The sequence below is a fragment of the Kitasatospora sp. NPDC048239 genome (genome assembly GCF_043202015.1).
GTDB lineage: Bacteria > Actinomycetota > Actinomycetes > Streptomycetales > Streptomycetaceae > Kitasatospora.
Genome location: NZ_JBICZP010000006.1, coordinates 598349 through 656019, shown reverse-complemented (window position 1 = coordinate 656019; position 57671 = coordinate 598349). Strand labels below are relative to the sequence as shown.

Sequence of the window (57671 nt, the reverse complement as noted above, 5' to 3'; positions counted from 1 at the left end):
GCCTGGGCCAGCACGTTCACCGCGTGGCCCTGCCCGGTGCCGACGTCGAGGACGTCGATCCCGGCCCGCAGCCGGTCGGCCAGCCCGGGGACGAGCGGGACGACCCCGTCCACCAGGGCCAGGTCGTAGACCCGCGCGGACTCCTCCGCCTGGAGGGCCTGGAAGCGCGGGTACGCCGTGTAGGGCACGCCGCCGCCCTGCCGGAAGGACTCCACCACCCGCTGCTCGACCTCGCCCATCAGCGCGAGGTACTGCATCAGGCCCGCCATGTTGCCCGGCCCGGCGGCCCGGACCAGCGAGGCGGCGTGCTCGGGCGGCAGCGTGTAGGTGCGGTGCCCGGGGTCGTAGTCGACGACCCCGCCGACCACCATGGCGCCCAGCCACTCCCGGACGTAGCGCTCGTCCAACCCGCAGGCCTCGGCGATCTCCGCGCTGGTCGAGGCGTCGAGACCGGCCATGGTGTCGAAGAGGTTGGTCTGGTGGCCGACGCTGGCCATGAATCCCAGGCAGGCGTCGTTTAACACCTGCACCATGCGACCCGCGAAGGCGTCCTGCCTCACCGGATCCGGTTCCCGTACGGACATCGCTCCTCCTCCGTCACCGGGATCACGCGCGGCCCGGAACCGGCCTCCCCCCGCGGCCCCGGCCCGGCGTCCGTGAAAGCCCTCCCCCAGCCACGCTACGCCGCGCCCCCCGGGTCGGCCGCCGGTCGGCGTGGAGGGAGGCGTGGACGAGAAAGGGGCCCGCTCAGTGCCCCGGGCCCGGCCACGGCACCTCCGGGCGCTTCTCGTACCCGAAGCCGGCCGCGTCCCAGCGGGCACCCTCCTCGGCGAGCCGCTGCCGGAACCGCGGCCAGTCGTGGGCGGACCGGTCGGACCAGCCGAGTTCGGCGATCGCGGGCAGCCTGGGCAGCAGCATCCTGTCCAGCTCGGCCGGGGTGCTCAGGGTCTCCGTCCACAGCGGCGCCTCGACGCCGAGCACCGCGCCGGGCGGCAGCGCCACCAGGGTGTCCGGATCCCACGAGTAGGCGGACCAGACGTCCACCGTCCCGGCCCAGCTCAGGCCGAGGGGGTAGGAGGCCTCGTACTTCATGTCGAGGTAGGTCCGGCCCGCCGGGGACATGATCACCTGTGCGCCGCGCCCGACCGCGTCCTTCAGGTCCTGGTCGCGGGCGCCCTTGCCGTCCCAGTACTGCAGCAGCCCGACCCCGCCCGGGCCGGCGGCCGACGCGGTCTGGTTCCAGCCGACCGGGATCTTCCCGGCCGCGACCACCTGCGCGCTCACCCGGCGGACGAACTCGCGGTAGTCCTCGGGTGCCAGCTTGCGCACCTCGTCGCCGCCGAGGTGCAGGTAGGGGCCGGGGGTGAGCCGGGCGACCTCGTCGATCACGTCCGCGGTGAGGGCGTACGTCCGCTCGTCCTTCGCGCAGAGCAGGCTGAAGCCGACCTCGATCCCGGTGTACGGCCAGGGCCGTGCGCTGTCGTTGCAGTCCAGCTCGGGGTAGGCGGCGAGGATGGCGTTGCTGTGCCCTGGCAGGTCGAGCTCGGGGACGACGGTGAGGTAGCGCTCCTGCGCGTAGCGGACGATCTCCCGGTAGTCGGCCTCGGTGTAGAAGCCGCCCGGGGTGCCGCCGACCTCGCTGGTCGCACCGACCGAGGTGAGCTCCGGCCGCCCGGGGACGGCGATCCGCCAGCCCTGGTCGTCGCTCAGGTGCAGGTGCAGGTGGTTGACCTTGTAGAGGGCCAGCCGGTCGATGAAGCCCTTGACCTCGTCCGCGGTGAAGAAGTGCCGGGCGACGTCGAGCATGGCGCCCCGGTAGGCGTAGCGGGGCCGGTCGGTGATGTCGACGGCGGCGGCCTGCCAGCCCCCTGGTGCGGCCACGGGGGTGCGGCTCTCGATCTGCGGGGGGAGCAGTTGGCGCAGCGTCTGGGTGCCGCGGTAGAGGCCGGCCGGGGTGCGGGCGGTGATCCTGGCGGTCGCACCGCCGGCGGTCAGCCGGTAGCCCTCGGGGCCGGTCTCCTCGGGCAGCGCCAGGTCGAGGGCGAGCACGATGCCGTCGGCCGGCCCGCCCGACTCGGCACCCTGCTCGGCACTCTTCACGGCGTCCGTCACGGCGTCCGTCACGGCGATCGGAAGGCCGGTCGGCCGGCGAAGCGCCTCGGCGAGCTGCTCGGCGGTCCGGCGGATCTCCGCGCGCTGCTCCGGCGTCCCGGTGGCGCCGATGCGGACGGCGGTCTGCGCGGAGAGCTCGAAGGAGGGCCCGGTGCCGGTGGTCGCGGAGAGCGGTGCCGGGATGATCCGGGCGCCGGTGCGCGGTCCGGCCTGGTCCACGAACCCGGGGTGGCCGCCGTCCTCCTCACCGCCGCCGAGCGCGCGGTGCAGGCCGAACCCCGCCGCCAGGACCAGGACGACGGCGATGATCAGCAGTCTGCTGGTGCGGGCGGAGCGCCCGGCTGGTCGAATCGGCAAGGCCGCCCCCGGTGTCGTGGTGCACCCAGGTGCCCTGGTGCACGCCGTCGGCCGCTGTTCACGGCCGTTTCACCGAAATGGTCTCAACCAATCTTCGAATTGTCCCGCGCCCGGAGCGAATTGGCGGACGCGCCGCCCTCGGGCAGCGCGTCCGCCGCTCGACCCGGCACGGCGACGCCCCCAGGCCCAGACCGCGGCTAGGAGAACACCACCGAGCGGACCAGCAGCCGGTCCCCGGCACGCCCGCCCGGCCGCAGGACGTAGTAGGTGTCCCCCTCGCAGTCGAACTCGGGAAAGACGGTGGCCGTGGAGTTGGTGCGGTTGTTCGGCGCGTACGCCGGTTCGCTCCGGCCGGCCTCCGGCAGGTTGACGCAGGCGCGGCCGGCCGGGTCGAAGAGCGCACCGAGCTGTTCCCCCAGGAAGTTCCGGTACTTGTAGCGGAACTCGCCGCCCACGGCGGTGGCCGAGGCGGGGACGGCGAGGGCGAGGGCGAGCGCGCTGGCGGCGGCGAGCACGGCGTTGCGGAGACGCATGGCGGATGAGCCCTTTCAGGGCGGTACCCGGTGGTACCTGGGGAATTGATGCGAGATCACCCTAGAGGCCCAAAATCAGCAGAAACGGTTCTCCCAAACCATCCTTTCGGGTGGTTTGGCCCGAATAACCGCTACCGAAAGCCGTCGACCCGAACAGAACGACACCCCGCGACGACCGGGCGCACTCCGCGACGACCGGGCGCGCCCCGTCACGTCGGCGGCGCCGTGAAGCGGTAACCCGAGTCGATCAGCACCGGCAGGTACACCTTCAGGGCCGCCACCGTCTGCGAACGGTCCCCGCCGCCGTCGTGGTTGAGCACGATCGCACCCGGCCGGACGTCCTTGAGCACCCGGTCGGTGATCACCGTCGTCCCCGGCCGGGCCCAGTCCCGAGGGTCCACCGACCAGGCCATCGGCCGCATCCCCAGCGAGGCGGCCACCTTGAGCGAGGTCGAGCCCCAGTCCCCGCCGGGCGCCCGGAACCAGGTCGGCGCCCGCCCGGTCGCCCGGTGGAGCAGGTCGGAGGTGCGTTCCAGCTCGTCGCGGACCTTCCCCTCGGACAGCTCCCGCAGGTCGGGGTGGGTCCAGGTGTGGTTGGCGATGTGGTGGCCCCGGTCGGCGATCTCGCGGACCAGCGCGGGGTGCCCGGCCGCGTTCTCGCCGATCAGGAAGAAGGTGGCCCTGATCCCGTACTGCTGGAGCAGCGCCAGCACGATCGGCGTGTGCTTCGGATCCGGGCCGTCGTCGATGGTGAGGGCCACCACCCGCCGCGCGGCGTCCAGTTCGTACACCGGCTTGCTCTCGGCCGCGGTCACCGCCCGGACCGCCGAGGGCGCGGACGAAGGGGCAGCCGAGGGCGCGGACGAGGCGGCGGAGGCGGGAGAGGCGGCGGGGGTCGGTGGGGAGGTGGCGGAGGGTGCGGCGGCGGGTGCACCGCCCGGGGCGGCGGCCGGCTCGGACCCGGTCGGGACGCCCTGCGGCGCCTCCGGCGCGGCCTCGCCGTCACCACCGCCGCCCCCCAGGGGGTTACGGCAACCAGCGGCTCCCAGCAGCGACATTCCAGCCGCAACCAGCAGCAATCTGCGCGAAGTAATCTGACGATCAGACAGCATTTTCAATGCATCCCCCGCCTTGCCCGCAGCGTCCCGCCGGCCACACCGACGGCCCTGATCACCACTCCGACGGCCCAGCCCCGCCGCCGCCCCCGCACCGATCGACCACAAGTGGACTGGACCGCTACGCTGACCCCTCCAGCGTGACCATCAGTGTGATGATCTGTCTTTAGAGGAAGTGGCCATGACGTCAAGTCAGGACTTCTCCGACCAGCCCGGGAACGACCCCGCCGAGCAGAGCGAGTGGGAACGTTTCGGTGTCGACACCAGCGCTCCCCACTCCGCACGCGTGTACGACTACTGGCTGGGCGGAAAGACCAACTTCCCGCCCGACCGCGCCATGGGGCAGGCCATCGAGCAGGCGATCCCCAGCATCAAGGCGATGGCCAAGGAGAACCGCGCCTTCCAGGGCCGCGCCGTCCGCTACCTGGCCCAGGAACAGGGCATCCGCCAGTTCCTCGACCTCGGCACCGGCATCCCCACCTCGCCCAACACCCACGAGATCGCCGAGGCCGTCAGCCCCGGCACCCGCGTGGTCTACGTGGACAACGACCCGATCGTGCTGGCCCACGCCCGCGCCCTGATGGTCAGCACCCCGGGCAGCCACACCACCTACATCCACGCCGACCTGGGCAAGCCCGCCGAGCTGTTCGCCGACCCGGCGCTGACCTCCACGCTGGACCTCGACCAGCCGGTCGGCCTGCTGCTGATCGCCGTCCTGATGCTGATCGCCGACCAGGACGACCCGTGGGCCAAGGTCGCCGAGCTGCGCGACGCGCTGCCGTCCGGCAGCTGCATCGCGCTCACCCACCCGACCCAGGACTTCGACCCGGAGGGTGTCGAGAAGGTCGCGCAGGCCGCTCGCCAGGGCGGGATGACGCTGGTGCCGCGCAGCCGCGAGGAGGTCACCCGGTTCTTCGACGGCTGGGAGCTGATCGAGCCGGGCGTCTCCCCCGTGATGGCCTGGCGCCCGGACGGCGGAACGCCCGCCGACCCGACCGCCGCCTACTACTGGGGCGCGGTCGCCCGCAAGAAGTAGCCGCCACCGGAGCCGGGGGGAGGCCCCCGGCTCCGGGCGCCACCGGCCCGGGCCCGACGCGCCCGCTACTTCAGCAGCCGCGACATCCGGCGGTCCGCCAGCGGCCGGCCCCCGGTCTGGCAGGTCGGGCAGTACTGCAGCGAGGAGTCCGCGAACGACACCTCCCGCACGGTGTCACCGCAGACCGGGCACGGCTGCCCGGTCCGGCCGTGCACCCGCAGGCCGCTCTTCTTCTCGGCCTTCAGCTCCCCCGCCGCCAGGCCGCGCGAGCGCTCGACCGCCTCCCGGAGCGTGCCGCCCAGCGCCTCGAACAGCCGGGCCGTCTCCTCCTCCGTCAGGCTCGACGCCACCTTGTAGGGCGACATCCGCGCCGCGTGCAGCACCTCGTCCGAGTAGGCGTTGCCGACACCCGCCAGCACGCCCTGGTCCCGCAGGACGCCCTTCAGCCGGCGCCGCTCTCCGTGCAGCAGGGCGGTGAAGTCCGCCAGGGTGAAGCCCGGGTCCAGTGGGTCCGGGCCGAGCCGGGCGACACCGGGCACCTCGGCCGGATCCCGCACCACGTACACCGCGAGGCCCTTCTTGGTGCCCGCCTCGGTGAGGTCGAAGCCGTCCCCGGCCTCGCCTTCCAGGTGCACCCGCAGGGCGAGCGGGTTCCGCCCGCCCGGCCGCGGGGGCTCGGCGGGCAGCTGCTCCTTCCACCGCAGCCAGCCGGCCCGGGCCAGGTGGATCACCAGGTGCAGGCCGCCGGCCCCGATGTCCAGGAACTTGCCGTGCCGGGTGACGGGGCCGACCGTCAGGCCCTCCAGCGCCGTCACCGGCGGGTCGTAGGTCTTGAGCGCGCTGATCGCCACCGGCTGGACCCTGGCGATCACCCGCCCGGTCAGCCGCTCGGACAGGAAGGCGCTGAGGGCCTCGACCTCGGGCAGCTCCGGCATGGGCCCAGTCTGGCGCAGCCCCCCGCCGGCCGCCCGTCGGCCCGCTCCCCCCTCCACACCTCCGAGCCCGACGGCCTTTGCCCGCCGCCGACCGAGGGGCGCAGGCTGGAGGGGTGTCCGGACGCGACGAGGAGGCTCCCACCCGCCATGAGCACGCTTGAGGAACAGATCGACATCGACGCCCCCGTGCTGGCCGCCTGGGAGCAGCTGCACCGCGTCCACGACTACCCGCAGTTCGTCGGCGGTGTGCGCAGCGCCTACCCGCACGGCCGCAACCTGGCGCACCTCGGGGTGGAGATCGACGGCGCCGAGCGGGACGTGGAGACCGAGATCACCGACCGCGGCCGGGGCCGGGTGATGTCCTGGCGCACGGGCGACGACCTCCGGCTCAGCGGCGCCTTCGCGCTGCGGGCGCTGGACCAGGCGCACACCCGGCTGCAGATCCGGCTGGAGTACGACCCGGAGGCGGTGCACGAGGCCTTCGGCGGTCCGCGCGGCTTCGCCCTGGCCGGGGCGATCGAGCGGGCGGTCCGGGCCGACCTGGAGCTCTTCCGGGGCCTGGTGGAGGCCCGGGTCGAGGCACCGGCGGAGGCCGCCGACCCGCCGGTAGGGAACGCATAAGCGCTGGTCAGGGCCGTCGTGAGGATCTTCACAACGGGCCTTCGACCCGATGGTTCGGGTTTCAACTGTGGCAGACTCGGATGCCATGAACGACAGCCAGGCCGGCCCGGCCACCAGGACGCTCCGCGCGGCGGTATTCGCCGCGCTGGTCGTGCTGCTCGCCGGGCTGGGCCAGGTAGTGGTCACCGGCCGGCCGCTGCCGGTCGGCACGCTGGCCCTGGCCGGCGGCGCCGTCTTCGCGGTGGCGTTCGCGCTGGCGGGCGGCGAGCGCGGGTACGGGCGGATCGCGGCGGTCTTCCTGCCGCTGGAGCTCGGCCTCGCGGCCCTGTTCGACCTGGCGCAGACCACCTGCCCCTCGCTGCCGCCCGGCGCCGCCCGCGGCTTCGAGCCGCTGCTCTGCGGCGGCGGCTCGCTCGGCGGCTTCCTGCTGGGCCACGGCCTCCCGCAGTCCGGCGGGGTGCTGCTGCTCCTGGCCCTGCACTGCGCGATCGCCCTGGCCGGCGCCTTCTGGCTGCGCCGCGCCGACGCCGCCCTGACCGGGCTGGCCCGGACCGTCCGCACGCTGCGCGAGTTCGGCCGGCACTTCCTGCCCGCCGCCGCGCGCTGGCTGCTGCTGCTCGCCGCGCCCGTCCCGGCCCGCCCGGTCGCCCGGGTGCCGTTCCCGCGCGCCAGCCGTGAGCGGGTGCCCGCCGAGGACGTCCTGCTCCGCCCCGCCGTCCGGCGCGGTCCGCCGGTGCCCGCCCCGGCCTGCTGAGATCCCGCATTCGCTCTCGGCCGGCCCGCGCGCCCGCACCGTTTCCGCACCGAGAGCACAGGACGACACCCACCATGAGCAATCCCTCCTCCCCCCGTACCGGCAGGAACGCCGCCCGCCGCGCCGCCACCGAGCGGCTGCGCGAGGAGCGCGCACGCGCCGAGCGCTCCGCGAGGATCCGCCGCAGGACGATCGTCGGCGCCGCCTCCGCCGCCGTGCTCGCCCTCGCGGCGGGTGTGGCCATCGCCGTCGCCGGCTCCTCCGGATCCGGCGACGCCGCGGCGAACGGCCCGCTGGTCGTCCCCGCCAACGCGGGCGGCGCGGACGGCACCGTGATCACCTACGGCAAGGCCGACGCCCCGCACACCCTGGAGATCTACGAGGACTTCCGCTGCCCGTACTGCGAGCAGCTGGAGACCACCAACGGCAAGACCATCCAGCAGCTGGCCGACGCCGGCACGTACAAGATCGAGTACCACCTGGCGACGTTCCTGGACAAGGGCCTCGGCGGCAAGGGCTCGCGCACCGCGCTGGCCGCGGCGGGTGCCGCGCTGAACGAGGGCGTCGACAAGTTCAAGCAGTTCCACGACGTGCTGTACGCCAACCAGCCGGACGAGCGCAACGACGGCTTCGCCGACACCGGCCGCCTGCTGGAGCTCGCCGGACAGGTCCCGGGCCTGAAGACCGACGCCTTCGTCAAGGCCGTGCAGGACGGCACCTACGCGCCGTGGGCGAACCAGGTGGACAAGGCCTTCGACAAGAGCGGCGTCACCGGCACCCCGACCGTCAAGCTGGACGGCACCAAGCTGGAGGTCTTCAGCAACGGCGCGCCCGTCGGCCCGGACCGGTTCACCGCCATGGTCAAGCAGGTGACCGGGTGACGGCCCCCGTCCCCGCGCCCCCGCGCCGGTTCGCCGTCCTGCTGCTGGTCACCGGCGGCCTCGGGCTGTTCGCCTCGATCGTCCTCACCCTGGACAAGATCAAGCTCCTCCAGGACCCGTCCTACGTCCCCAACTGCAACATCAACCCGATCATCAGCTGCGGTTCGATCATGCGCAGCGACCAGGCCGAGGCCTTCGGCTTCCCCAACTCGCTGCTCGGCCTGATCGGCTTCGCCGTCGTCCTCGCCATCGGCGCCGGACTGCTGGCCGGGGCCGCCTACCGCCGCTGGTTCTGGCTCGGCCTCCAGGCCGGGACGGTCTTCGGCATCGGGTTCGTCAGCTGGCTGATGTACCAGGCGCTGTACCGGATCGGTGCGCTCTGCCCGTACTGCATGGTGGTGTGGGCGGCGATGATCCCGCTGTTCTGGTACACCACCCTGCACAACCTGCGCACCGGGGTCATCCCGACCCCGCGCTCGCTGCGCCCGGTGGTCCGGGAGGTCGCGCGCTACCACTGGGTGGTGCCGGCGCTCTGGTACGCGGTGGTCGCGCTGCTGATCCTCAACCGGTTCTGGTACTACTGGCGCACCCTGCTCTGACCCTGCTCCCCTTCCCCCTCCCCCGGGCCCGACGGCTCCGGGGGAGGGGTCGGGCGTCAGCCGCGGGCGGGCTCGAACTCGTGGGCGGCGACCTCCGCGAGCAGCCGCGCGCGGCGGGGCTCGTCCAGGAAGGCCGCCCGGAAGGAGTTGGCGGCGAGCAGCCGCAGCGTCGGCTCGTCCAGCTCCAGGGCCTGCCGCACCGCGCGGAAGTTGTCCTCCACGTAGCCGCCGAAGTAGGCGGGGTCGTCGGAGTTGACGGTGACCAGCAGCCCGGCGTCCAGCATGGTGCGAAGCGGGTGGTCGGCGAGGGTGTCGATGCAGCGCAGCCGCACGTTGGAGAGCGGGCAGAGGGTGAGCGGGATCTGCTCGCGGACCAGCCGGGCGACGAGCTGCTCGTCCTCCAGGCAGCGCAGGCCGTGGTCGATGCGCTCGACGCCGAGGACGTCCAGCGCCTCGGTGATGTAGGCGGCCGGTCCCTCCTCGCCCGCGTGGGCGACCCGCCGCAGGCCGGCGGCCGCGGCCCGCCGGTACACCTCGCGGAACTTCGCGGGCGGGTTGCCGACCTCCGCCGAGTCGAGGCCGATGCCCGCGATCCGGTCGAAGTACGGGCGGGCGGCCTCGAAGGTCTCCAGGGCGGACTCGGCCGACTCGTCCCGCAGGAAGCACATGATCAGGTGGGTGCTGATCCCGTACCGCTCCTCGCTGCGCGCGAGGGCCCGGGTGAGCCCGTCCACCACCGTGCCCAGCGGCACCCCGCGCACGGTGTGCGCCTGCGGGTCGAAGAAGATCTCGGCGTGCCGCACCCCCTGCCCGGCCGCCCGCGCGAGGTAGGCGTCGGCGAGGTCCGCGAAGTCCGCCTCGGTGCGCAGCACGGCCATCAGCGCGTAGTACAGGTCCAGGAAGGACTGGAGGTCGCTGAAGGAGTAGGCGCGGCGCAGCTCCTCGGTGTCGGTGTACGGGAGGGTGATCCCGTTCCGGTCGGCGAGGGCGAAGGCGAGCTCGGGTTCGAGGGTGCCTTCGATGTGGAGGTGGAGTTCGGCCTTGGGCAGCGGCATGGGGGGTCTTCTCGGTTCCGGGGGCAGAGGAGGAAGGTCGATAAATCATCCTATGACCTGATCGACCTTGCGCAGCGGCAGGCCCCGGTCGGTGGCGCGGGCGGCCCGGGGCGGCGAGCATGGGTGTATCGCAGCGCACGGGGGGCACCGGGATGCGGGGGGCTTCCGCCGAGGAGGTAACGGACATGCGGCACCCCGACGCTCCGCACAGCAGGCCCGAGGGCATCTCCCCGCACGCCCTGGGCAACGACGTCCTGCTGCACGAGCTGGAGCAGCTGCACCGGACGCGGCACGAGACGTTCCTGTACGGCTCGGAGGACGCGTTGAAGCGGCACACCCTGCGGACCGGGCAGCTGGAGGCGGAGTACGTGCACCGGTTCCCGAACCGGCAGATCACGGCCGCCCGGACGCGGGCGGGTGCCCGGGCCCGGGAGGCGGCGGCCAGGGTCGAGTCGCTGCCCGAGTAGGGCGCGGCGGGGCCGCCCGGCGGGACACGCCGGGCGGCTTCGGCGTGCCCGGGGGCGGGTTGTCGGGGAGGGTGGGTAGCGAGCGAAGAACCCCCGATCCCGACCACCTCTGGGAGCCCCGATGCCCATCGCCAGCATCAATCCCGCGACCGGCGAGACCCTGCAGACCTTCGAGCCGCTGGACGCCGCCGGAATCGAAGAGCGGCTGGCCCGCGCCGAGGCCGCCTTCCACGCGTACCGCACCACCTCCTTCGCGCACCGGGCGGCGCTGCTGCACCGGGCGGCCGACCTGCTGGACGGGGATCTGGAGGCCGTCGCCCGCACGATGACCGAGGAGATGGGCAAGCCGCTGGCCGCCGCCCGCGCCGAGGCCGCCAAGTGCGCGAAGGCGATGCGCTGGTACGCGGACAACGCCGAGGCCCTGCTCGCGGACGAGCACCCGGACCCGGCCGACGTCGCCGACTCCGGCGCCGTCGGCGCCTACGTCCGCTACCGGCCGATGGGCGTCGTCCTCGCCGTGATGCCGTGGAACTTCCCGTTCTGGCAGGTGGTCCGGTTCGCCGCGCCCGCGCTGATGGCGGGCAACGTGGGGCTGCTGAAGCACGCGTCGAACGTGCCGCGCACGGCGGTGGCGCTGGAGGAGCTGTTCCTCCGGGCCGGGTTCCCGGCCGGGTGCTTCCAGACCCTGCTGATCGGCTCGGGCGCCGTCGAGGCGGTGGTCCGCGACCCGCGGGTGGCCGCGGTGACGCTCACCGGCAGCGAGCCGGCCGGGCGGGCGGTCGCCTCGGCCGCGGCGGACGAGGTGAAGAAGGCCGTCCTGGAGCTGGGCGGCAGCGACCCCTTCGTCGTCCTGCCCAGCGCCGACCTGGACGCGGCCGTCCGCACCGCCGTCCGGGCCCGGGCGCAGAACAACGGGCAGTCCTGCATCGCCGCCAAGCGCTTCATCGTGCACGCCGACGTGTACGAGCGGTTCACCGCCGCCTTCACCGAGGCGATGGGCGCGCTGCGGGTCGGCGACCCGATGGACGAGGCGACGGAGGTCGGCCCGCTCGCCAGCCGCCAGGGCCGGGACGAGCTGGCGGAGCTGGTCGAGGACGCGCGGGCGCACGGCGCCCGGGTGGAGTGCGGCGGCGGCCGGCCGGACGGGCTCCCGGAGCACCTCGCCGCCGGGTGGTTCTACCAGCCGACCGTGCTGACCGGCATCACCCCGGCGATGCGGATCCACCTGGAGGAGACCTTCGGCCCGGTCGCCACCGTGTACCCGGCGGCGGACCTGGACGAGGCGGTGGCGCTCGCCAACAACACGCCGTTCGGGCTCAGCTCTAACGTCTGGACGACCGACCGGGCCGAGCAGGAGCGCTTCGTCCGGGACATCCAGGCGGGCGGGGTGTTCTTCAACGGCATGACGGCCTCGCACCCGGCGCTGCCGTTCGGCGGCGTCAAGCGCTCCGGGTTCGGGCGGGAGCTGTCCGGGCACGGCATCCGGGAGTTCTGCAACATCACCACGGTGTGGCTCGGGCCGTCCTGAGCGGCCCCCGCCCGGGATGGGGTCGGGGCGGGGGCCGGCCGGTCAGGCCGCCACGCGGTGCCGGCCCCGGCCCGGCGTCACCCAGCGGGCGATCACCCCGATCAGGGCCACCAGGGTCACGGCCCACACGATGCTGAACACCACCAGCACCGGCAGCAGGTCGATCTGGGCGGCGGCCATGCCCAGGCCGAGCGAGAGCGCCAGCAGGAACAGGACGGTGGTCGGGCCCAGGCTCAGCAGGCCGTGCCAGGCGCGGTGCGCCCAGCCGGGGTGTTCCGGCGCGTCGGGGCCGGTGTCGAGCGCCTTGTAGGTCAGCAGGTCCATCGGGGTCGCCTCCAGGCTTCCGAGGGGTGGCGGGCCGCCGCCGCTCACGAGGCGGTGCGGTGAGCGGCCGACTTCTTGGCGGTGGTGGTCTTCCGAGCGGTGCTCTTCTTCTCGGTGGCGGTCTTGGCCGCGCCGCTCTGCCTGGCGGTGGCGGTCTTCTTGGCGGCGGTCTTGGCCGCGGTGGTCTTCTTGGCGGGGGCGCGCCTGCGGGGGGCCGGCTGCTGCTCGGAGTCCTCCGCCGCCCCCTCGGCCTCCTCTGCCTCGGCCTCGGCGTCGGGTCCGGGCCGGGCCCCGGTGGAGCGGCGGCGGCCGCCCTTGGCCTCCTTGAGGCTGCTGCGCAGCGCCTCCATCAGGTCGATGACGTTGTCCGGCGCCTCGCCCGCCTCCTCCTCGTGCGGCACCTCGACGCCCTGCAGCCGGGCCTCGATGACCTGCTGCAGCGCCTGCTGGTAGTCGTCGTGGAGCTGGGCGAGGTCGAAGTCCTCGGAGAGGGTGTCCATCAGCGACCGCGCCATCTTCAGCTCCTGCGGCCGGACGACGACCTCCTCCTCGGGCGCGATGCCGGCCGCCGGGCGGACCTCGTCGGGCCAGATGCAGGTCTGCAGGACCAGCGTGCCGTCGTGCACCCGCAGCACGGCCGGGGACTCCCTGGTCCGCAGCGCGATCTTGGTGACGGCGATCTGCCCGGACGCGGTGAGCGCGTCCCGCAGCAGCGCGTACGGCTTGGCGGCGGCCTTGTCCGCCACGCCGACGTAGTAGGCCTTGGAGAACATCAGCGGATCGATCTCGGAGGCGTCCACGAAGGCCAGCACGTCGATGATCTTCTTGCTGGGCAGCGGCAGGTCGGCGAGGTCCTGGTCGCTCAGGGTGACCGTCCGGCCGTCGGGCGACTCGTAACCCTTGGCGATCTCCGCGTACGGGACCTCCTTCTCCTCCTGCTCGCAGTACCGCTTCATTCGCACCCGGCCGCCGTCCTTGGCGTGCACCTGGTGCAGCGGGACGTCGTGTTCCTGGGTCGCGGAGTACAGGTGGACGGGGATGCTGACCAGCCCGAAGCTGATCGTCCCCTTCCAGGTGGTCTGCATGGGGTCGCCCTTCCCGGAGGTCCCCTACCGGAGATTTCCCACTCTGCCCGGATTCACCCCGATCGGCCACACGATCCCGCCCGGGCCGCTCCGGGAGGAGAATGCGGAGCGAACGAGGAGGTGGCGGCGGTGTCCGGATCCGACCCCCGGCGCGACTGCGCGCCCCCGCCCGCGTGGACGGCCTACCGCGTCACCTACGCCGTCACCGGCGAGGCCGGCGTCCGGCGCGACGAGGTCACGCTGGTGCCCGGGTACTCGCAGGAGAGCGACATCCCGCGGATCCTGGCCGCCCGGCTGACCGGGCGGCCCGCGGACGGGTCCCGGATCGTGCTGCTGGATGTGCGAGCCCTTTAGGGCCCGGCCGCGTGCGGGCCGCCACGAACGGCCCAGGGGCGCCGTGTCCCCGCGGATCGGGGCATTTCACCACCTAGCATCAGGTTTCGATCATTTCGCCCCGCGCCGGTGACTGCCCGTCAACTCCACGCCCAGGGAGAGCCATGCCACCGTCCCCCCCTGCGCCCACCACCCCGGCCGGGCCCGGCGCACTGCGCTCGCTCGGCGAGTGGTGCGCACGCCACTTCCTGATCGTGATCGCCCTCTGGCTGGTCGCACTCGCCTGCATCCAGGTGGCCAACCGGTCCGTGGGCGGTGACTACTCCGACGACTTCTCGCTGCCCGGCACGCAGTCCGCCGAGGGCAAGGACGTGCTCCAGGCGCACGAACCCGCTCTCGCCGGCACCAGCTCCCAGGTGGTGCTGCACGACCCCCAACCGCTCACCGACTTCGCGGGGGAGGTCGGCCAGGCGATCACCTCGCTGCAGGCGCTGCCCCACGTCCAGAGCGTGCAGAGCCCGCTGCCCCCGCCCGGCCAGCCCGCCCCGCCCGGCGGACCGCTGGCCACGGACGGTCTCACCGGCTACATCACCGTCCGCTTCGACACCAACCCCACCACCCTGGGCGACGAGTACCTCACCGGCGTGGACGATGCCGTCGCCCCGCTGCGCAACGCCGGGGTGGAGGTCGAGTACGGCGGACCGCTGGGCGAGCTGGCACGGCCGACCGCAGACGACCGGACGAGCGAGGCGATCGGCTTCGCCGTGGCGATCGTGGTGCTGCTGATCGGTTTCGGCAGCGCCATCGCGGCCGGTCTACCCCTGGTCACCGCCCTGGTGGCGGCCATCGTCGGGCTGGGGGCGCTCGGGCTGCTGGCCGCGGCGACCACCTTCGCCACCGTCGCCCCGACCCTCGCCACCATGATCGGGATCGGCGTCGGCATCGACTACGCGCTGTTCCTGCTCACCCGTCACCGGCAGAACCTCATGGACGGCGTGGATCCGGTGAGATCCGCCGGGCAGGCGGTCGCCACCAGCGGGCGGGCCGTCCTCGTCTCCGGCTGCACCGTGATCATCGCGCTGACCGGCCTCTCCGTCTCCGGGGTCACCTTCATCGCCAAACTGGGGCTGGCGGCCGGGGTCACCGTGGTGTCGGCGGTGCTCGGCGCGCTCACCCTGCTGCCCGCCATGATGGGCCTGATCGGCCGCCGCATGGACCGGTTCACCGTCCGCAAGCCGGTCGCCGAGACCGGGGCCGCGCCGGGCGAGGAGATCACCGGCACCTGGCACCGCTACGCGCAGCGGGTCGAGCGCCGGCCCTGGTGGTTCCTCGCCGGCGGCGTGGTCGCGGTCGGCATCCTGGCGATTCCGCTGTTCTCCATCCAGCTCGGCCACATCGACGACGGGGCCGACCCGACCACGTTCACCGACCGGCGGGCCTTCGACCTGATGTCCGAGGGCTTCGGACCGGGCTCCAACGGCCCGCTGACGGTGGTGGTCGACCAGAGCGCGGTGGCGGCGGACGCCCGGCCGGCCCTGCTGAGCTCCGTGCAGCAGGCCCTCGCCACCGTGCCGGGCGCCGCCAGCGCCACCCCGCTGCAGACCAGCCAGGACGGGGCCGTCCTGTTCAACACCGTCATCCCGGTGGGGAGGCCCCAGGACAAGAGCACCACCCAGCTGGTGAACCGCCTCACCGACACCGTCCTGCCGCAGGCCGTCAGCGGGACGGGCGCCCGGACGTACGTCACCGGGACGACCGCCGCCCAGGTGGACTTCCTCGACATCGTGTCCAGCCGGCTGCCGCTGATCATCGCGGTCGTGGTCGGACTGGCCTTCCTGATCATCCTGGCCGTCTTCCGGGGCCTGCTGATCGCGGTCAAGGCGGCCGTGCTCAACCTGCTCTCCATCGCGGCCTCGTACGGGGTCGTGGTGGCGGTCTTCCAGTGGGGCTGGGGCGGGCCGGCGCTCGGCGTCTCGGGCACCGTGCCGATCGAGAGCTACGTCCCGATGATGATGTTCGCGATCGTCTTCGGGCTGAGCATGGACTACGAGATCTTCCTGCTCTCCCGGGTCCACGAGGCGTGGCTGCGCACCGGCGACAGCCGGGGCAGCGTCGCTCACGCCCTGGAGATCACGGCCCGGGTGATCACCTGCGCCGCGCTGATCATGGTGAGCGTCTTCGCCGCGTTCATCGTCAGCGACAACATCGTGATCAAGATGATGGGCCTCGGGCTGGCCGTCAGCGTCCTGATCGACGCCACGATCGTCCGACTGCTGATGGTGCCGGCGGTGATGACCCTGCTCGGCCCGCGGGCCTGGTGGACGCCGCGCTTCCTGGACCGGATCCTGCCGCACATCGACACCGAGGGCGAGGGCGAGACGCCCTGACCCCGGCGGGTGGCGGAGCCTGGCAGCCGGGCGTGGACCCCACGCCCGGCTTCCTTCTGCCCCGGGAACGGTCGGCGCCCTCTGGGGCCCGCCGGAACCCTCAGGCCCTGAGCGAGGCCAGCGTGACGATGGTGATGTCGGACGGCGCCCCGACCCGCACCGGCGGGCCCCAGGCCCCGGCGCCCCGGGTGACGTACAGCTGGGTGTCGCCGTACCGCTCCAGACCGGCCACGGTGGGGTTGGCGAGCTCGGCCAGGTAGTTGCCGGGCCAGAGCTGGCCGCCGTGGGTGTGCCCGGAGAGCTGGAGGTCGACGCCGTGCCGGACGGCGTCGTGGACGGTCACCGGCTGGTGCGAGAGCAGCACGGAGGTCCGGGAGCGGTCGCGGTCGCCGAGCGCCTTGGCGAAGTCCGGGCCGTCGCCCTCCGTCCGCCCGGCGAGGTCGTTGACGCCGGCCAGGTCGAAGCCGGCGAGCTCGACGCGGGCGTTCTGCAGCGGGTGGACGCCCAGCTCGCGGACGAAGTCGACCCAGGGCGCGGCGCCCGAGAAGTACTCGTGGTTGCCGGTGACGAAGTACGCGCCGTCGCGGGCCCGCAGCTGTGCCAGGGGCTCGGCCGCGCGGCCGAGGTCGGGGACCGAGCCGTCGACCAGGTCGCCCACGATGGTGATCAGGTCGGGCTGCGCGCCGTTGATGGTGTCGACGATCCGCTGGGTGTGCGCGCGGCCGAGGATCGGTCCGAGGTGGATGTCGCTGACGACGGCGATCCGGTAGCCGTGCGCCCGCGCGGGCAGGGTGGCCAGCGGCACGGTGACCTGCTTGAGCCGGGGGCCGCGCAGCACGCCGTAGGCGCCCTTGCCGACCACCGCGGCGGCCACCCCGGACGCGCCGATCGCCACCGTCCGGGCCACGAACAGGCGGCGCTCCGGGGACGGGACGGCGGCGGCGCTCTTGGGGTGCTCGGGCTTTTCGGCCTGCTCGGAGTGCTCGGAGTGCTCGGAGTGCTCGGGGTGCTCGGGGTGCTCGGGCGTGGGCTCCGCGGACTGCTGGGGCTGCTCGGGGCGCGGGGTGCCCGTCCGGCGCGGCAGCCGGAGCAGCAGCGGGCGGACGGCCTCGCCGACCGCCAGGGCGAGCAGCAGGTAGAGCAGCACCGCCAGCCACAGGTACCCCGGCCAGGCCAGCCAGCGCTCGACGGCCAGCGGCAGCGAGCGCCCGCCCACCAGGGCCCCGACCGCGAGCAGCGGCAGGAGGACGGCGAGCACCGTCCCGGTCCGCCGCCACCACCCGCCCGGCACGGAGACGTCGCGCACCACGCGCCGCCAGAGGTACCAGTGCGCGAGGGCCAGAACGGCCAGGACGGCGAGCACGCCGAGCACCACGAGGACGATCATCACGCGGACAGTATGTACGGCACCCCGACCCACTCCGACGACGGCCCCCGGGCCCGCGAAAGAGCCTGACACTGCATCAGATTTGAGCTTTCCGGGATCCCGCTGCACCCGCTCTGACCAGGCCTTTTGTGTCCGCTGAGCGGACAGTTTCCGAGGCCTTGTTCCGATACTCGTAGGTAGAAGTTAAGTTGCACCGCATTGCGCGGGTCCGTCCCCCACCCTCCGGCGTACGAGCCGAGGGCAAGCCGCGCTGGAAAGGCACAGGGCACACCCTCCATGAGTGCGGAAACCACCACCTCGGCCGGATCGCCGCCGTCCGACGCCGTCCCTCGGCAGCACGGCGCGACCGGCACCACCGGCACGGTCGGCCCGAGCGGCAGCGCCGGGCAGCACGGCCAGGGCGGCGACGCCCACCTCAAGCCCGGGCTCAAGAACCGGCACCTGTCGATGATCGCCATCGGCGGCGTGATCGGCGCGGGCCTGTTCGTCGGCTCCGGCGCGGGCATCGCGTCCACCGGGCCCGGCATCCTGCTGTCCTACACGCTGGCCGGCGTGCTGGTCGTGCTGGTCATGCGGATGCTCGGCGAGATGGCCGCGGCCGACCCGCAGAGCGGCTCGTTCTCCGCGTACGCGGACCGGGCGCTCGGCCGCTGGGCCGGGTTCTCCATCGGCTGGCTGTACTGGTTCTTCTGGGTCGTGGTGCTCGCGGTGGAGGCCACCGCCGGCGCGAAGATCCTCAACAACTGGATGCCCGGCGTGCCCCAGTGGGCGTTCGCCCTGATCGTGATGGCCGTGCTCACCGCGACCAACCTGTTCTCGGTCGCCTCCTACGGCGAGTTCGAGTTCTGGTTCGCGGGCATCAAGGTGGTGGCGATCGCCGCCTTCCTGGTGATCGGCATCCTGGCCGCGTTCGGCCTGCTCCCCGGCACCCACGCGGTCGGCACGGAGAACCTCCTCGACCACGGCGGCTTCCTGCCGCACGGGGTGGGCGCGGTGTTCACCGGCATGCTGACCGTCGTCTTCGCCTTCATGGGCAGCGAGATCGTCACCCTGGCCGCCGGCGAGTCCGAGGACCCGGAGAAGGCCGTGAGCAAGGCCACCAACAGCGTGATCTGGCGCATCGGGATCTTCTACCTGGGCTCGATCCTGCTGGTCGTGACCCTGCTGCCGTGGGACTCCGCCGCCGTCAAGGGCAGCCCGTACGTCGCGGTGCTGGAGCACGTCGGGATCCCCGGCGCCGGCCAGGCGATGGACGTGATCGTGCTGACGGCCGTGCTCTCCTGCCTCAACTCCGGCATGTACACCGCCTCCCGGATGGCCTTCTCGCTCGGCCAGCGCGGCGACGCCCCCAAGGCCTTCGCCACCGTGACCAAGCGCGGCGTGCCGCGGGTCGCGATCCTCTCCTCGGTGGTCTTCGGCTTCGTGGCGGTGTTCTTCAACTACACCTCGCCCAACACCGTCTTCTCCTTCCTGCTCAACTCCTCGGGCGCGGTGGCGCTGTTCGTCTGGCTCGTGATCTGCTTCTCCCAGCTGCGGACGCGCAAGATCATCGAGCGTGAGCAGCCGGAGCGCCTGACCGTGCGGATGTGGCTGTACCCGTACCTGACCTGGACGGCCATCGGCATGATCGGCTTCGTGATGGCGTACATGTTCACCGACGCCGACGGGCGCCAGCAGATGTACCTTTCGCTGGTCGCCGCGGCGATCGTCCTGACGGCGGCGGCCGTGGTGGGCCGCCGCCGCCGGGCGGCGGAGGCGGCTGCCTGAGCCGTCGGCACCGCCGTCCACGGACGCCGGGCCCGGGAGCCGTTGCGGAGGCTCCCGGGCCCGGTGTCGTTTCCCGGCCGCCGGTCGGGCGGTCGGGCGGTCCGGCTTCGGTACCGGATCATGACGGGACGGATATGACCTGCCGACCGGCAGCCCCTACCCTTTCCCCCTATGCGAGATCTTGTGGCGGGGATGGGGTATCTGGCCAAGGGCCAGAAATGGGTGGGGCGGCACGGCCGCTGGTGGGCGTTCGGGATGCTGCCCGCGCTGATCACCCTGGCGGGGTACGTGGTCGCGCTGGTGTTCCTCGGCGGCTGGTCGGAGGACCTCGCCGAGTGGGTCACGCCCTTCGCGGACGACTGGGGCTCCCCCTGGCAGGGCATGCTGCGCACCGCGCTCGCCGCGATCGTCTTCGGCGGCGGACTGCTGATCTCGGTGATCACCTTCACCGCGGTCACCCTGCTGGTCGGCCAGCCCTTCTACGAGTCGCTCTGCGAGAAGGTCGACGAGACCGAGGGCGGCGCGCCCACCCCACCGGAGGTCCCGCTCTGGCGGGAGCTGTGGATCTCGGCGCGGGACAGCCTGTACGTCCTGGTCCGGGTCCTCGGCTTCGGCATCCTGCTGTTCGCCTGCGGGTTCATCCCGGTGGTCGGGCAGACGCTGGTGCCGGTGGCCGGGTTCCTGGTGTCCGGGTTCTTCCTCTCGGTCGAGCTGACCGCGGTCGGCCTCCAGCGGCGCGGGGTGCCGCAGCGCGAGCGGATCCGCCTGCTGCGGGCCCGGCTGGGGCTGGCGCTGGGCTTCGGCGTGCCGCTGATCCTGGGGTTCCTGATCCCCTTCGTGACCGTTCTCGCCATGCCCGGCGCGGTGGCCGGGGCGACCCTGCTGGCCCGCGACCTCGTCCCGGTCGAGGACGCGGACTCGGACGCGGACTCGGCGGAGGGCGAAGGGCCCGATGGACGTCCGGACGAGGACGGGCAGCCCCCGGTGCCGGACGTGGCCTCCTACGGCGGCGCCTACGGGCAGCAGCCGGCCCCCGGCAATCCGTACGCGGGCGGGCCGCAGACCGCGCACCCGTACGCCGCCAACCCTTACGACGGCAATCCCTACGCCCAGCCGCAGGCCCCTGCCGAGCAGAATCCGTACCGGCGCGGCTGACCCACCCGCACCGCCGTGATCGGCCGGTCACGCTGCGTCGACCACGGGCGGCGGCGGCTGTGAGGCCGCCCACAGGGGGTTCGGCTACTACTGTCCTCGATAGTTGTCGGCTCGTCGGGGCCCGCCTCCCGGCGGGCGGCGGGGAGCGACCCACCCGGGCCCGGCCCGTCGGGGTGCGGCCCACCGGCCCCGAACACCGCAGGCCACCACCGCGTTTCCGCCTCCCGATCGATGGCGGCGGGCCGGATCCGGCCGAGGATCGGTCAAATCACCACAAAGCGCCCGGCCCAGGCCGGGCGCTTCGGCGTTCGCGCCGCCGTGGCCACTACCGGCGGTAGTAGCGGGCGCCTTTGCCGCGCGCTCCGGGCTCTGCAAAGAATGTCCAGTCGCCAGGCAGCGCGGACCGGCCCGTCCACCGCGCATCCCGCCCGCCCCGCCCTCACCGGCCGGGGTGCATGGCCGTCCCAGACGGCACTGCGGGCCTGCTCCCCCGAGCCCGTGCTCCGGACGCCCCGCGCTCCCGGCACGGCCCCGACGGAAAAGGATCGTCCGCTCCATGCAGCTCAGCCATGCCCGCCGCAACTCCCTGATCACCGGCATCACCACCCTCGTGGTGGCGAGTGCGGCCACCGCCGCCCTCGCCATCCCGCAGAGCGCCGACGCCGTCGCCCCGACGGCCGCCCCGGCGGCCGGCGTCTCCGTGGACGGTCAGCCGGTCGCAGCGGCGGAGCAGGCCCAGCCGGACGCCGCGGCTGCGGCTGCTGCTGCGGCCACGCAGGCGCAGGCCGAGGCGGACGCCGTCGCTGCCGCCGCGCAGGCCCAGGCCGCCGCCCAGGCGCAGGCCGAGGCCGAGGCGAAGGCCCAGGCGGACGCCAGGGCGAAGGCCGACGCCGAGGCCGCCGCCTCCCGCTCGCAGGAGCGCCCCGCGCTCAACGCCAAGCCCACCTACTCGGGCAGCCCGCGCGAGATCGCCGCCCAGATCGTCCCGGCCGGCCAGCTGCAGTGCTTCAGCAACATCGTGTCCCACGAGAGCAGCTGGAACCCGCTCGCCGTCAACGCCTCCTCCGGCGCCTACGGCCTGGTCCAGGCCCTCCCCGGCACCAAGATGGCCTCCGCCGGCTCCGACTGGCGCACCAACCCCGCCACCCAGATCAAGTGGGGCCTCGACTACATGAACTCCCGCTACGGCAGCCCCTGCGGCGCCTGGGCCTTCTGGCAGAGCCACCACTGGTACTAAGCCGAAAATCGGGCTACTTGAGCCCCCAGGTTCTGTGCCGTGGTCGACCTGGTCGACCACGGCACACAGTCTTTCCCGCCCCCTGGCAACCACCTCGACGACCTGCTCATGGCGCGGAGATGGATCTACATCGGCGCTCGGCGACCGCCCTCACCACCCGGCGGTGCCCGCCCTGCCTCAGTCGAGGCCAAACGATTTTGCCAGCGCCAAGACCTCCAGCACCTGCTCCACCCCCAAGTGCCGGACATCCCACAGAAGCGCAGCCGTGTCCGCCACCTCCGGCGGAAGGTCACGGAGCGAACCTGGCGGGCGGTGAATTCCCGTCAGCGCCTCAAGGGTTCCGAACGGCACTCCGAGTACGGCGGCAAAGCCCGTGAGAAGCTCGGCATCGAGCTGCCTCGTTCCATGCCCCACGGACCCGATGGTCGCACCCGCCACGTAGACACCGGACATATAGGCCATGACCTGGGCCGCGGACACCAACCTCAGATTGCGGAGGGCGAGCATCCGCACGAGGAGGGAACCGACTCCGGGAGGGTACTGCTCATAGGCGCGCTCCTTCCTGGGGGAGTACGTCCGCGGCACCCCCGAGAGGGACCGAGCATGGTCGCGCACTCGCTGCCGGTGGACCGCGGGCAGGGCGAGTGCACTCTGCACCAGCCTCGGGAGCTCACGTCCCGACCTCTCGTCGAAGCTCAGTGCCTCTCCCTCGAGGGGGAGACCGGCGACGAGGAAGAGGTCATCACGGCGCAGCCCGGTCCGATCCGCCAACTGACCGAGGAATTCCTTCGCCGGAGGCTGTCCCTCGAGGAGACTCTCCAGCTGACCCGCTGGGCCGCCGTCGCCCTGTCGGAGACCCGCGACCGGACTCCGGATGAGTCGCTCCAGGAGCACGTCACGGTCTGGGAGCTCGGGAATTTCCATTTGCCACCGCCACATCGAAAGACAAGGCCGTTCGGCCGTCTGAAACTTGCTGGGGCGGCCTCTGCAGAGGCCGCCCCAGCGGAATCCACCCTCAGAACAATCGCCGAGTGGGCCCCTTGTAGTACTCCCAGACACTCTCGTTGAAGTCCCAGCCATGCCGCCGGAACGCCCTTTGGCTGATTTCCAGCAGCGTGAGACCTGGCATGTTCTTGTCGGGACGGTAGTGACCGGAGAAGTTGATGATATGGGAGATCGCGCCTTCGACGTCCACTTCGAACGTTCCTGCCATGATCACTCCTTGACGGTCAGCCAGGGAGGTGTGCCCTGCATCGAAATCCGCCATCGTCTCGTCGTCCAGTGCGCGCAGGGAACCATCCCGGCGGACGATGAAGGTGTAGGTGCCCTCCGTGAGCGGGGCCCCCTTCGCAAGCCCTTCGCCCGCAGGAAGGACCCCCTGGGGTTCGTGGTCGACGCCCTCGCGGAACGGCTCCCACACATGGGGATCGGGGCACTCGTTGTGGACCAGGACCGGGGTGGTGCCGACCAGCACATAGTAGGTGTGGAGCTGGGCGACCGTCAGGTTGTACATCTGCTGGGCGCCGGAGAAGGGGCGCACGGCGGTGATGCGGACGGGGGCGCCGGTGGTGGTCTTGAGGGCGTGGCCCTCGGTGAGGTCGGCCGCGGGGACCCAGGTGTGGGTGGTGTCGTCCCAGAACGGGTGCTCGGCGGTGGTGTGGACGGTGCTCTCGGCGCCGGACTCCGTCCGGACCGTGAGGTCGATCAGCTCCTTGTCCTCGTGGACGAGCGTGGCGGTGACGGCGCGGGCGCCCTGCTCGGTGGCGGTCTCCTGGTCGGCGGCCTGGACGAGGTCACCGGTCTTGATGTCGCCGATCGCCTTGCTGCTGCCGTCGGCCATCAGGACCGGGGTCTCGGGCGTGAAGCTGCAGGTCGTACCGTGCGGCGGGGAGGGGTCGGTCTTGGGGGTGGCCGGCGCCTTGGGGTCGGCCTGGTGGACCTTCGGGGCCGCGGGCTCCTGGTGGGGAGTGCTCGGCCCGGAGGAGCCGCCCTTCGGGCCGGAGGGCTTGGGGCTGCTCTTCGGCAGGAGTTTGCCGGCGGCCTTGCGGATGCCGCCCGCGTCCTTGATGGCCTTGGTCGCCAGCCGGACGCCCTTCACGCCGGCCTTGACGAGTCCGACTCCGTCCACCGCGATCTCGACGACGGTCTCGACGATCTCGCCCGCGACGTAGTATGGGTCGTCGTGCGCGATCCCGAAGATGTCCGCCACGGGGTGCGAGGTCGGCTCGATGTAGTGGGTGGTCCCGAAGAGCGGGACCCCGGCCTCCTTGCTCATCTCGTTCGCGGCGTTGTTCATCGCCACGTACGGGCTGTTCTCCACGGCCCAGCCGATGGCGCTGTCGACGGCGCCGGCGACGAACTTGCCCGCCTTCTTGCACCAGCCGCAGCTGGGCCAGAGGCCGTTCGGGTCGCTCAGGTTGACCGGGTTGTTGTTGCCGTAGGCGTAGCCGCCCATCTGGTTGGGATCGCCGGCCATCAGGACCGGGTCGACGCTGAGGAAGCGGCCGAGGGCGGGGTCGTAGTTGCGGGCGCCCAGCAGGTTGAGGCCGCTGGTGGCGTCGGCGGGCTTGCCCAGGTAGCCGTGGTTGTCGGCCCAGGACTGCGGGGCGGTGCCGCGCGGGTTGCCGTAGGGGTCGAAGGCGCGCCGGGTGACGGCCTTGGTGGTGCCGTCGATCTCCAGGCCGGACGTGCCCTGGAGGTCGGTCGGCTGGTAGGTCAGGGCTCCGCTGCTGGAGCGGACGATGACGGTGCCGTCGGGGTTGTTGTAGTAGCGCGTACCCGAGACCGTGTCGGTGGCCCGGTCGAGGGTCAGCTGCTCCTCGCCGCCGAACAGGTAGAGGACGGTGCTGTCGGGGCCGCGATGGATCAGCAGGCCGCCGTTGGCGTCGTAGAGGTAGGTCGCCGTCCGGTTGACGCCACCGCTGGGGGTGGTGACGGTCTCGGTGAGGCCCTCGGCGTTGTAGGTGAAGGACTGGGTGGTGCCGGGGGCCGGGGTGCCCTCGGCGGAGTCCCACTTCTGGTTGGGGCTGCCCGGCGCGCAGGTCCACAGGATGACCCGGGTGACGGGCTCGGTGGTGGCGCCGGGGATGTCGATGCACAGGCCCGAGGCCGGGTTGACCAGCGTGCCACCGGCGCCGGGGCGCCACTCCTGGCCGGCGCTGCCGTCACAGGTCCACAGTTCCAGCTGGGTGTTGCTGCCGCCGGAGCCGCCGACCGGGCGCAGGCACTTGCCGACTGCCCTGAGCGTGCCGTCGGTGCCGGCCGTCCACTGCTGCCCGGTACCGCCGTTGCAGGTGAAGGAGAAGATCCCCGTGCCGTCGGCGTCCCAGGCGTGGTCGACGTCCAGGCAGAGCGGGGTGGTGCCGGTCGCCAGGCCGGAGGCGATGGTGCCGCTGTTGGTGCCCGCCCGGGAGGTGGTGTTGCCGGCCTGGTCGTACTGCGGGGTCAGGGTCGCGTTGGAGGACGGACCGGTGGGGGCGTTGGTGCTGACCGGCCACTGCTGGTTGCCCTGGCCGTTGCAGTACCAGAGCGCGACCTGGGTGCCCGGGGTGGCGTTCCACGCCGGCAGGTCGAGGCAGAGGTTCGCACCGGTGTTGAGCAGCGCGCCGTTCGCGCCGTCCTGCCACTGCTGGAGGTCGCCGCCGTCGCAGGTCCGCAGCTCGATCGCGGCGCCGGGCCAGTTGCCGGCCGGGCCGGCGCACTTGCCGAGGGCCCGCAGGGTGCCGTCGGCGCCCCTGGTCCACTTCTGCGCACCGGAGCCGTTGCAGGTGTAGACCTGGACGGCGGTGCCGTCGGCGGTCCATGCACCGTTGACGTCCAGGCAGTTGGACGTGGAGCCGTTCGGCACCGCGGAGGTCACCGTGCTGGTCGCCGGACCGCTGGAGGTGGTGACGGTGGTGGCGCTGTTCGGCTTGGCCGCCGGGGTGCGGCCGCCGCCGGGGTAGGTGATGGTCTGGGTGATGTCGCGTGAGGTGTCGCCGGTGATGTCGTGCTTGACCTGCTGGGTGCGGTCACCGAGCAGGTTGTGCTGCCAGCTCTGCCAGTAGGGGGCCGGGCCGCCGATGGCCGACGGACCGGGGTTGGGGTTGTTGCAGTGCGAGAGCTGTCCTGCGGTCTCCTTGCTGACACCCCAGGTGTCGGTCCAGGCCTCGGCCAGGCGGTTCAGCCCGTCGTAGCGGTAGCACTGGACGTCGAAGGCCTGGTCGGTGCTGCCGGAGGACTGCAGCTCCGCGACGTTGGTGAGGTTGCCGGCCTCGTCGTAGCCGTAGGTCTTCGCGGAGACCGGGTTGGCGTCGCCGGTCTGGAGGCTGACCCGGTTGGTGGTCAGTCGGCCGGTGGCGTCGTCGTAGGTCTGCTTGGTCCGCAGCAGGCCGCCGGCCTTGCCGTAGGTGGACTGGAGCAGCTGGCCGCGGGGGTTGTAGCTGGCCAGGTCGAGCAGCGGGGTGTTCGCCGTGCCGCTCTGGAGCAGCTTGCCCTGGACGTTGTAGCCGAAGCCGAGGCTCTCGGCGGGCAGGCCGCCGTCGGCGTTGTAGCCGATGGAGGCCAGCAGGCCCACGTTGGGGGTGTAGGCGGCACTGGACGTGTAGTCGCCCGCCAGCCTGCCCTCGGACGCCGGGATGGTCGTGGTGGTGCCGGTGGGCTGGTAGGCGGTGTTGTAGCCGTTCACCTTCTGCACGTACTGGTTGCCCGAGGCGCCGCCGTCGTAGCGGGTGGTCGAGGTCGGGTAGCCCTTGGCCAGGGTGTCGTAGGTGGAGGAGGCGAGGAGCTTGGCCGGGTCGGCCGTGCTCGTGCCGTCGTACCGCCCGGTGACCCGGCCGAGGAGGTCGTAGGTGAAGGAGATCGAGCGGCCGCGGCCGTCCGTGCTGGTCGCGACGCGCCCGAGGTCGTCGTAGGCGACGGTGGAGGTGCCGCTGCCGGGGTCGGTCTGGGAGATCCGGTTGCCCCGCAGGTCGTAGCCGTACGACCAGGTGTTGCCGACGGTGTCGGAGATGGCGGACACCTCGCCGCCGGGCTTGTAGCTGTAGCTGGTGGTGACGTCACCGATGCCGGGGCCGCCGTGCACGACCGAGGAGGTCGTCTGCCCGAGCGCGTTGGTGAACGTGGTGGTCGCCGTCCCGCCGTTCGGCGGGGTGGAGTCGACCCGGTCGGCGCCCGGGTAGGCCGTGGTGGACTGCCACAGCAGGCTGGCCTTGGCGTACAGCTGCTGGGCGGTCGGGCGGCCGAGCCCGTCGTAGACCGTGACCTGCTCGGACGGCAGGGTGTTCTCGGTCTCCTCGAACAGGGTGGAGCCGGGGGCGGTGGTCGGGTCCGACCAGGTGGGGATGGTGATGACCGGCCAGCCGTGGCTGTCGTACCGGACCGAACTGACCAGTCGTCCCTCGGAGTTGTTGGCCGGCGTGGACTGGTTCTGCCTGGCCTGCAGCATTCCGTCGTAGATCGCGACCGAGGTGCTGTAGGTCTCGTTCTCGCGCAGCGTCCTGGTGGTGATGCTGGAGACGTCCGGCTTCTCACCCTTGCCGTGCACCGCGTACTCGAAGGTCCGGTCGGCGCTCTTGCCGTCGTCCTTGTTGCGTCCGGGCGTCCACACCTTGGTGCGGCGGCCGAGGGCGTCGTAGGCGGAGTCGGTGATCCGCCCGTTGACGTCGACGGCCCGGGTGACCAGGCCGCGGGCGGGTGCGATGACGCTCCTGCCCGTCCACCCCAGGGCGTTGGTCGAGGACAGCTCGGTGGCCAGGATGCCGGCGGCCGGGGTGTAGGCGGTGGTGGTGACGGTTCCCGCGGCGTCCACGTCGCGGACGACGCGGCCGTACTGGTCGTGGCTCTGCGCGCCCTGGGTCTGGAAGACCGGCTGGCCCGAGCCGTCGTAGGACTTCACGGACTGGGTGGCGGTGAGCAGGCCCAGCGAGGTGCCGTTCTGTCCGAGCACGCCGACCGCGCCCGGGTTGGCGACGTCGCCGTTGCCGTCGTAGACGTACCGCTTGTGGCCGATCGTCCGGTCGGCGCTCTCGGCCGTGCCGCACGGGCCGGCGACGCTGACGCTCTCCTTGGGGTAGATCAGCATCATCGGGTTGGCGGTGGGCGGGTCCGCGTAGGTGACCGTCGTGCAGGTCTCCTGGGCGGGCACCGAGACGTCACCCTTGTCGTGGACCTTGGACTGGCGCCCGAGGTCGTCGTAGTCCGTGCTCGTGCGGGTCGTCCGCCAGGTCTGGCTGTCGGACAGCAGCGACAGTTCCCGGCTGCCTGTCGTCTTGACCCGCTGCGCGGTGAGGGGCGGCAGGGTGGACAGCGTCCGGGGCGGGTCGGGCGGGAGGGTGGTCTTCTTGGAGGCCCAGGCCGTGCGGGCCTTCGAGGCCGTCTCGACGGTGGTCGGCACGTCGGGGACGGCCTTCGCGACGGCCGTGCCGTTCGCGGACTTGGTGTAGGTCGTGGTCTCCTGCGCCATGCCGGCCAGCAGGGGGTTGTCGTCGACCGCGTCCTGGTCGACGGAGTTCTTCCAGGAGACCTGCCGCTTGGTGGTGCCGTTGGCCAGGTAGTCCCCGTTCATGCCCCGGAAGTAGGTGGACGTGCTCCGGGTGATCGCGTCCGGGGCAGCACCGGTGGTGGTGGTGACGGTGCGGTAGCCGCGGAAGTCGTTCCAGGTGCGGAACCGGTCGTCGGTCTGGTCGGAGTCGTCGCGGTGCCAGGCCGCGCCCTCGCCCTCCTCGCCGTAGGTGTACGAGGTGGACTGCGCGGGCGACGCGGCCTTGGTCAGGTCGGAGACGGTGACCTTGGCGACCAGGGTCTTGTGGAACCAGTCCGCGATGGGCTCGCCACCGCCGGGCGTGGTCCAGTACACCGGGAAGCAGGCCAGCTTGTTGCTGTCGGCCGAGGCCGGCATGGTGCCCTTGTTCCGGGAGCACTCCTGGTCGCGGTAGGAGACCGCGACGAAGGAGCCGGTGTCGGTCTGGATGCCGGATATCCGGGGCCGGTACAGCGGGGGTGCGGCCGGCGTCGGGCCGTCCACGCGGTTGTCGACCTCGATGCCCTTGAAGGTCACCGGGTCGAGGGTGGCCGTCTGCTCGTGGTCGCCGGCACTGGTGTCCAGGCCGGTGTGGCTGATCTCGGAGAGCCACAGCACCGACTGGAGGGAGCCGGCGTTCTTGGTGTCCCCTTCACTGTTGGTGACGGGGTCGAGGGTCGCGCCGGCCTCGGAGTAGAGGTGCTTCAGGTCGTACTGGTCGACGCTCTTCCAGCCTGCGGCGGTGCGGATCTCGGTGGTGATGCGGTTCAGCCGGACGGTGGACCAGAAGGTCGGCGAGGCGATCCTGCAGACGTTCGGTCCGGTCCCGCTGGTCGGCCAGCCCTCCTGGCAGCCGAGGTCGTAGGGGACGTCCGGCCAGTTGCCCGCCGTCGAGGCGTTCAGGTTCGACGCCTTGCAGACGTCGTCGGAAACGACGCAACGCTGGGCGGTGCCGAAGGTGACCCGCGAGGACGGCTCCCGGCCCGCGGTGGCGTCGGCGAGCTTGTAGCCGTAGGAGATGCCCGTCAGGTAGCCGGCCCGGGTGTACTTCTGCAGGGAGCCGTAGCCGCCGGCCTTGGCCGCCTGGCCGTAGCCCATGCTGTAGTAGTTGGCCTCGTTCACCCAGTCGTAGCGCTGCAGGTTGCCCTGCGGGTCGACCACGAAGTCGATGTTGAAGCGGTAGCCGGGCTGCTTGTCACACTGTGACGCCTTGCCCTTGGCCGCCGTGTAGCACGGGTCGCCGCTGTTCGGGTGGTAGACCGGCACGCCCCAGGCACTGTTGGTGGCGGTGTCGGAGGCAGTGCCGGGCGCGTGGTTGAGACCGAGGTAGTAGGCGGTGCCGTCGGTCGTGGTGACCTTGAAGTACTCGCCCTCCCACAGGTCGTTGGCGGCGCCGGTCAGTCGTTCGATCCGGGTGCCGTCGTCCGACTCCAGGTGGTACACGCCGTTGGCGTCGCGGATCAGCTCGCCCGAGTGCGAGCCGAGCGACATGGTGGCGCTCCAGCCGCTCCAGCAGTGGTCGGCGGAGCCGTCGATACCGGCGTTGCCGCAGCTCTTGTAGGAGCGCTCGATGAAGCCGGGGCTGTACGACCAGCCGTCACCGATCCACGAGGCCTGCGAGTTGCGGGCCGAGGTCTCGCCGTCGACGGCCTGGGAGTTGTAGCTCAGTGCCACCGAGGGCACCGGGCCGGCCAGCGAGGGCGGCAGCGGCACCGGGTAGCTGTAGGTGAAGGCGCCCGACGCCGTCTGGGACCAGCTTCCGGAGGCCGAGAGCGAGGTGGCCCCGTAGGAGCCCTGGGAGCCGCCGACGTCCGCCACCGCCGCGAGCGCGAGCGACGACGCGGCCTGCACGCCCGACGCGGGGGCGGCGAACGCCTTCGCACCCGCGGCGGCGCCGCCCGATCCGCCCGCAGCCGGGATCGCGACCGTGCCGGTCAGCTTCCGGCCGACCGGGTCGTTCTGGTACTCCACCGGCACCTGCTGGCGGCAGGCCTCTACCTGAGGTGTCGTCAGGGCACAGGAGGGCATGGCCACCAGCCGCAGCCGGGAGGCCCAACCGCCGCCGTAGGCCTGGGCGATCGCGCCGTAGTCCAGGGACACCGCGACGCTTCCGGCCTCGGTGCGACTGTCGGCGCGCGACAGCCCGACGAGCAGGCCGTCCACGCCGGCCGACTGGGCCTTGGCCCGGTCGGCGACCTTCACCTCGACCGAGGACGGCGCGCTCACCGGCGCCTCCGAGCCGACGATGTCGCGGGCCTGGGCGCCGAGTTGCTCGGGCGCCGCGGTGCCGACCAGGACAGGTGTGGCACCGGCCCGCACCGGGGCCTGCCCACTCGCGGGCTTACCGGCGGGCGCGGACCCGGACTTCGCGGCCGTCCCGCCCAGGTTGACGGTGGCGGTGGCCTCGGCCGGCCACTGCGCGGGGCTCGGCTTGCGGGCCGTCAGCTCGCGCGCGCCCGCCTGAGGCTTGGCCTCGACCCGGCCGGTCCCGTCCGCGTTGTGCCCCTGGACCTTGGGCAGCTGCTGCAGCGGGTCCGCGGGCCAGGTCTTCTCGTCGTAGTCGTAGTGGTATCCGCCGACGACCTCGGCGCCCGCCATCGGCACCAGGAGCGACAGCACCGCAGTAAAGGCAGCGACCGTCACCACCCTTCGCCGAAAGCCGCGCTCCGGATGATCGGAACCGAACCAGCGCAGCCTCGCGCGCACCGTCAACCCCCCGTTTTATAACAGCCTATGAATACCCGTCGCCTCGGAGTCAGTGATTTCCCGGGCGATCGTGCGTGGTCGCCGGAACCGTATTGTCACGGGCACGAACCGCGCAATAGCCTGCCCGCGATCGACCGGTGCGGCGCGAGCCCCAATACCGGTCCTTCGCTGCTCAACCGCTCGAACCTGCCTCTCCGCGGCCGGTTCCTGACCCACCGTGTGACGTTCGCCACGCAACCGGGTCCGGGCCGGTCGAACCACCCTGAAAGGGACCATTCGTGGGGGAACCCCGTCGTGTCCGGCAAAGCCGCACACGTAGACTGACGCACCGTCTGGCACTGATATCCGCTGTTGGTGGACTTGTTGTGGGAACTGCCGGACCGGCATTCGCCGACGACCGGCCATTCGCCGTCAAACCGGCGCAGAACACCCGGCCCGAGGCATTGCCGACTCCGCCGCCGGGCGGCCCGGTCCAGGCTGCCAGGCTCAAGGCCAAGAGCACCGGAAAGCCAGTCACCGTCGACGAGTTGACCACCGAGTCCTCGCTGACCGTCGCCGAACCGGACGGCAAGCTGACCCTGACGACCCATCTGCAGGCCGCCCGGGTCAAGAAGAACGACGCCTGGACGCCGGTCGACGCCGACCTCGCCCGCAACCAGGACGGCAGCTGGTCGCCCAAGGCCACCCCGTCGGGCGTGGCGCTCTCCGGCGGCGGCACCGGACCGCTGGCCACGCTGACCGACAAGGCCGGCCGCAGCCTGGCCCTCACCTTCCCGGTCGCGCTTCCCGTGCCGACCGTGAACGGGGCCGGCGCCCGGTACCCGGAGGTGCTGCCGGGCGTGGACCTCCAGGTCGACGTCACCGACCAGGGCGCGGTGCGCGAGGTCCTGGTGGTGAAGGACGCCAAGGCCGCCGCCAACCCGCAGCTCGCGTCGCTGCGGCTGGCCACCTCGGCGAAGGACCTCAGCGTCTCCGCCGACCAGACCGGCACGCTGACGGCCCGGGCGGCCGACGGCACCGCGGTGTTCAGCGCGCCGACGCCGGTGATGTGGGACTCGGCGACCGCCGGTCCCGCGGCGGGCAGGCCCGAGGGCCGCGCCGCCAAGTCGGCCCCCGGCGCGGCCGAGGCGCCCGCGCAGGCCGAGGCGCCCGCACAGCCCGTCGCGGGCGGTGCCCAGCTGTCCTCCACCGACGGTCCCGGGGACAACGCGAAGATCCGCCCGATCGGTGTGAAGGCCGACGACGGCGCGCTGACGCTCACCCCCGACGCCGGGCTGCTCGCCGGCCACGACACCGCCTGGCCCCTGTACATCGACCCGACGTTCACGCCCACCGCGCCGATGGGCACCAACCACTTCGTCCAGGTCATGGAGGGCTGCCCCTCGCCCGGCTCCCAGCTCGACAAGGAGCAGCCCAAGGGGCAGGGCGTCGGCTACCAGCAGTACCAGGACAACTGCTTCGGCATGGAGCGCTCGTACTTCGAGTTCAACACCTCGGCGCTGGACAGCCGGATGTACATCGACGAGGCCACGGCCTACTTCTACGAGACGTACGGCGCCAACCACGACTGCAACAACGCCACCGCGCCCGTCACCCTGAAGTGGATGAAGGACGCCATCGGCACCGGAACGGACTGGCTCCACCAGCCGCAGATCCACCAGGACCTCCAGACCCAGCGGCCCAAGAGCGCCTACTGCAACCAGCAGCCGGTGAACTTCACCGTGACCGGTGCCATCCGGGAGGTCGCCCAGGGCGGGATCCAGCAGTGGACGCTCGGCCTGTTCGGCGACGAGTCCCGCTCCGCCGGCAACTACGGGTTCATGCGCTTCAACAAGAACCCGTACATCCAGGCCAAGTACGACATCGCCCCGAACACCCCCGACGCGTTGTACACCAACCCGGGCTCGCAGAACCCGAGTAGCACGGCCTGCGGCGGAGGCGAGCCCGGCTGGATCGGCATGACCACCCTGGCGGGCGACACCTCGAACATCACGCTCAACGCGTATGCCTCGACGCCGATGTCCGGCAACAACCTGGTGGTCGGCTTCCACACCTGGGACAACATGGTCGACGACGGCAACGGCAACCCCAAAGACGCCACCTGGGTGGCCAGCGAGCCCTTCGGCTCCTACGGCTGGGGCCGGGCCAACATCGGCGGCCGGGTCTCCGACGGGCACCAGTACGGCTGGAACGCCTGGGCCTCCGACGGCCTGCTCGACAGCCCCGGGTCGGGGTACTGCTACTTCAACGTGGACCTCACCCCGCCGTCCCTCGCGCAGTTCACCCCGCTGCAGTCCTTCCCGCCGCTGGGCAGCGGGCTGAAGCCCACCGCCCACGCCGGTGACCAGGGTGTGGGCATCACGGTCAGCAGCAACGACCCGACCCCCGGCGGCTGCACCCGCGGCTCGTGCATCAAGAGCGGCGTGCGCGGCTTCCAGTACTCGCTGGACGACAACATCCCGCCGGTGGGTGCCAACTTCAAGGAGGCCTCCCCCGACGCCGACGGCACCGCCGTCGCGGAGATCCCGATCAACCTGCCGCGCGACCAGTGGGGCACCCACCGGCTGTACGTCCGGGCCGTCGACGGAGCGGGCAACACCCAGCCCGATGCCGCGGTCTACGACTTCTACGCGCCCTGGAACCCGGACAACAAGGTCGCCCCGGGTGACGTGAACGACGACGGCACGCCCGACTTCCTGGCCCCCGACTCCCAGGGCAACCTCACCCTGCTGCCCGGCAACGCGGACGTCACGGCCGCACCCGTCGTGTCCTCGGCCAAGAGCCAGAGCCCCGAGCACGACAGCTGGAACAACTACCTCATCGCCCACCGCGGTTCCGTCACCGAGGGCAGCGTCGACGACCTGATCGCCTACAACAAGGGCACCCACAAGCTCTACGCCTACCTCAACGACGCCTCCTCCGTCCCCGCCGGCACTCCGGGCCACTTCAGCCTCGGGAACTTCATGCCGCTCGGCGCGGCCGGCACCTGCCCGAGCGGAATCGACGGCACCTGGAACAACGTCACCCAGCTCGTCTCCCCCGGCAGTTACGGCAACCCGCGCAAGCTGGCCAACGTGGTCACCGTGGAGAACAACCTCCTGCGGTTCTACGTCGGCAACTACACCGGCGGCTGCCGCCTGGAACCGGGCGTCACCCTCGGTGACGGCGACTGGTCCAAGGTCACCCTGCTCACCCCCGGTACCGTAGGCGGCACCCCCACCCTGTGGGCCCGCGACAACGTCACCGGCGCGATCCTCAGCTACCCGCTGGCCTTCGACGCCGAGGGAAAGCCCACCGGCACCCTCCACGCCCCGGTCCACCGCCCGCTGGTCTCCGGCGTCAAGAACGCGGAAGGCGTCGGCATGTGCGCCGACATCGACCACGGCTGGACCTCGAACGGCACCACGGCCTTCCTGTGGAACTGCGGCGCCGGCAGCCCCAACCAGCAGTTCACGCTGGGCGCGGACGGCCTGGTGCACGTCCTCGGGAAGTGCCTCGACATCCAGGGCGAGGGAACCGAGAACGGTTCCAACGTCGTGCTCTGGGACTGCACCGGCGGCGGGAACCAGAAGTGGGAGGCCGGCACCATCGCCGGCACCCTGCGCAACCCGGTGTCCGGGCGCTGCCTGGGCGTCCCCGAGGGCCTGAACACCCCGGGCAACCAGCTGATCATCTGGGACTGCGCCGACGACGTCAGCCAGAAGTGGGACGGCGCGGGCGCGGCCGAGCAGCTCACCCCGCAGGCCGCGCTCACCCCCGGCTTCACCAGTGCCGAGTACCCCGGTCTGGAGTCGCCGGGCGACGTCCACGGCGACGGCTTCCCCGACCTCTACGCCACCGGCGCGGACGGCCGGCTCAGCCAGGTCCCGGGTGTGGCGGCCGAGAACGGGCTGGCCCGCTTCGGCACCCCGATCACGCTCGGTGTGCCGAACCGGCCCACCGGCTACCACGTCCGCTCCGCCTACGACGGCGGCATGTGCCTCGACAACTACGGGCCGTGGCTCGGACACGACCTGGCGCTCTACAGCTGCTGGAACGGGGCGAGCCAGAAGTTCAACTTCGCCCCCGACGGGACGCTCCGCACCGGCCAGTACTGCGTCGGCGTCCGTGACAACGAGGTCAGGAACGGCGCGTCCGTCGCCATCCTGGACTGCCTGGGCGAGCCGGGCCAGCAGTGGACCCTGCGCAGCGACGGCAGCCTGTACAACCCCAACTCCAACCGCTGCCTGGAGATCCCCGGCTGGGACGCGGCCAACGGCCGGTCGCTCGGCCTCTGGGACTGCATGGAGGGCCACCGGAACCAGCTCTGGAACCTCACCGTCAACACCGCCTGATCCACCGCACCGCTCCGTGGGCCCGCAGCGCTTCGTGTGCTGCGGGCCCACGGCTCGTCCGGGCCCGCCCGCCCTCGCCGGCCGTCTGACGTGCACGCGACTGGTGCACGGGGTGAAGATATGGCGTACACGGAGGTGATTTGCCGGGCTTGACCGCAATCACAGACCGTCAGGGCTTTGCCACCCCCCGCGGGCGCTCCTACGCTCCGGCCTCATGCCCTCACCCCTGATCAGCGTCGTACTCCCCGCCTACGACCAGCAGAAACAGCTGACGGACTGCCTGGACTCCCTCCTCGCCCAGTCCTTCCGCGACTTCGAGGTCATCGTGGTCGCGGACCGCTCCCCGGACACCCCGGCCGACCTCGTCGACGCGTACGCGGCCCGGCACCCGCGGGTCTCCGTACTGCACCTCAACGCGGCCGTCGGCGTGGGCGTCAGCCGCAACGCGGGCGCCGCGCGGGCCCGCGGCGAGTACCTGCTGTTCCTGGACGCCGACCACCTGCTCCCCCGGGACGGCCTCCGGTCGCTCGCCGACCGGCTCGACCGGACCGGGCCGGTGGACCTCCTGCTCTTCGGGCACACCCGGCAGCACGGCGGGCGCGACTGGCCGGGCGGCGCGGAGTCGCTGCTGGCCGAGGCCGGGCCCGAGGCGTTCGGGCCGCTGGAGCGCCCCGAGCTGTTCGGCGCCCCCGCGCTGGCCTGGGACCGGCTGCTGCGCCGCGGGTTCTGGCAGGACGCGGGGCTCGCCTTCCCCGACGGCCGGTACGAGGAGATCCCGCTCGCCCACCGGGCGCTGCTGGCCGCCGGGCGGATCGCCGTCCTGCCGCGCGCCTGCGTCCAGCTGCGGCGCCGGGAGACCGTCCACCCGGCCGGCTCGCCCGGCAGCAGCCGGTTCGACATCTTCGACCAGTACGAGCGGAGCTTCGCCCTGCTGGACGAGCTCGCGGCCGAGCGGCCCGGTTCGGCGGCCGCCCGGGACGCCCTGTTCATCCGGATGATCCGGCACTACCTGTTCGTCTTCGACCTGGCCGGGTGCGTGGCCCGCGCCGAGCGCCCGCAGTTCTTCCACCGCGCCGCCGAGCACCACCGCCGCTTCCAGCCGGCCGGGCACCGGCGGCCGGGCGGGCGCGAGGGCGTGAAGTTCTCGCTGCTCGCCGGGGGCGCCTACCCGGCCTTCGAGATGGCCAAGCTCTCGCACATCGCCCGCGGGACCCTGACCGGCACGGCCCGCCGCAAGGCCTCGGTCTGACGGCGGGCCGCTCTCCCCGGACGGTTCTCGCCGGGCCGCCCCCGCCGGACCAGCTGTTACCGGACCGCCCCCGCCGGGCGCTACACGTGGGCGGTGCCCCCGTCGGCGGCCATCGCGGCCGCGACCCGGCGGGCGGTGTCGGCCCACTCCTCGGCGGGGGCGGGCGGCAGGGCGTCCATCCACAGCGCGAGGGTGGAGCCGCGCAGCTGCATCATGCCCTCGGGCCTGGCCATCAGCCAGAAGTGCAGGTGCGAGGCGCCGTCGCCCCACTTGTTGACGTGCACCCGGGCGATCCCGCCGAGCGACATCAGCGCCGCCTCGACCCGCTGGAGCATCGCGCCGAGCTCGGCGGCCCGCTCGGCCGGGAGGTCCAGCAGGTCGTGGTGGGCGCGGGGCTGGAGCAGCACGACGGCGGGCAGCCCGGAGGAGGCCTGCGGGGCGCTCAGCCGCCAGTGCGCGTCCGTCCAGAGGAAGTCCTCGTCCGGGCGGGCGCACTGCCCGCAGGAGTCCGGTCCGCCCTCGCCGTGCCGGGGCGGCTCGGGCAGCTCGGGCTCGTCCAGCACCTTGATCAGGAGGTCGCCGTCGTACGGGAAGATGTCCCAGGAGTGGGCGCCGTCGGCGCGCAGCGGCGGCCGCTCGCCGATCGGCAGCCGGGCGAGGAAGCGGCCGGGCTCGGCCGCGTCGCCGGCCGAGGAGTCAGTGATCATGGCAGTCGAGGGTGCCATATGACACCTCGTCGGGCGTACACCGGGTGGCCCGAGACGGCCGGCCCGCCCGGCTGGGATGATCGGCGGCGGTACGAAGGACACCCCGCCCCGCCTCCGGGAGGACCCACGTGAGCCGCCCCTCCGCCGCCGCCGGTGCCGACCTCGCCCGCGAGCTGGCCGCCGCCCTGCACGGGGACGTGCGCTTCGGCGCCGCCGAGCGCACCGTGTACAGCCACGACGCCTCCAACTACCGCCACCTGCCGCTCGGGGTGGTCAAACCGGCCGACCTGGACGATGTCCGCACCGCCCTCGCGCTCTGCCGCCAGTACGGCACACCGGTGGTGGCGCGCGGCGCCGGGACGAGCATCGGCGGGCAGGCGATCGGCCCGGGTGCCGTGATCCTTGACTTCCGCCGGTACCTGGGCGCGGTGCTGGACGTGGACCCGGAGCGGCGGACCGCCCGGGTCGAGCCCGGAGCCGTCCTGGACGACCTCCAGCGCGCCGCCCGCCGGCACGGCCTGCGGTTCGGACCCGACCCGTCCACGCACAGCCGCTGCACCCTCGGCGGCATGATCGGCAACGACTCCTGCGGTGCGCACTCGGTGGCCTGGGGGCGGACCTCCGACAACGTCGAGACCCTGGAGCTGCTGCTCGCCGACGGCACCGAGCTCACCGTCGGCGGCGCGCTCGCCCCCGCGGAGCGCGCCGCGCTCCGCGCACTCCCCGGCCGGGCGGGTGAACTCCACCGCTCCCTCCAGGCGTTCACCGACCGGAACCTGGCCGTGATCCGCCAGGGCATGCCCGAACTGCCGCGCCGCACCTCCGGCTACCCGCTGGACGCCCTGCTCCCCGAGCGCGGCCACCACCTCGCCCGCGCACTCACCGGCACCGAGGGCACCTGCGCGCTGCTGCTCGGCGCCACCGTCCGGCTGGTCGAGGAGCCGGCCGCCCGCGCCCTGGTGGTGGCCGGCTACCCGGACGAGAGCGCCGCGGCCGATGCCGTCCCCGCGCTGCTGCCACTGCGCCCGCTGACCGTCGAGGGCATGGCCGCGGACCTGGTCGCCGCACTGGTCGCCGCCGGCCCGCGCCCGCCCGCCCTGGACCGGCTGCCCGACGGCGCCTGCTGGCTGTTCCTGGAGACCGGCGGCGCCACCGGGGCCGAGGCGCTGGACGCCGCCCGCCAGCTCGCCGACGCGGTACGGCGCGAGCGCACCGCCACGGTCTCGGTGGTCACCGACCCGGACCAGCAGCGGCAGCTCTGGGCCGTCCGCGAGGCCGGCGCCGGGATCGTCACCCGGCTGCCCGGCGGCGGGGAGGCCTGGCCCGGCTGGGAGGACTCCGCCGTCCCGCCCGAGCGGCTCGGCGACTACCTGCGCGACCTGCGGGCCCTGCTGCGCCGCCACGGCCTGCACGGCATCCCGTACGGCCACTTCGGCGAGGGCTGCGTCCACCTGCGGATCGACTTCCCCCTCAGCGGGCCCCAAGGCCTGCCGGTCTTCCGGGAGTTCATGGAGCAGGCCGCCGACCTCGCGGTCTCCTACGGCGGCTCGCTGTCCGGCGAGCACGGCGACGGCCAGGCCCGGGCCGAGCTGCTGCCCCGGATGTACCGCCCCGAAATCATCGACCTCTTCGGGGAGTTCAAACAGATCTGGGATCCGGAGCGGCTGCTCAACCCCGGCGCACTGGTCGACCCGCGCCCGCTCGACGCCGACCTGCGCTTCTCCGGACCGGTCCGCGAACTACCGCTCGCTCTGCCGTACGAGCGCGACGACGGCAGCCTGCTGAAGGCGGTGCACCGCTGCGTGGGCGTCGCCAAGTGCGTGGACACCAGCACCGGGGTGATGTGCCCCAGCTACATGGCCACCGGCGAGGAGCGCCACTCCACCCGGGGCCGGGCCCGGCTGCTCGCCGAGATGCTGCGCGGCGAGGCCGTCCCGGACGGCTGGCGCTCGCCGGAGGTCCGGGAGTCGCTGGACCTCTGCCTCGGCTGCAAGGGCTGCGCGAGCGACTGCCCCGTCCACGTCGACATGGCCGCCTACAAGACCGAGTTCCTCCACCAGCACTACCGGCACCGGCTACGGCCCGTCGCGCACTACTCGATGGGCTGGCTGCCGCTCTGGCTGCGGGCCGTCGCGCTGGCCCCCGGCGCCGCCAACCTGATCGCCCGCTCGCCCGCCGCCGGGCTGCTCAAGCGGCTCGGCGGGGTGGACCGGCGGCGGGTGGTCCCGGTCTTCCCGCCGGAGACCTTCAGCCGCTGGTACCGCCGCCACCGGGCCGCGCACCCGGCGCCGCCCGGCGCCCGGCCCGTCCTGCTCTGGCCGGACACCTTCTCGGACCACCTCCAGCCGAACGTACTGCGCGCCGCGGTGGAGGTGCTGGAGCACCTGGGATTCGACGTCCGGCTCCCGGACGGGCCGGTCTGCTGCGGGCTGACCTGGTACTCCACCGGCCAACTCGGCACCGCCCGAAGGGTGGTGCGCCGCAGCCTGCGCGCGCTGGCCGCCACCGGGCTGCCCGCCGACACCCCGGTCGTCGGCATGGACCCGAGCTGCACCGCCACCCTGCGCGAGGACCTGCCCCGCCTGCTCGGCCCCGACGGCGGCCCGCTCGCCGAACGCACCCGCACCTTCGCCGAGTTCGTCGACGAGTACGCGCCGGACGCCCCGCTCCCGCACCTCCCGGTCGACGCCGTCACGCAGACCCACTGCCACCAGCACGCCGTGCTCGGCACCGCCGCCGACCGCCGCGTCGAGGCCCGGCTGGGGCTGCACAACCGGGTGCTCGACTCCGGCTGCTGCGGGCTGGCCGGCAACTTCGGCTTCGAGCAGGGGCACTACGAGGTCTCCGCCGCCATCGCCGAGCGCGTCCTGCTCCCGGAGGTCCGCGCCGCCGCCCCCGACACCGTCCTGCTGGCGGACGGCTTCAGCTGCCGCACCCAGATCTCCCAACTCGCCGAGGGCCGCCAGGCCCTGCACCTCGCGGAGCTGATCCAGCGGGCGCTGCGCGAGGCGCGGTAGTGGCAGCGCTCGGCCCGTCGGCCGGGCGGCCGACGGGCCCCGGCTGCGGACCTACACGCCCTGCGGCTCCTGCACCTCCGTCGACCTCGGCGTCTCCTCGGCGCAGACCGCCGACACGAACTCCGCGAGCCGCGCCTGGGGCATCCCGCGCGCGATGTCCGCCTCGCTGATCATCCCGACGAGTTCGTGCTCCGGGTGGTTGATCACCGGCAGCCGCCGCACCCGGTGCTGCTCCATCATCCGCAGCACCTGCTCCACGTCCTCGTCCGCCTCGACCGTCATCGGCCGGCCCTGGGCCAGCTCGCCCGCCGTCACCTGCGCCGGGTCACGGCCCTCGGCGACGCACTTCAGCACGATGTCCCGGTCGGTCACGATGCCCAGCAGCTTCTGCCGCTCACCGCAGATGGGCAGTGCCCCGACGTCGCGTTCCCGCATGATCCGGGCCGCGGCGGCGAGCGTCTCGTGCTCGCCGATGCACTCCGCGCCCGGGTGCATGATGTCTCCGGCTCTGGTCATGATCGGCCTCCTGACCTGCCTGCCACTCCCGTGACTCCATCCTGGTCCGCTCCCGGGAGCGCCGCCACCGGGCATCGCCGGGACGCGCGGGCTCAGGCCGCCGCCTGCGGGGCCGCCGGGCCCGCGCCGCCGCCGTTCTGCGAGGGCTCGGGCAGCGGGTCCAGCGGCGACCGCTCCAGCAGCTCCTCCAGGGGCGGCAGTTCCAGCTGTTCCACGCCCGGCACCGGCATGTCCAGCGCACCCGGTGCCCCCTCGGCCGCCGCCACCGACGCATCCGGCGCCGACGCCGGCTGCACCCGCCGGTGGGTGTCCGTCGCGGCGTCCAGGAACCGCAGCAGCTCCACCGGGAACGGCAGCACCAGCGTCGAGTTCTTCTCCGCCGCCACCTCCACCACCGTCTGCAGCAGCCTCAGTTGGAGCGCCGCCGGGGTCGCGCTCATCACCGCCGCGGCCTCCGAGAGCCGCGCCGACGCCTGGAACTCGCCGTCCGCCGTGATGATCCGCGCCCGGCGCTCCCGCTCGGCCTCCGCCTGCCGGGACATCGAGCGCTTCATCGACTCGGGCAGCGCGACGTCCTTGATCTCCACCCGGTCGATCTCGATCCCCCAGCCCAGGGCCGGACTGTCGATCATCAGCTCCAGGCCCTGGTTGATCGGTTCGCGGTTGGCGAGCAGGTCGTCCAGCTCGCTCTTGCCGATGATCGAGCGCAGCGAGGTCTGCGCGACCTGGGAGATCGCGAAGTTGTAGTCCTGCACGTTGACCGTCGCCTTCACCGGGTCCTCCACCCGGAAGTACACCACCGCGTCCACCCGGACGGTGACGTTGTCGCGGGTGATGCCCTCCTGCGCGGGGATCGGCATCGTCACGATCTGCACGTTCACCTTGCGCAACCGGTCCGCCACCGGGAGCATCCTGACCAGCCCCGGCTCCCGGATCTGCTCGCGCACCCGGCCGAAGCGGAACACCACCCCGCGCTGGTACTGCTGGACGACCCGGACGCTCAGCCCGGCCCAGATCGCCGCCAGGACGATGGCCACCACCACCGCATCGATTATCAGCATCGCGGTCTCCTCGCGCCCAGCACCGCGCCCCGGCCGTCGCGACCCGGCCCAGCCGGGGACCGCCGGAGCAGCTGCTTCCACGCTACGCCTGCCGGAGCACCGCCGGAACGGCCGAGCCGCACGCCCTCGAAGCCCTACGATCATCCCCATGCCGCAGCCCGTCGACGAAGGCCCCGCCACCGACCCCGGCCACCCCCGCCACCCCGTCGAGGCCGCCGCCCGCGCCGACGGACTGGCCGCGCTGGACCGCGTCGTCACCGGCTGCCGCGCCTGTCCGCGGCTGGTCGAGTGGCGTGAGGAGACCGCCCGCACCAAGCGCCGCGCCTACCGGGACTGGGACTACTGGGCCCGCCCGATCCCCGGTTTCGGACCGGCCGACGCCCCGCTCGTCCTGGTCGGCCTCGCCCCCGCCGCGCACGGCGCCAACCGGACCGGCCGGATCTTCACCGGCGACCCCTCCGGGGACCTCCTCTACGCCGCGCTGTACGACCTCGGTCTGGCCAACCGCCCGGAGTCCGTCCGGTACGGCGACGGGCTGCGCCTGGACGGCGTCCGCATCACCGACCCGGTCCGCTGCGCCCCGCCCGACAACAAGCCCAGCACCGCCGAACGCGACACCTGCCGCCCGTGGATCACCCGCGAACTGGAGCTGCTGCGGCCCACCGTGCGCACCGTCGTCGCCCTCGGCGGCTTCGCCTGGCAGGCCCTGCTCCCGGCCGTCGCCGCCGCCGGCTGGCAGCTCCCCCGGCCCCGGCCGGCCTTCGGCCACGGCGCCCACGCCACCCTGCCCGCCGCCGACGGCGGCCCGCCGCTGGAGCTGTACGGCTGCTACCACGTCAGCCCGCGCAACACGAACACCGGCCGGCTCACCACCGCGATGCTCCGCGAGCTGCTGCGCACCGCGGCGCACTCGGCGGGCCTGTCGCCGCGTACCTAGGGCCTGTCCGGACCGGACCGGACCGCGAACCGTCAGCGTCAGCCGTGGAAGTGCGCGAGCGCGGGCTCCGCCGCCCGCGCCCACACCGCCGGCAGCCCCCGCCGCGCCGCGTCCGCGTCCGCCAGCTGCCGCCCGTACAGCACCCCGTACCCGAAGGGCTCCCCCGAGGGCGCGGCCTGCTCCCGCAGCGCGGCCGCCGCCACCACCGCGTCCTGGTGCTCCCCCAGCAGCTCCTGCACGGCCTTCATCCGCTCGGTGTACCGCTGCGCCGCGCGCCCGACCGCCGGCTCCGCCGTCTCCCCCGCGTACCGGGCCCGCTTCGCCGCCTTCCGCGCCTCGTGCAGGGCCGCCGCCCGCTCCGGACCGGCCCCCTGCACCGCGAGCGCGAGGCGGATCCGCTCCGCCGTCCGGCGCTGCTCGCGCGCGGCGATCCTGGACAGTTCCGGCCCCGCCGGACGCCCGGCCCGCCCGCGCAACGGCGGGTCGGCGAGCAGCGCGGCCAGCGCCTCGCCCAGTGCGTGGCGGCGCGGGCTGTCCAGTGCCGCGGCCACCTCCGGCCGGCTCCGCCGGTACTCCTCCCGCTCCCACCGCCGGAGCGCCGCGACCACCCGGTCCGGACCGCACTCCGCCGGCAGCTCCCGCGCCTGTGCGACCAGCCGCTCGCCCAGCACCTCCTGGTCGCGGGCCCGCCCGAGCTCCGCGCCCAGCCACCGCAGCTCGGCCACCAGCCCGTCCGCGGCGCCGCCGCGCAGCAGCCGCCGGTACGTCCGCAGGGCGCTGCGCAGGCGCCGGCAGGCGACCCGCATCCGGTGCACCGCGTCCGGCGCGTCCGCCCGGACGGCGTCGTCCAGCCCGGCCAGCACCCCGGCCTGCGCCCCGATCCGCTCCAGCAGAACGGCCCCCACGGTGCTCTCCGGTGCTGCCACGGGCGCTCACCCTCTCGGCTGGGCCGTCGGAACACATTCCAGGCTAGGCCCACTCGGCCCAGCCGGGCCGGCGGGTGCCGGCGGCCCTCGCGGTGCTATTCGCGGGCCAGCATCGCCTGGGCCTCGGTCTCCAGGTCGATGTACGGCTCGCCGCTGACGTCGACCGCTACCCGGTGGAGGGTGGCGCCGGTGAAGGCCCACGGGGCGGAGCCCGGGTAGAGCTCGCTGACGGCCTCGCCGCCGTCGCGGCCGACGTTGAGGCCCTCGCCGGCCAGGGTGAAGCGGCCGGGCTGGGTCTTGATGCGTCCCTCGCCGACCTTGCGGTCACCGTGGTAGAGGCTGAGGATGCCGGTGGCGACGCCGGGTGCGACCTCGCCGTCCTTGTCGAAGGAGGCGGCCAGGATGAGGTCGGTGCCGGTCGGCAGGTCCTCGGTGGCGGTGATCACCTGGTGGTCGGTGCCGAGGAAGTTGTACACGTAGTGCAGGCGTTCGTCGCGGACGAACAGGGCGTGCCCGCCGAACCGCCCGCCGTGGGCGAACAGCACGCCGGAGGCACCGGGCCCGTCGATGTCCACCAGGGCGCCGACGGAGTAGGACCGGTTGCGGATGTTGACCGCGACGGCCTCGGGGACTTCGGAACCGCCGGGCCGGTAGGTGTAGCGGTTGCGGGACGGGGTGAGCTGCGGTCGGGGGGTGGAGAGGATCTCCAGGGCCGAGCGGTCGTCCAGCGGCAGGGCCTGGTTGACGCCGGCCTCGTAGAACCACAGGCCGATCAGTTCGGTGAGGCGTTGCGGCTCCTGCCCGGCGAGGTCGTGGAGTTCGGAGCGGTCCACGTCGGTGTGGTAGAGCTCCCAGGTGTCCAGCGCGTACTCGCCCCAGCCGCTGATCGCGGGGTGGGTGGTGACGGCCTTCCACCCCTGGTGCCAGATCCCGCGGGTGCCGAGCATCGAGTAGAACTGGGTCGAGCGGGCCGACGGGACGGCGGGGGCGTCGAAGGAGTACCGCATGCTGACGCCCTGCAGGGGCGTCTGGACGTGCCCGCGGACGCTCTCGGGCAGTTCGAGGCCGATGCAGTCCAGGACGGTGGGCACGATGTCCACGGCGTGGTGGTACTGGGTGCGGACCTCGCCCCGGGAGGCGATGCCGGCCGGCCAGGAGATGATGCACGGGTCGCAGGTGCCGCCGTTGAACGAGTAGCGCTTCCACATCTTGAAGGGCGTGTTGAAGGCCATCGCCCAGCCGTTGGGGTAGTGCCCGTAGGTCTCGGTGCCGCCGATCTTGTCGATCATCGCCAGGTTGTCGTCGATGTCGTCGGCGACGTTGTTGAAGAACTTGTTCTCGTTGACCGAGCCGTTCGGGCCGCCCTCACCGGACGCGCCGTTGTCGGACACCACCACGAAGACGGTGTTGTCGAGCTGCCCGACGTCCTCCAGGTAGGCGAGCAGCCGGCCGACCTGGTCGTCGCAGTGGGACAGGAACCCGGCGTACGCCTCGGCCATCCTGGCGAACAGCCGCCGCTCGTCCGCGCTCAACTCCGCCCACGGACGGGTGAAGTCGAGCGCGGGGAAGGGCTCGCCGTGCGGCCCGCTGCGGGTCTGCGGGGTACCGATCGGGTTCAGCGGCGGCAGCTCGGTGTCGGCCGGGACGAGTCCGAGCTCCTTCTGGCGGGCCAGGATCTCCTCGCGCATCGCCTCGTAGCCGGCGTCGAAGCGGCCGCGGTACCGCTCGATCCACTCCTTCGGCGCCTGGTGCGGGGCGTGGGCGCAGCCCGGCGCGTAGTAGAGGAAGACCGGCCGCTCGGGGGCGATCGCCTTGACGTCGTCGAAGTACTGGATGGCCTTGTCGGTGATGTCGGTGCCGAAGTGGTAGCCGTCCTCGGGGCCGGCCGGCTGCTCGACGGGGTGGTTGTCGTGGACGAGGTCCGGGTACCACTGGCTGGTCTCGGCGCCGAGGAAGCCGTAGAAGCGCTCGAAGCCCCGGCCGAGCGGCCAACTGCGGCGGGTGGAGGCGAGGTTCATCTCGTCCTCCGGACACAGGTGCCACTTGCCGGTGATCGCGGTGGAGTAGCCGCGCTCGACCAGGATCTCGGCGAGGGTCGCGCATTCCGGCGGGATGTGGCTGTTGGCGTTGGGGAAGCCGATGGCCGCCTCGCTGATGCAGGCCATGCCGTTGGTGGTGTGGTTGCGTCCGGTCAGCAGGGCGGAGCGGGTCGGCGAGCAGAGTGCGGTGGTGTGCCACTGCGAGTAGCGCAGGCCCTGCTCGGCGAGGCGGTCGATGTTGGGGGTCTCGATCGGGCCGCCGTAGCAGCTCATCGCGCCGAACCCGACGTCGTCCAGTACGACGTAGACCACGTTGGGCGCGCCCTCGGGGGCCTTCGGCTGCTCGTACGCCGACCAGTCCGGCACTGAGTCACGCACGTCGAGATTGACGACACCACGAAACGTCGAGGACACGACCTGCCACCTTCTGTCGGTGGGCCCGCCTGGCGGTGGACGGGCTCTCAACCGTCCATCCTCGGCCGGATCAGGGCCGGGTGCAGGCCCGGCGCCCGCCCGGTTGGGCCGGCCGGGTGGGCCGTGCCGGAGGCCCGCCCGGGCGGGCCCGGTCACCGCAGGACGCAGCGGAAGCCCAGGTGGCAGGTCGCGGTGTCCTCGCTCTGGCTCTGCCGGGCGGCCGGCCGGTAGCGCAGGCAGTAGTTCGGGGCGCACAGGTACGAGCCGCCTTTGATCACCCGGCGGGGGAAGCGCTCCGCGGCCGTGCCGTCCTGCGGCCGGGGCGGGTCGGCGGCGGGGTTGCGCGGTGCGCAGCAGGTGCCCGGCGCGGGGTGGGGGTGCCGGTCGGTGTAGTGGTCCCGGGTCCACTCCCAGACGTTGCCGGTCATGTCGTACAGGCCGTAGCCGTTGGGCGGGTAGGTGCCCACGGGGGTGGTGCCGGGGCCGGTGTCGTGCCGGCCGGCGGGCAGGTGCTCCCAGGGGAAGCGGCCGTGCCAGGTGGTGGCCATTCGGCGCCCCTTGGGGGTGAAGTCCTGGCCCCAGGCGAAGGTCGCCCGGTCGAGGCCGCCGCGGGCGGCGTACTCCCACTCCGCTTCGGTGGGCAGGTCCTTTCCGGCCCACTGCGCGAAGGTGAGGGCGTCCTCGTAGGCGATCTGGGTCACCGGGTGGAGTTCCTGGCCGTGCCGGGTGCTGGCGGGGCCGGCCGGATGGCGCCAGTCTGCGCCCGGGACGTAGGACCACCACTGCCGCCAGTCGTCGAGGTCCACCGGCCCGGCGGTGCGGTGGAAGACCAGCGCTCCGGGCACCAGCTCCTGTGGATCGGCTCCCGGGTAGTCGGCGCCGTGCGGGGTGCGTTCGGCGACGGTGCGGTAGCCGGTGTCCTTCACGAAGCGCCGGAAGGCGGCCACCGTCACGGGGTGCCGGTCGATCCGGAACCCGTCCACCGTGACCGGGTGGACCGGCTGCTCCTCGGGGTAGAAGCCGTCGCTGCCCATCAGGAAGGTCCCGCCGTTCACCAGCTCCATCCCTCGGGTGATCGGTGCGCTGCCCGTGCTGGTCGTCATGGCACCTGACCCTGCACCAGGCCGCCGTTCCCGCCCTGGAGGACACGCGGTCGGCAGTGCCCGGGCAGCGGCTTCGGGGTGCGGCCCTTGATAGCAGGCCCTACGGCCTCAGCTGGATCGCCAGGGACATCGAGTAGCCGACCAGGGCGGCGAAGAAGCACACCGCCGTGATGTAGCGCGGGCTGAAGGGGAGCCCTGCCAGGGCGGGGTAGAGCAGGACGGCCACTCCTGCGGCGAGGTCGGCGGCGTAGAGGCCCCGGGGCGGGACGAGGCCGGTGGTGTGGGAGGCCCAGCCGGTGGCGATCAGGAAGCTGGTGAGGAGGATGAAGCCGGAGAGCAGGCCGGAGCCGATGCTGGCGAGGGTGGCGTGCGGTTCGGGCGGGATCTCGCCCGCGGGGACGGCCGGGCGCAGGCGGTGGGCGACGGCGAGGGCGGTGATGGCGACCGCGATGGCCGCGGCGGCGCTGAGCAGGGGCCCGGGGTTCATCGGCGGCTCCGGTGGTTCGGGTGGTGGTGGCCGATCGCTGCGGCGAGGGCGGCCGGGATCAGGGCGGTGAGGAGCAGTACGGCCGTCCAGACCGCCGGGTCGAGGCCGGCCGTGGCCGGGCCGACGGCGGGTGGCGGGGGTGCGACGACGACGGCGATGGTCGCGGTCGGCGGGGCGGTGGGGGTCGGGGCGGCCGTGGGGGTCTGGTCGGGGGAGGCGCTCGGCGACCGCCATGGCGTGGGCGGGGCGGCGAGTGGTTCGACGGGCTTCGCCCTCCCGGATCCGGGCGGGGGCGCGGCGGTGGTCCGCTGGGGCGTGGGGCGGGCGGTCGACGGGTCGGCCGCCGGCGGCGGGTGGGTGGGTGACGGCGAGGACGCGGGTGCGGGTGCGGGTGTGGCGGGGACCGAGGCGGGCGGCGGCGACGGAACGGCGGAGGGCGAGGCCGTCGGACTCGGGCAGTACGGCGGCGGGTGCGGCGTCGGCGGCACCGGTGGGTGGGGTGGATGCGGCACGGGCGGGAGCGGCACGGGCAGGTGGGGCGGATGCGGTGGGAGCGGTGGGAGCGGTGGGAGCAGTGGGAGCGGTGCCGACGGCGGCACCGGCGGGGTCGGCAGGCCGGTGGCATGGTCCATCGCCCGATTGTCGGATCGCCCACACCCGCCCCGGCAGTCCCTGACGGCCTTTCAGTGCGCAGCCCGGCCGCAAACCCATCGCCCCGGTGAACTCCCTGTCCCCGTCCGGCGAACGACCGATCGACGACGGGCAACCTGTTCGACCGCGAGCGGGTCGGCCCCTGCCGCGCCCTCGTGCGGGCGGTAAGCCTCGTGGCATACTCCGGGGCATGACGGCTTCCACCCACGCGACCAGGGCCCTGCGGGCCGCGGTGTTCACCGCGCTCGCCGTGCCGCTGTCCGCGCTGGGCCAGGTCGTCATCACCGGTCGCCCGCTGCCGCTCAACCTGGTGGCGGCCGCGACCGCCGCCGTCTTCCTGGTCGCGACCGCGCTGGCCGGCGGGGAGCGGCGGCTGCTGCACATCTCGGCCGTGCTGGTGCCGATCGAGCTGCTGCTCAACACCACCTTCAACCTGGGCCAGTCCGGCTGTGGTCCGCTCCTCGGGGCGGACCACGCCCCCGCGCGCGGCATGAACCTGCTGGTCTGCGGCGGCGGTTCGGTGGACGGCTCGCTGTTCTCCGGGCCGCTGGGGCACGCCGGGGCGATCGCGCCCGCGGCCACCCAGCTGCTCGTCCTGCTCGCGCACCTGGTGGTGGCGCTGGCCGCCGCCGCCTGGCTGCGGCTGGGCGACGCCGCCCTGTCGGGCCTGGCCCGCGCCCTGCGCGCCCTGCACCAGTCGCTCGCGGCCCCGCTGCGGGCGCTGCTCCTGCTGCTGGTCCCGCCGGTGGAGCGGCCGGTACTGCGGGTGCCGCTGCCGGTCCTCGACCTGCTGCTCCCGCGCCGCGAGGACGTGGTCCTCAGCCCGGCGCCCCGGCGCGGTCCGCCGGCCTTCGCGCCTGCCTGCTGAGCCCCGACCGGCCCGAACCGTCCTTGCGACGGACCCCCGGCACCGCGGCGAGCCCCGCCGCACGGCCGCTGGCAGCGCGCTCCTCCTGATCCGACCAGGCCCCTCGCGACGGCCGGCGCCCTTGCGCGCCGCGCGCCGCGCCGAGGCGGCGATCCCGCGCGCACCGCGCGCCCCGTACAGGAGTTGACCCACCCATGAGCCAGCCCAACACCCGTAAGCAGTCCCAGCGCGTCAGCGCCCGCGAGCGCATCCAGGAGGCGCAGCGCCTGGAGCAGCTGGCCGCCGGCCGCCGTCGGCGGATCGTCGTCGGCGTCTCGATCGTGGCCGTGCTCGCCCTGGCGGGCGGCACCGCGCTGGCGATCAGCGCGGCGGGCGGTGACGACAAGTCCTCGGCCGGTTCCTCGGCGGCGGCCGAGCCGACGGCCCTGGTCGTGCCTGCCAACGCCTCCGGTCCGGACGGCACCCTGGTGGTGTACGGCAAGGCCGACGCCGCGCACACCCTGCAGGTGTTCGAGGACTTCCGCTGCCCGGTCTGCAAGAACTTCGAGGCGACCAACGGCGAGTCGGTCAGGAAGCTGGCCGAGGACGGCACGGTCAAGGTCGAATACCACCTGGCCGCGTTCCTGGACAAGAACCTCGGCGGCAGGGGCTCGCGCACCGCGCTCGCGGCCGTCGGCGCCGCGCTGAACGAGGGCGTGGACAAGTTCAAGCAGTACCACGACGTGCTGTACGCCAACCAGCCGGACGAGCGCGAGGACGACTTCGGCGACGTCAACCACCTGCTGGAGCTGGCCGACAAGGTGCCCGGGCTGAAGTCGGACGCCTTCGTGAAGGCGGTCACCGAGCGGACGTACGCGCCGTGGGCGGCCAAGGTCGCGGACGCGTTCAACGACAGCGGCGTCACCGGCACTCCGACGGTGAAGCTGGACGGCAAGCCGATCACGCTGTTCAGCGGCAACCGCGCCGTGACGCCCGAGCAGTTCACCTCGCAGGTCAAGCAGGCCGCGGGCTTGTAGTGAGCACCACCGGCCCGGCCGACGTCCCGGCCGGGCCGGGCCCTTCACACCCACCGGAGTGCTCTGCCATGACCGCCCCGACCGTCGTGAACCCCTCCCGCCCCGCGGCCGCCGACGGTGCACCGTCCGGCCGTTCGCCGATCGGCGCGAGCCGGCCGTTCGCCCTGCTGCTGTTGCTCGGCGGGCTGATAGGGCTGGCCGCCTCGGCCGTCCTGACCTTCGACAAGCTCCGCATCCTGGAGAACCCGTCCTACGTCCCGAGTTGCAACATCAACCCGGTGATCAGCTGCGGTTCGGTGATGCGCACCGAACAGGCCGGGGTCTTCGGCTTCCCCAATCCGCTGCTCGGGCTGGCCTGTTTCGCGGCGCTGGCGGCGATCGGCGCGGGGCTGCTGGCCGGCGCCGCGTACCGCCGCTGGTTCTGGCTGGGGCTGCATGCGGGCACCCTGCTCGGCGTGGTCTTCGTCCACTGGCTGATCGACCAGGCGCTGTACGAGATCGGCGCGCTCTGCCCGTACTGCATGGTGGTCTGGGCCACGGTGATCCCGCTGTTCTGGTACACGACGCTGCACAACCTGCGCACCGGCGTCATCCCGGTCGGTCCGCGGCTGCGCCCGGTGGTACGGGAGGCCGCCCGCTACCACTGGGCACTGCCCGTGCTGTGGGCGGCGGTGATCGCCCTGCTGATCCTGAACCGGTTCTGGTACTACTGGAGCACCCTGCTCTGACCCTCGGGCCCGCCCCGGGCTACCCGAGGTAGCCCGGGGAGCGCAGCAGCGCGGTGCCGCCGGTCCGACGGACGTGCAGGGCCCGGGTCAGCCGGTCGGCGGCGCTGGGGTGCAGCAGCGGGGCGGCCTGCGCGGGCGGGAAGAAGCCGTAGTCGGCGACCTCGTCGGCCTGCAGGGTGAGCGGGGTGTCGGCCGGGACGGTGCCGCCGTCGAACATGAACTGGACGGCGGGGTGGGCGTTTCGGCCCTGCCGGGGGATGGGCTCGCGCCACTCGACGACGAGCAGGCGCAGCTCCGGGGCGACCAGCGCGGTCTCCTCGCGCAGTTCGCGGGCGGCGCACTCGGCGGGACCCTCGCCCGGGTCCATCGCGCCGCCGGGGAACTGCCACCGGCCCCGGTAGGTGGCCTTCAGCAGCAGGACCCGGTCGGCCGGGTCGGTGAGCAGCACGCTGCAGCCGACGTAGGCACGGACCATGCCGGCCAGCCATTCCTCCTCCGAGAGCCAGGTGTCGGTCACGGCGCCTCCTCCGCTGGTGGCCTTCTCCGGAGCGGGCCACTCTGCCGCACGGCCGTCCCGGGCCGGGGCTGTTCGTGCCCGGATCCACCCGATCGAGTGGGTACGGGCCCGGAGCTCGCCCGGCCGGACGGGACCTAACCGAAGACGGCCCGGCGGAGGGCGTTGCGCAGGTCGGTGAGGGGCTGGGTCTCGCGGCTGTAGTGGACCTTGTTGGTGAGCAGCAGCGCCCAGCGGCCGAGTCGGCGGGAGATCCAGATCCCGGTACCGGTGAAGCCGTAGTGGACGAAGGTGCCCTCGGCGGGGTCGGTGCCGGGGGCGCAGAGCCAGGACAGGCCGCGGGCCGGGGCCAGCGGGGCGGTCTGCTCGCGCAGGGACTCGGCGGTCCACGGGCCCGCCCAGGGCAGTCCGGGCGGCGGGGCGAGCAGGGCGGTGAGGAACCGCCCGAGGTCGTCGGCGGTGGAGAAGGCGCCGGCGCTGCCGCAGGCACCCCCGAGCAGGCGCGCGGACGGGTCGTGCACGACGCCGCGCAGGTGGCCGCCGGCGGCCGGCTCGTACTCGGTGGGCGCGGCGCGGGCGGTCTGCCCCTGGTCCAGCGGTCCGAACCGGGTGTCGGCCATGCCGAGGGGCCGCCAGACCTGCCGGGCGGCGAGCTCGGCGAGCGGGCCGCCGGCGAGGTGCTCGACCAGGTGGCCGAGGACGATGGCGGCGCGGTCGGTGTACTCCACGGCGCTGCCGGGCGGGCGGTGCAGCGGGGCGGCGAGCAGGCCGGCCCGGATGCCCGACGGGTCGCGGCCGTAGAGCGCCTCAAGGTTGGTGCGCAGCGGCATCCCGGCGGTGTGGGTGAGGAGTTGACGTGCCGTCACCTCGCCGACCGGTCGACCTGCGGCGGCCGGCCAGTAGCGCCCCAGCGGCTCGTCCAGGGGCAGTCGGCCGGCTTGCCACAGCGCGCCCGCGCAGGGCCATAGCGCGACGACCTTGGTGAGACTGGCGAGGTCGAACAGGGTGTCGCGGCGCATCTCGGACGACGCGTACGGGCCCTGGCCGAGGGCGCCGGAGCAGCCGCGGCCGCGGACCCCGCCGAGGTCGCCGACCGCCCAGACGGCGCCGGCCCCTACCGCGGGCAGCTCACCCCGTACCAGCCGGTCCAACACCCCGCCGGGAGCACTGATTTCGGCGAGGCCGACCGGGGCCGGGCCGCCACCCGGCCCTGCCGGTCGCCGCGACTGCCCGTCCATCCGCTCCCCCGCCCGCCGGTCCGCCGGTCCGCCCCCGCCGGGCGGGAGCCTACCCAGCGGGCGCCGGGTCAGACGGCGGCCGCGCCGGTGAACTCCTTGCCCAGGCAGATGCTCTGCGGGTGCTCGCGGTAGATGCCGAACTTCTCGACCGGCCCGTACCCCTCGGAGGCGTACAGCGCGATCGCCTCGGGCTGCTCGGTGCCGGTCTCCAGGATGAAGCGGGTGCGCCCGGCCTCGACGGCGGTCGTCTCCAGCCGGCGGAGCAGCGCCCGGGCGAGGCCGCGGCCGCGGGCGGCGGGGACCACGAACATCCGCTTCAGCTCGGCGTCGCCGTCACGTATCCCGTTCGGGCCGGCCGTCTTGGCGCGCCAGCCGCCGCAGGCCACGGGCTCGCCGTCGAGGTAGGCGGTGAGGAACAGCCCGGCCGGCGACTCGAAGTCGTCGGGGTGCAGGACGGTGAGGTCGCCGTCGCCGTAGCGCTGGACGTACTCCTCCTGCACCTGCGCCGAGAGGCGCTGGGCGTCCGGGTGGCCGTAGCCGGTGACGCGGATCTCGATGGTGCCGTTCTGGACGGTCGTGGTCCCCGTGGTGCTCTCCATGGTTGAAAAGCCTACGACCTTCGGTCAGCGACCCTCGAATCGGGCGACCAGCTCCTCCTTGCCGAACATCCGGGCGGTGTCCACGGCGGACGGCGTACCGGCCTGCGGGTCGGCGCCGCCGTCCAGGAGGACGGCGAGCACGTCCTCGGCGCCCTTGAACACGGCGCCGGCCAGCGGGGTCTGGCCGCGGTCGTTGGCCTGGTTCGGGTCGGCCCCGCGTGCCAGCAGGGCGCCCACGGTGGCGGCGTGGCCGTGGTAGGCGGCGAGCATCAGCAGGGTGTCACCGCGGTCGTTGGTGAGTCCGGCGGGCGCCCCGGCGTCCACGTAGGCGGCCAGGGTGTCGGTGTCGCCGGTGCGGGCGGCGTCGAACAGCTTCCCGGCCAGCGCGATCACCTCGGCGTCGGGGACGTCGGGGGACTGCGGGGTGGCGGCGTCGGTCATGGCGGGCCCTTCCTCGGTGGTCGACAGGTCGTGGTGGTTCCGGCTGCGCGTACCGCACCGTAGCGGCCGGACACCCGGACGAACCAGTACACGTCCGGATTCCGGATGGCGGCATTCCCCCGCACGACACACGGGCGGGAGGGTCGCGCAGCCGTTCGGGCGAACTTCCCGGCACCCCCGGAAGGCTCCCGCCCGCCCACCGGGAATGCCTCGGCGCGCCGGTCCGGGGCCGTTCGAGGCCCCGGTCGGGGCGGTTCGCATACCTCTCCCGGGGGTCCGGGCCGGTATTGACCGCAGAAACCACCCATTTGCACCGTTCCATCATCTATTACTTTTTGTCACGATTAGGGCACTTTCCGTGACACTGTCCCTGTCCCCCTCACCGAGGAGCAGAGCGTGATCCTCTCGATTTCCGGCATCGTCCTGTTCGGCACCATCGCCTTTCTCTTCTTCCGCAGGGACGGACTAAAGGTCTCCCACGCCGTCGTCTGCGCCCTCTTCGGCTTCTACGTGGCCGGATCGTCGATCGCTCCGAGCATCACCGCAGGCGGTGCGAGCCTCGCCAGCCTGCTCGGCGGCCTCAAGTTCTAGGGCCCGTCTTCAACCCCGCGGACGCGGGTTTGAAGACGGGCCCTAGGGGCCGCAGGGCTTGCCTGACAGTTCCCGCACGGGCCCGGGCGCGGATCCCACCGCCCCGGGCTCCGTCGTACACCCGTGAAGCCGCTCGAAGCCGACCTCCCGAACCCGACCCGTCCCACTCGCCCGGGGAGCCCAGGAATGCCGCTCAACCGCCATCTCAGCAAGGGCCGCGACCACCTCACCAGGGGCCGCGACCTGGCCCGCACGGCCGGCGACCACGCCTCCGACATGTTCGCGCCGCTGACCGTCATCGGCCGCGGACTGCGCCACCACGCCGGCTGGGCCAGGGAGCGCTGGCAGGCCACCCCGAAGGAGCGCCGCGGTCCGACGGTGTTCCTGGTCGCCGCGATGCTGCTCGGGATCTACCTGCTGCCGCACGGGCTGCTGTTCGCCCTGGTGGCCCTGATGGCCAGCTCGGCCTGGGTCGGCCGGACCCCCAAGGCGCCGCCGGCGCCGCCCGAGCCGGACGTCGCCGACATCAAGCTCACCGCCCTGTACGCGGCGCTGACCCCGTACCTGGCCGGGCCGGAGGACCTCAACCCGCTGTACCGCCACGAGGGCGCCTACAAGGAGGCCTTCTCCTCCTGGGAGTTCGACGGCGAGGGCCGGCTCTCCCGGCTGGAGCTCGCCTACCCCGCGTACTTCACCGACACCGAGCCGGCCGCCCGGGCGCGGATCGAGCAGGTCGTCCAGGGCAAGGCCGGCCGCGCCCGGGAGTACCGCTTCGACTGGGACGAGGAGTCCAACAAGCTGCGGATCTGCGCCCTGGCGCCGCTGCCCACCGACATCGCGGCGCAGCGCTTCGTGGCGGCGCCCGGGGAGATCGTGCTGGGCTTCACCGACGAGGACGGCAGCGCCCGGACCATCCCGGTCGGCCAGGGCGGGGTGATCGCCCAGCAGCCGCCGGTGGTCTGGCGCACCGGTCCGCGCTCCGCCGAGCCGCACCTGCTGGCCCTCGGCTCGACCGGCTACGGGACCTCCAGCCTGATCCGCTCGATCGCCCTCCAGGCGCTCCCGTTCGGGGACCTCGTGGTGATCGACGGCGCCGGCACCGGCGAGCACGCCTGCCTGGTCAACCGGCCGGGCGTGCACACGGTGGAGACCAGCCTGCACGGCGCGCTGGCCGCGCTGGAGTGGGCCGCCCAGGAGACCGAGCGCCGCCTCGCCGCACTGAACGCCGCCCGGCACTCCGGGACGGCGGCCCCCGAGGACGTCACCCGGCCGCTCTGGCTGCTCCTGGACCACCCGACGGAGCTCAGCGAGCTGGCCCACGCGGAGGGCCGCCCCGATCCGCAGGACCTGCTGGAGCTCCCGCTGCGGCACGGCCGCGCCGCCCGGGTCACCGTGGTGATCGCCGACGACGTGGAGGCCCGCGACCGGATCACCCCCACCGTCCGGGCCACCACCCGGGCCCGGGTGGTGCTCGGCCCGACCGGGCCCGAGGAGGGCTACGCCGCGCTCGGCGTGCCGCTGGACATCGTGCCGGCCGCGCACGCCCCCGCCGGGCGGGGCTACGCCCGGATCGGCAACGGCGCGCCGGTCCGCCTCCAGGTGCCGGCCACCGTCGACCCGCTGGACGAGGAGGCGCCCGCCCAGCTGCGGGAGGCGGTGATCGCCCTCCTGCCGCACCGCGACACCCGTACCGAGGCCGCCGCGCCCACCGCGTCCGCCGAGGTGCCGCCCCGCCCGGACGGGCCGCCGCCGGTCCTGTCGGCGGAGCCGGCGGCCCCGGGGCTGCGGGCGGGCGTCGACCTCGCCAAGGAGCACTCGGCGGTTCGCCCGCGTCCGGTCCCCTGACCGCACGGCGCGGCCCCCGGCGAGGGCCGGGGGGCCGCGCCGGAGCCCGGCCCGGTACGCTCGTCACGGAAAGGCCGACCGATCGCCAGATGTGAAATAGGTGACACCTGGGGTGATATCACCGGCCAGATGTGACAAATCGGGCGCTGGTGGGTACAAACAGGGACGGCACGACAGACGACGCATGTCCCCGGACGGGAATCTTCGTCGGAAGCCGAGCGTTGACCGAACGACGAAGAACAGCGACCACTAGTCCTGTGGGCCATAAGCCCGGGAGGCACGATTCATGAGCGAGCGAGCTCTCCGCGGCACGCGACTCGGGGCCACTAGCTACGAGACCGACCGCGGTATCGATCTGGCTCCCCGCCAGACCGTCGAGTATGCATGTCAGAACGGACACCGATTCGAGGTTCCTTTCTCGGTCGAGGCGGAGATCCCCTCGGCCTGGGAATGTCGCTTCTGTGGCCAGGAGGCGGTACTCCTCGACGGTGATGAGCCGGAGGAGAAGAAGACCAAGCCGACGCGTACCCATTGGGACATGCTGATGGAGCGCCGGACACGCGAGGAGCTGGAGGAGGTACTGGCCGAGCGGCTGGCCGTGCTCCGCTCCGGCGGGATGAACCTCGCGGTACACCCGCGGGACACCCGCAAGAGCGCCTGACCCCGCTCCCGCCCCGGCGGGAGCACGCCGAAAAGGGACCCTGGGCACCAGGGTCCCTTTCGCGCTGTCCGGATCCGGCACCGTGCCCGATCCGGTGCGGCCGTCCTGATCCGGGTCGGCCCGGCGGGATCCACCAGAGGACGGCTCCAGGCGGACGACGACGGCCGGTGGCCCGGACCGGACGGTCCGGGCCACCGGCCTCGGCAGGCGGGGGTCAGCCGTTGATCGGCGGACGGTAGGTGGTGTCCGGGCCCTGCGGGCCGACACCCGGCTCGACCACCTCGCCCTGGATCACCTTGCCGTCCGGGCGGTGGATGCGCAGCTGCTCCTGCAGCCGCACCGCGTCCGCGAACGGGTCCGCCCCGGCGCCGGCGGTGCTGCGCAGCGCCTTGTCGGCGACCCGCCGCCCGGCGGCCCGCCACAGCACCCGGGTGGGCGGGAACAGCAGGGTCAGCGCCAGGGCGTCCGACAGGAAGCCCGGCACGATCAGCAGCAGGCCCGCCAGCACGGTGAGGCTGGTGCCGGTCTGGGGCTGCTGGGACTTGGGGTCTCGGCTCTGGTCGATCGCCGCCGACAGGGCCTTCAGGCCGGCCCGCTTGATCAGCGAGCCGCCGATCACGGCGCCGGCGATGAGCAGCAGGACGACGGTCAGGCCGCCGAGCCACGAACCCACCTGGACCAGCAGCCAGATCTCCAGCACCAGCCAGGCGGTGATCAGCAGCGGCAGCACCCGCCGGAGCCTTCCGCGCGGGGCGGGTCGGGCGGGGGTAGCTTGCTGGCTCACGGTACGAATCCACTCCAAGCGGTGTCTGCGCGCCGCACGGGAGGTCCGGGCCGGCTACGGCACCACCTGGTC

General features: G+C 73.2%; 47 protein-coding genes (2 of these 47 running past the window's edge). 22 read left to right on the top strand and 25 right to left on the bottom strand.

Going from position 1 to position 57671, the window contains the following annotated elements; translation table 11 throughout:
* From ACGFZP_RS20155 to ACGFZP_RS20140, 4 genes are all read right to left on the bottom strand, one after another.
* On the bottom strand, positions 1-584 hold the 5' portion of the coding sequence (locus ACGFZP_RS20155; RefSeq protein WP_392934579.1) for a class I SAM-dependent methyltransferase. It extends 490 nt beyond the left edge of the window; only the first 584 of its 1074 coding nucleotides appear in the window; its start codon is at positions 582-584; the stop codon falls past the left edge of the window.
* Between the two features lie 163 nt (positions 585-747).
* Complete coding sequence (locus ACGFZP_RS20150) at positions 748-2469, bottom strand: beta-N-acetylhexosaminidase (protein ID WP_392934577.1); 1722 nt, start codon at positions 2467-2469, stop codon at positions 748-750.
* A gap of 197 nt (positions 2470-2666) precedes the next feature.
* Positions 2667-3002: a hypothetical protein gene (locus ACGFZP_RS20145; protein ID WP_392934574.1), complete on the bottom strand. Its 336-nt coding sequence runs from the start codon at positions 3000-3002 to the stop codon at positions 2667-2669.
* A 209-nt stretch (positions 3003-3211) separates the two neighbouring features.
* Entirely contained in the window at positions 3212-3817 is a 606-nt protein-coding gene (locus tag ACGFZP_RS20140; RefSeq protein ID WP_392934572.1) for a polysaccharide deacetylase family protein, read from the bottom strand.
* Positions 3818-4298: 481 nt separating this feature from the next.
* Here ACGFZP_RS20140 and ACGFZP_RS20135 point away from each other — a divergent pair, with 481 nt between their 5' ends.
* A complete protein-coding gene (locus ACGFZP_RS20135) occupies positions 4299-5153 on the top strand; it encodes an SAM-dependent methyltransferase (protein ID WP_392934569.1) in 855 nt (284 codons plus the stop codon).
* A gap of 65 nt (positions 5154-5218) precedes the next feature.
* Here the strand turns inward: ACGFZP_RS20135 and ACGFZP_RS20130 are convergent, their stop codons facing one another.
* A complete protein-coding gene (locus ACGFZP_RS20130; protein ID WP_392934567.1) occupies positions 5219-6088 on the bottom strand; it encodes an Fpg/Nei family DNA glycosylase in 870 nt (289 codons plus the stop codon).
* Between the two features lie 147 nt (positions 6089-6235).
* Between ACGFZP_RS20130 and ACGFZP_RS20125 the strand changes: the two genes are divergently transcribed.
* From ACGFZP_RS20125 to ACGFZP_RS20110, 4 genes are all read left to right on the top strand, one after another.
* Positions 6236-6709 (top strand): SRPBCC family protein, encoded by a 474-nt coding sequence (locus ACGFZP_RS20125; RefSeq protein WP_392934565.1) that lies wholly within the window; start codon positions 6236-6238, stop codon positions 6707-6709.
* Positions 6710-6794: 85 nt separating this feature from the next.
* Positions 6795-7463 carry a hypothetical protein gene (locus ACGFZP_RS20120; RefSeq protein ID WP_392934562.1) on the top strand — a complete coding sequence of 223 codons (669 nt, stop codon included), beginning with the start codon at positions 6795-6797 and terminating at the stop codon, positions 7461-7463.
* A 74-nt stretch (positions 7464-7537) separates the two neighbouring features.
* A complete protein-coding gene (locus tag ACGFZP_RS20115; RefSeq protein ID WP_392934559.1) occupies positions 7538-8344 on the top strand; it encodes a DsbA family protein in 807 nt (268 codons plus the stop codon).
* Positions 8341-8943, top strand: coding sequence for a vitamin K epoxide reductase family protein (locus ACGFZP_RS20110; RefSeq protein WP_392934557.1), 603 nt, complete (start codon positions 8341-8343; stop codon positions 8941-8943). Before ACGFZP_RS20115 ends, ACGFZP_RS20110 begins: the two co-directional genes overlap by 4 nt.
* A gap of 56 nt (positions 8944-8999) precedes the next feature.
* Here the strand turns inward: ACGFZP_RS20110 and ACGFZP_RS20105 are convergent, their stop codons facing one another.
* On the bottom strand, positions 9000-9998 hold the full coding sequence (locus tag ACGFZP_RS20105; RefSeq protein ID WP_392934556.1) for an adenosine deaminase: 999 nt from the start codon (positions 9996-9998) through the stop codon (positions 9000-9002).
* Between the two features lie 185 nt (positions 9999-10183).
* Here ACGFZP_RS20105 and ACGFZP_RS20100 point away from each other — a divergent pair, with 185 nt between their 5' ends.
* Positions 10184-10465 carry a DUF6158 family protein gene (locus ACGFZP_RS20100; protein ID WP_392934554.1) on the top strand — a complete coding sequence of 94 codons (282 nt, stop codon included), beginning with the start codon at positions 10184-10186 and terminating at the stop codon, positions 10463-10465.
* Between the two features lie 121 nt (positions 10466-10586).
* The gene (locus ACGFZP_RS20095) at positions 10587-11993 is read left to right on the top strand and encodes an NADP-dependent succinic semialdehyde dehydrogenase (RefSeq protein WP_392934551.1); all 1407 of its coding nucleotides are present in this window, start codon (positions 10587-10589) and stop codon (positions 11991-11993) included.
* A gap of 42 nt (positions 11994-12035) precedes the next feature.
* Here the strand turns inward: ACGFZP_RS20095 and ACGFZP_RS20090 are convergent, their stop codons facing one another.
* Both ACGFZP_RS20090 and ACGFZP_RS20085 read right to left on the bottom strand, forming a co-directional pair.
* A complete protein-coding gene (locus ACGFZP_RS20090; protein WP_392934550.1) occupies positions 12036-12317 on the bottom strand; it encodes a hypothetical protein in 282 nt (93 codons plus the stop codon).
* Between the two features lie 44 nt (positions 12318-12361).
* A complete protein-coding gene (locus ACGFZP_RS20085; protein ID WP_392934548.1) occupies positions 12362-13402 on the bottom strand; it encodes a Ku protein in 1041 nt (346 codons plus the stop codon).
* Between the two features lie 129 nt (positions 13403-13531).
* Here ACGFZP_RS20085 and ACGFZP_RS20080 point away from each other — a divergent pair, with 129 nt between their 5' ends.
* A complete protein-coding gene (locus ACGFZP_RS20080; RefSeq protein WP_392934545.1) occupies positions 13532-13756 on the top strand; it encodes a hypothetical protein in 225 nt (74 codons plus the stop codon).
* 143 nt (positions 13757-13899) lie between these two features.
* Complete coding sequence (locus ACGFZP_RS20075) at positions 13900-16122, top strand: MMPL family transporter (protein ID WP_392934543.1); 2223 nt, start codon at positions 13900-13902, stop codon at positions 16120-16122.
* A gap of 100 nt (positions 16123-16222) precedes the next feature.
* On the opposite strand, the gene ACGFZP_RS20070 is transcribed toward ACGFZP_RS20075, so the two are convergent.
* Positions 16223-17509, bottom strand: a complete 1287-nt coding sequence (locus ACGFZP_RS20070) for a metallophosphoesterase (RefSeq protein WP_392934696.1) — start codon at positions 17507-17509, stop codon at positions 16223-16225.
* 276 nt (positions 17510-17785) lie between these two features.
* On the opposite strand from ACGFZP_RS20070, the gene ACGFZP_RS20065 reads away from it, so the two are divergent.
* The 3 genes from ACGFZP_RS20065 (at position 17786) to ACGFZP_RS20055 (ending at position 21668) form a co-directional block, all read left to right on the top strand.
* On the top strand, positions 17786-19276 hold the full coding sequence (locus ACGFZP_RS20065) for an amino acid permease (protein WP_392934540.1): 1491 nt from the start codon (positions 17786-17788) through the stop codon (positions 19274-19276).
* A gap of 171 nt (positions 19277-19447) precedes the next feature.
* Entirely contained in the window at positions 19448-20431 is a 984-nt protein-coding gene (locus ACGFZP_RS20060) for an EI24 domain-containing protein (protein ID WP_392934537.1), read from the top strand.
* A 556-nt stretch (positions 20432-20987) separates the two neighbouring features.
* Positions 20988-21668 (top strand): transglycosylase SLT domain-containing protein, encoded by a 681-nt coding sequence (locus ACGFZP_RS20055; protein WP_392934535.1) that lies wholly within the window; start codon positions 20988-20990, stop codon positions 21666-21668.
* 177 nt (positions 21669-21845) lie between these two features.
* Here ACGFZP_RS20055 and ACGFZP_RS20050 read toward each other — a convergent pair whose 3' ends face one another.
* Positions 21846-22592, bottom strand: a complete 747-nt coding sequence (locus ACGFZP_RS20050; RefSeq protein WP_392934532.1) for a hypothetical protein — start codon at positions 22590-22592, stop codon at positions 21846-21848.
* 91 nt (positions 22593-22683) lie between these two features.
* Complete coding sequence (locus tag ACGFZP_RS20045) at positions 22684-30786, bottom strand: ricin-type beta-trefoil lectin domain protein (RefSeq protein WP_392934531.1); 8103 nt, start codon at positions 30784-30786, stop codon at positions 22684-22686.
* A 614-nt stretch (positions 30787-31400) separates the two neighbouring features.
* On the opposite strand from ACGFZP_RS20045, the gene ACGFZP_RS20040 reads away from it, so the two are divergent.
* Positions 31401-35207: a ricin-type beta-trefoil lectin domain protein gene (locus ACGFZP_RS20040; RefSeq protein WP_392934528.1), complete on the top strand. Its 3807-nt coding sequence runs from the start codon at positions 31401-31403 to the stop codon at positions 35205-35207.
* A 214-nt stretch (positions 35208-35421) separates the two neighbouring features.
* Positions 35422-36456, top strand: a complete 1035-nt coding sequence (locus tag ACGFZP_RS20035; protein WP_392934526.1) for a glycosyltransferase family 2 protein — start codon at positions 35422-35424, stop codon at positions 36454-36456.
* An 80-nt stretch (positions 36457-36536) separates the two neighbouring features.
* On the opposite strand, the gene ACGFZP_RS20030 is transcribed toward ACGFZP_RS20035, so the two are convergent.
* Complete coding sequence (locus ACGFZP_RS20030) at positions 36537-37163, bottom strand: hypothetical protein (RefSeq protein ID WP_392934524.1); 627 nt, start codon at positions 37161-37163, stop codon at positions 36537-36539.
* A gap of 128 nt (positions 37164-37291) precedes the next feature.
* Between ACGFZP_RS20030 and ACGFZP_RS20025 the strand changes: the two genes are divergently transcribed.
* Entirely contained in the window at positions 37292-40180 is a 2889-nt protein-coding gene (locus tag ACGFZP_RS20025; RefSeq protein WP_392934521.1) for an FAD-binding and (Fe-S)-binding domain-containing protein, read from the top strand.
* Between the two features lie 51 nt (positions 40181-40231).
* On the opposite strand, the gene ACGFZP_RS20020 is transcribed toward ACGFZP_RS20025, so the two are convergent.
* Positions 40232-40696 (bottom strand): CBS domain-containing protein, encoded by a 465-nt coding sequence (locus ACGFZP_RS20020; protein ID WP_392934518.1) that lies wholly within the window; start codon positions 40694-40696, stop codon positions 40232-40234.
* Positions 40697-40788: 92 nt separating this feature from the next.
* Positions 40789-41757 carry a slipin family protein gene (locus ACGFZP_RS20015; RefSeq protein ID WP_392934516.1) on the bottom strand — a complete coding sequence of 323 codons (969 nt, stop codon included), beginning with the start codon at positions 41755-41757 and terminating at the stop codon, positions 40789-40791.
* 148 nt (positions 41758-41905) lie between these two features.
* On the opposite strand from ACGFZP_RS20015, the gene ACGFZP_RS20010 reads away from it, so the two are divergent.
* Positions 41906-42694: a uracil-DNA glycosylase gene (locus ACGFZP_RS20010; protein ID WP_392934514.1), complete on the top strand. Its 789-nt coding sequence runs from the start codon at positions 41906-41908 to the stop codon at positions 42692-42694.
* Between the two features lie 38 nt (positions 42695-42732).
* Here ACGFZP_RS20010 and ACGFZP_RS20005 read toward each other — a convergent pair whose 3' ends face one another.
* From ACGFZP_RS20005 to ACGFZP_RS19985, 5 genes are all read right to left on the bottom strand, one after another.
* Positions 42733-43620, bottom strand: coding sequence for a CHAD domain-containing protein (locus tag ACGFZP_RS20005; RefSeq protein ID WP_392934511.1), 888 nt, complete (start codon positions 43618-43620; stop codon positions 42733-42735).
* Positions 43621-43715: 95 nt separating this feature from the next.
* Positions 43716-46037 (bottom strand): arylsulfatase, encoded by a 2322-nt coding sequence (locus ACGFZP_RS20000; RefSeq protein ID WP_392934509.1) that lies wholly within the window; start codon positions 46035-46037, stop codon positions 43716-43718.
* A gap of 188 nt (positions 46038-46225) precedes the next feature.
* The gene (locus ACGFZP_RS19995; protein ID WP_392934507.1) at positions 46226-47176 is read right to left on the bottom strand and encodes a formylglycine-generating enzyme family protein; all 951 of its coding nucleotides are present in this window, start codon (positions 47174-47176) and stop codon (positions 46226-46228) included.
* Positions 47177-47276: 100 nt separating this feature from the next.
* The gene (locus ACGFZP_RS19990; protein WP_392934505.1) at positions 47277-47663 is read right to left on the bottom strand and encodes a hypothetical protein; all 387 of its coding nucleotides are present in this window, start codon (positions 47661-47663) and stop codon (positions 47277-47279) included.
* On the bottom strand, positions 47660-48151 hold the full coding sequence (locus ACGFZP_RS19985) for a hypothetical protein (RefSeq protein WP_392934504.1): 492 nt from the start codon (positions 48149-48151) through the stop codon (positions 47660-47662). Before ACGFZP_RS19985 ends, ACGFZP_RS19990 begins: the two co-directional genes overlap by 4 nt.
* 353 nt (positions 48152-48504) lie before the next feature.
* On the opposite strand from ACGFZP_RS19985, the gene ACGFZP_RS19980 reads away from it, so the two are divergent.
* The 3 genes from ACGFZP_RS19980 to ACGFZP_RS19970 all read left to right on the top strand — a co-directional run bounded on the left by ACGFZP_RS19980 (position 48505) and on the right by ACGFZP_RS19970 (position 50926).
* Positions 48505-49182, top strand: coding sequence for a hypothetical protein (locus ACGFZP_RS19980; RefSeq protein WP_392934503.1), 678 nt, complete (start codon positions 48505-48507; stop codon positions 49180-49182).
* A gap of 194 nt (positions 49183-49376) precedes the next feature.
* On the top strand, positions 49377-50198 hold the full coding sequence (locus tag ACGFZP_RS19975; protein ID WP_392934501.1) for a DsbA family protein: 822 nt from the start codon (positions 49377-49379) through the stop codon (positions 50196-50198).
* 68 nt (positions 50199-50266) lie between these two features.
* Entirely contained in the window at positions 50267-50926 is a 660-nt protein-coding gene (locus ACGFZP_RS19970) for a vitamin K epoxide reductase family protein (protein WP_392934499.1), read from the top strand.
* A 19-nt stretch (positions 50927-50945) separates the two neighbouring features.
* On the opposite strand, the gene ACGFZP_RS19965 is transcribed toward ACGFZP_RS19970, so the two are convergent.
* The 4 genes from ACGFZP_RS19965 to ACGFZP_RS19950 all read right to left on the bottom strand — a co-directional run bounded on the left by ACGFZP_RS19965 (position 50946) and on the right by ACGFZP_RS19950 (position 53718).
* Positions 50946-51443, bottom strand: a complete 498-nt coding sequence (locus ACGFZP_RS19965; protein ID WP_392934498.1) for an NUDIX domain-containing protein — start codon at positions 51441-51443, stop codon at positions 50946-50948.
* 134 nt (positions 51444-51577) lie between these two features.
* A complete protein-coding gene (locus ACGFZP_RS19960) occupies positions 51578-52678 on the bottom strand; it encodes a serine hydrolase domain-containing protein (protein ID WP_392934495.1) in 1101 nt (366 codons plus the stop codon).
* 68 nt (positions 52679-52746) lie between these two features.
* Entirely contained in the window at positions 52747-53277 is a 531-nt protein-coding gene (locus ACGFZP_RS19955; RefSeq protein ID WP_392934493.1) for a GNAT family N-acetyltransferase, read from the bottom strand.
* A 24-nt stretch (positions 53278-53301) separates the two neighbouring features.
* Positions 53302-53718 carry an ankyrin repeat domain-containing protein gene (locus ACGFZP_RS19950; protein ID WP_392934490.1) on the bottom strand — a complete coding sequence of 139 codons (417 nt, stop codon included), beginning with the start codon at positions 53716-53718 and terminating at the stop codon, positions 53302-53304.
* 396 nt (positions 53719-54114) lie between these two features.
* Here ACGFZP_RS19950 and ACGFZP_RS19945 point away from each other — a divergent pair, with 396 nt between their 5' ends.
* From ACGFZP_RS19945 to ACGFZP_RS19935, 3 genes are all read left to right on the top strand, one after another.
* Positions 54115-54309: a hypothetical protein gene (locus ACGFZP_RS19945; protein WP_063346460.1), complete on the top strand. Its 195-nt coding sequence runs from the start codon at positions 54115-54117 to the stop codon at positions 54307-54309.
* A gap of 186 nt (positions 54310-54495) precedes the next feature.
* Positions 54496-56154, top strand: a complete 1659-nt coding sequence (locus ACGFZP_RS19940) for a hypothetical protein (RefSeq protein ID WP_392934486.1) — start codon at positions 54496-54498, stop codon at positions 56152-56154.
* Between the two features lie 286 nt (positions 56155-56440).
* Complete coding sequence (locus ACGFZP_RS19935) at positions 56441-56815, top strand: RNA polymerase-binding protein RbpA (protein ID WP_030396357.1); 375 nt, start codon at positions 56441-56443, stop codon at positions 56813-56815.
* A 214-nt stretch (positions 56816-57029) separates the two neighbouring features.
* Here the strand turns inward: ACGFZP_RS19935 and fxsA are convergent, their stop codons facing one another.
* Positions 57030-57599, bottom strand: a complete 570-nt coding sequence (gene fxsA, locus ACGFZP_RS19930) for an FxsA family membrane protein (RefSeq protein WP_392934482.1) — start codon at positions 57597-57599, stop codon at positions 57030-57032.
* Positions 57600-57653: 54 nt separating this feature from the next.
* A protein-coding gene (lnt, locus tag ACGFZP_RS19925; protein ID WP_392934480.1) for an apolipoprotein N-acyltransferase crosses the window boundary here: on the bottom strand, positions 57654-57671 show its end. It continues 1623 nt past the right edge of the window; the window shows 18 of its 1641 coding nt (coding positions 1624-1641); its start codon lies off the right edge, out of view; it ends in the stop codon at positions 57654-57656.

Bases quoted from the DNA above. Each gene is read 5' to 3' on its own strand.
- ACGFZP_RS20145 (WP_392934574.1), bottom strand. From the start codon at position 3,002: ATGCGTCTCCGCAACGCCGTGCTCGCCGCCGCCAGCGCGCTCGCCCTC.
- ACGFZP_RS20135 (WP_392934569.1), top strand. From the start codon at position 4,299: ATGACGTCAAGTCAGGACTTCTCCGACCAGCCCGGGAACGACCCCGCC.
- ACGFZP_RS20130 (WP_392934567.1), bottom strand. From the start codon at position 6,088: ATGCCGGAGCTGCCCGAGGTCGAGGCCCTCAGCGCCTTCCTGTCCGAG.
- ACGFZP_RS20125 (WP_392934565.1), top strand. From the start codon at position 6,236: ATGAGCACGCTTGAGGAACAGATCGACATCGACGCCCCCGTGCTGGCC.
- ACGFZP_RS20120 (WP_392934562.1), top strand. From the start codon at position 6,795: ATGAACGACAGCCAGGCCGGCCCGGCCACCAGGACGCTCCGCGCGGCG.
- ACGFZP_RS20115 (WP_392934559.1), top strand. From the start codon at position 7,538: ATGAGCAATCCCTCCTCCCCCCGTACCGGCAGGAACGCCGCCCGCCGC.
- ACGFZP_RS20105 (WP_392934556.1), bottom strand. From the start codon at position 9,998: ATGCCGCTGCCCAAGGCCGAACTCCACCTCCACATCGAAGGCACCCTC.
- ACGFZP_RS20100 (WP_392934554.1), top strand. From the start codon at position 10,184: ATGCGGCACCCCGACGCTCCGCACAGCAGGCCCGAGGGCATCTCCCCG.
- ACGFZP_RS20095 (WP_392934551.1), top strand. From the start codon at position 10,587: ATGCCCATCGCCAGCATCAATCCCGCGACCGGCGAGACCCTGCAGACC.
- ACGFZP_RS20090 (WP_392934550.1), bottom strand. From the start codon at position 12,317: ATGGACCTGCTGACCTACAAGGCGCTCGACACCGGCCCCGACGCGCCG.
- ACGFZP_RS20085 (WP_392934548.1), bottom strand. From the start codon at position 13,402: ATGCAGACCACCTGGAAGGGGACGATCAGCTTCGGGCTGGTCAGCATC.
- ACGFZP_RS20075 (WP_392934543.1), top strand. From the start codon at position 13,900: ATGCCACCGTCCCCCCCTGCGCCCACCACCCCGGCCGGGCCCGGCGCA.
- ACGFZP_RS20070 (WP_392934696.1), bottom strand. From the start codon at position 17,509: ATGATCGTCCTCGTGGTGCTCGGCGTGCTCGCCGTCCTGGCCGTTCTG.
- ACGFZP_RS20065 (WP_392934540.1), top strand. From the start codon at position 17,786: ATGAGTGCGGAAACCACCACCTCGGCCGGATCGCCGCCGTCCGACGCC.
- ACGFZP_RS20060 (WP_392934537.1), top strand. From the start codon at position 19,448: ATGCGAGATCTTGTGGCGGGGATGGGGTATCTGGCCAAGGGCCAGAAA.
- ACGFZP_RS20055 (WP_392934535.1), top strand. From the start codon at position 20,988: ATGCAGCTCAGCCATGCCCGCCGCAACTCCCTGATCACCGGCATCACC.
- ACGFZP_RS20050 (WP_392934532.1), bottom strand. From the start codon at position 22,592: ATGGAAATTCCCGAGCTCCCAGACCGTGACGTGCTCCTGGAGCGACTC.
- ACGFZP_RS20035 (WP_392934526.1), top strand. From the start codon at position 35,422: ATGCCCTCACCCCTGATCAGCGTCGTACTCCCCGCCTACGACCAGCAG.
- ACGFZP_RS20030 (WP_392934524.1), bottom strand. From the start codon at position 37,163: ATGATCACTGACTCCTCGGCCGGCGACGCGGCCGAGCCCGGCCGCTTC.
- ACGFZP_RS20020 (WP_392934518.1), bottom strand. From the start codon at position 40,696: ATGACCAGAGCCGGAGACATCATGCACCCGGGCGCGGAGTGCATCGGC.
- ACGFZP_RS20015 (WP_392934516.1), bottom strand. From the start codon at position 41,757: ATGCTGATAATCGATGCGGTGGTGGTGGCCATCGTCCTGGCGGCGATC.
- ACGFZP_RS20010 (WP_392934514.1), top strand. From the start codon at position 41,906: ATGCCGCAGCCCGTCGACGAAGGCCCCGCCACCGACCCCGGCCACCCC.
- ACGFZP_RS19995 (WP_392934507.1), bottom strand. From the start codon at position 47,176: ATGACGACCAGCACGGGCAGCGCACCGATCACCCGAGGGATGGAGCTG.
- ACGFZP_RS19990 (WP_392934505.1), bottom strand. From the start codon at position 47,663: ATGAACCCCGGGCCCCTGCTCAGCGCCGCCGCGGCCATCGCGGTCGCC.
- ACGFZP_RS19980 (WP_392934503.1), top strand. From the start codon at position 48,505: ATGACGGCTTCCACCCACGCGACCAGGGCCCTGCGGGCCGCGGTGTTC.
- ACGFZP_RS19975 (WP_392934501.1), top strand. From the start codon at position 49,377: ATGAGCCAGCCCAACACCCGTAAGCAGTCCCAGCGCGTCAGCGCCCGC.
- ACGFZP_RS19970 (WP_392934499.1), top strand. From the start codon at position 50,267: ATGACCGCCCCGACCGTCGTGAACCCCTCCCGCCCCGCGGCCGCCGAC.
- ACGFZP_RS19960 (WP_392934495.1), bottom strand. From the start codon at position 52,678: ATGGACGGGCAGTCGCGGCGACCGGCAGGGCCGGGTGGCGGCCCGGCC.
- ACGFZP_RS19955 (WP_392934493.1), bottom strand. From the start codon at position 53,277: ATGGAGAGCACCACGGGGACCACGACCGTCCAGAACGGCACCATCGAG.
- ACGFZP_RS19950 (WP_392934490.1), bottom strand. From the start codon at position 53,718: ATGACCGACGCCGCCACCCCGCAGTCCCCCGACGTCCCCGACGCCGAG.
- ACGFZP_RS19940 (WP_392934486.1), top strand. From the start codon at position 54,496: ATGCCGCTCAACCGCCATCTCAGCAAGGGCCGCGACCACCTCACCAGG.
- ACGFZP_RS19935 (WP_030396357.1), top strand. From the start codon at position 56,441: ATGAGCGAGCGAGCTCTCCGCGGCACGCGACTCGGGGCCACTAGCTAC.